45 protein-coding genes, 3 pseudogenes and 1 riboswitch (1 of these 49 running past the window's edge) are annotated in these 57,335 nt (G+C 72.5%); of the genes and pseudogenes, 27 read left to right on the plus strand and 21 right to left on the minus strand.

Features of this window, described 5'->3' with window-relative positions:
- Window positions 1-717: 717 nt before the first annotated feature.
- Both ACGF3A_RS39610 and ACGF3A_RS39615 read right to left on the minus strand, forming a co-directional pair.
- Complete coding sequence (locus ACGF3A_RS39610; RefSeq protein ID WP_393735409.1) at window positions 718-1,440, minus strand: transporter substrate-binding domain-containing protein; 723 nt, start codon at window positions 1,438-1,440, stop codon at window positions 718-720.
- A gap of 76 nt (window positions 1,441-1,516) precedes the next feature.
- Window positions 1,517-3,112 carry an alpha/beta hydrolase gene (locus tag ACGF3A_RS39615; RefSeq protein ID WP_393735410.1) on the minus strand — a complete coding sequence of 532 codons (1,596 nt, stop codon included), beginning with the start codon at window positions 3,110-3,112 and terminating at the stop codon, window positions 1,517-1,519.
- A gap of 226 nt (window positions 3,113-3,338) precedes the next feature.
- On the opposite strand from ACGF3A_RS39615, the gene ACGF3A_RS39620 reads away from it, so the two are divergent.
- Both ACGF3A_RS39620 and ACGF3A_RS39625 read left to right on the plus strand, forming a co-directional pair.
- The gene (locus ACGF3A_RS39620) at window positions 3,339-3,971 is read left to right on the plus strand and encodes a GPP34 family phosphoprotein (protein ID WP_393735411.1); all 633 of its coding nucleotides are present in this window, start codon (window positions 3,339-3,341) and stop codon (window positions 3,969-3,971) included.
- Between the two features lie 111 nt (window positions 3,972-4,082).
- On the plus strand, window positions 4,083-4,826 hold the full coding sequence (locus tag ACGF3A_RS39625; protein WP_393735412.1) for a MerR family transcriptional regulator: 744 nt from the start codon (window positions 4,083-4,085) through the stop codon (window positions 4,824-4,826).
- An 8-nt stretch (window positions 4,827-4,834) separates the two neighbouring features.
- Here ACGF3A_RS39625 and ACGF3A_RS39630 read toward each other — a convergent pair whose 3' ends face one another.
- Complete coding sequence (locus ACGF3A_RS39630; RefSeq protein WP_393735413.1) at window positions 4,835-5,395, minus strand: TetR/AcrR family transcriptional regulator; 561 nt, start codon at window positions 5,393-5,395, stop codon at window positions 4,835-4,837.
- Between the two features lie 85 nt (window positions 5,396-5,480).
- On the opposite strand from ACGF3A_RS39630, the gene ACGF3A_RS39635 reads away from it, so the two are divergent.
- Complete coding sequence (locus tag ACGF3A_RS39635; RefSeq protein ID WP_393735414.1) at window positions 5,481-6,638, plus strand: FAD-dependent monooxygenase; 1,158 nt, start codon at window positions 5,481-5,483, stop codon at window positions 6,636-6,638.
- Here the strand turns inward: ACGF3A_RS39635 and ACGF3A_RS39640 are convergent.
- Window positions 6,626-7,819: pseudogene (locus tag ACGF3A_RS39640) on the minus strand (SMI1/KNR4 family protein); the annotation flags it as partial. The gene ACGF3A_RS39635 and the pseudogene ACGF3A_RS39640 overlap by 13 nt on opposite strands.
- Window positions 7,820-7,942: 123 nt before the next feature.
- On the opposite strand from ACGF3A_RS39640, the gene ACGF3A_RS39645 reads away from it, so the two are divergent.
- The 3 genes from ACGF3A_RS39645 to ACGF3A_RS39655 all read left to right on the plus strand — a co-directional run bounded on the left by ACGF3A_RS39645 (window position 7,943) and on the right by ACGF3A_RS39655 (window position 11,410).
- The gene (locus ACGF3A_RS39645; protein ID WP_393735415.1) at window positions 7,943-9,694 is read left to right on the plus strand and encodes a CotH kinase family protein; all 1,752 of its coding nucleotides are present in this window, start codon (window positions 7,943-7,945) and stop codon (window positions 9,692-9,694) included.
- Window positions 9,691-10,710, plus strand: a complete 1,020-nt coding sequence (locus ACGF3A_RS39650; protein WP_393735416.1) for a hypothetical protein — start codon at window positions 9,691-9,693, stop codon at window positions 10,708-10,710. The genes ACGF3A_RS39645 and ACGF3A_RS39650 overlap by 4 nt, the downstream gene beginning before the upstream one ends.
- A 100-nt stretch (window positions 10,711-10,810) precedes the next feature.
- Complete coding sequence (locus tag ACGF3A_RS39655) at window positions 10,811-11,410, plus strand: hypothetical protein (protein WP_393735417.1); 600 nt, start codon at window positions 10,811-10,813, stop codon at window positions 11,408-11,410.
- On the opposite strand, the gene ACGF3A_RS39660 is transcribed toward ACGF3A_RS39655, so the two are convergent.
- From ACGF3A_RS39660 to ACGF3A_RS39670, 3 genes are read right to left on the minus strand one after another with little or no spacing between them, the layout of a single operon-like run.
- Window positions 11,362-12,669: an MFS transporter gene (locus ACGF3A_RS39660; protein ID WP_393735418.1), complete on the minus strand. Its 1,308-nt coding sequence runs from the start codon at window positions 12,667-12,669 to the stop codon at window positions 11,362-11,364. The genes ACGF3A_RS39655 and ACGF3A_RS39660 overlap by 49 nt on opposite strands.
- Entirely contained in the window at window positions 12,666-14,693 is a 2,028-nt protein-coding gene (locus ACGF3A_RS39665) for a PEP/pyruvate-binding domain-containing protein (protein WP_393735419.1), read from the minus strand. The genes ACGF3A_RS39660 and ACGF3A_RS39665 overlap by 4 nt, the downstream gene beginning before the upstream one ends.
- Window positions 14,690-16,117 carry an acetyl-CoA carboxylase biotin carboxylase subunit family protein gene (locus tag ACGF3A_RS39670; protein WP_393735420.1) on the minus strand — a complete coding sequence of 476 codons (1,428 nt, stop codon included), beginning with the start codon at window positions 16,115-16,117 and terminating at the stop codon, window positions 14,690-14,692. Before ACGF3A_RS39670 ends, ACGF3A_RS39665 begins: the two co-directional genes overlap by 4 nt.
- A 232-nt stretch (window positions 16,118-16,349) precedes the next feature.
- On the opposite strand from ACGF3A_RS39670, the gene ACGF3A_RS39675 reads away from it, so the two are divergent.
- Window positions 16,350-17,687, plus strand: coding sequence for a PAS domain S-box protein (locus ACGF3A_RS39675; RefSeq protein ID WP_393735421.1), 1,338 nt, complete (start codon window positions 16,350-16,352; stop codon window positions 17,685-17,687).
- A gap of 175 nt (window positions 17,688-17,862) precedes the next feature.
- Here the strand turns inward: ACGF3A_RS39675 and cynS are convergent, their stop codons facing one another.
- Together cynS and ACGF3A_RS39685 are read right to left on the minus strand one after the other, a co-directional pair.
- Complete coding sequence (gene cynS, locus ACGF3A_RS39680; RefSeq protein ID WP_393735422.1) at window positions 17,863-18,333, minus strand: cyanase; 471 nt, start codon at window positions 18,331-18,333, stop codon at window positions 17,863-17,865.
- Between the two features lie 70 nt (window positions 18,334-18,403).
- Window positions 18,404-19,009, minus strand: coding sequence for a carbonic anhydrase (locus ACGF3A_RS39685; protein WP_393735423.1), 606 nt, complete (start codon window positions 19,007-19,009; stop codon window positions 18,404-18,406).
- Between the two features lie 126 nt (window positions 19,010-19,135).
- Between ACGF3A_RS39685 and cynR the strand changes: the two genes are divergently transcribed.
- The gene (gene cynR / locus ACGF3A_RS39690; protein WP_393735424.1) at window positions 19,136-20,041 is read left to right on the plus strand and encodes a transcriptional regulator CynR; all 906 of its coding nucleotides are present in this window, start codon (window positions 19,136-19,138) and stop codon (window positions 20,039-20,041) included.
- Here cynR and ACGF3A_RS39695 read toward each other — a convergent pair.
- Window positions 20,038-20,802 (minus strand): SGNH/GDSL hydrolase family protein, encoded by a 765-nt coding sequence (locus tag ACGF3A_RS39695; RefSeq protein WP_393735655.1) that lies wholly within the window; start codon window positions 20,800-20,802, stop codon window positions 20,038-20,040. The two genes, cynR and ACGF3A_RS39695, sit on opposite strands and share 4 nt — an antisense overlap.
- 218 nt (window positions 20,803-21,020) lie before the next feature.
- A riboswitch (cobalamin riboswitch) is annotated at window positions 21,021-21,147 on the plus strand.
- A 52-nt stretch (window positions 21,148-21,199) separates the two neighbouring features.
- Here ACGF3A_RS39695 and ACGF3A_RS39700 point away from each other — a divergent pair.
- From ACGF3A_RS39700 to ACGF3A_RS39745, 10 genes are all read left to right on the plus strand, one after another.
- On the plus strand, window positions 21,200-22,786 hold the full coding sequence (locus ACGF3A_RS39700; protein ID WP_393735425.1) for an ABC transporter substrate-binding protein: 1,587 nt from the start codon (window positions 21,200-21,202) through the stop codon (window positions 22,784-22,786).
- Window positions 22,787-22,806: 20 nt separating this feature from the next.
- A complete protein-coding gene (locus ACGF3A_RS39705; protein ID WP_393735426.1) occupies window positions 22,807-23,754 on the plus strand; it encodes an ABC transporter permease in 948 nt (315 codons plus the stop codon).
- The gene (locus ACGF3A_RS39710) at window positions 23,751-24,575 is read left to right on the plus strand and encodes an ABC transporter permease (RefSeq protein WP_393735427.1); all 825 of its coding nucleotides are present in this window, start codon (window positions 23,751-23,753) and stop codon (window positions 24,573-24,575) included. The genes ACGF3A_RS39705 and ACGF3A_RS39710 overlap by 4 nt, the downstream gene beginning before the upstream one ends.
- Complete coding sequence (locus ACGF3A_RS39715; protein WP_393735428.1) at window positions 24,572-26,116, plus strand: ABC transporter ATP-binding protein; 1,545 nt, start codon at window positions 24,572-24,574, stop codon at window positions 26,114-26,116. The genes ACGF3A_RS39710 and ACGF3A_RS39715 overlap by 4 nt, the downstream gene beginning before the upstream one ends.
- Before the next feature lie 411 nt (window positions 26,117-26,527).
- Entirely contained in the window at window positions 26,528-28,030 is a 1,503-nt protein-coding gene (locus ACGF3A_RS39720) for a xanthine dehydrogenase small subunit (RefSeq protein ID WP_393735429.1), read from the plus strand.
- A complete protein-coding gene (xdhB, locus tag ACGF3A_RS39725) occupies window positions 28,027-30,438 on the plus strand; it encodes a xanthine dehydrogenase molybdopterin binding subunit (protein WP_393735430.1) in 2,412 nt (803 codons plus the stop codon). Before ACGF3A_RS39720 ends, xdhB begins: the two co-directional genes overlap by 4 nt.
- A gap of 1 nt (window position 30,439) precedes the next feature.
- Window positions 30,440-31,306, plus strand: coding sequence for a xanthine dehydrogenase accessory protein XdhC (gene xdhC, locus ACGF3A_RS39730; RefSeq protein ID WP_393735657.1), 867 nt, complete (start codon window positions 30,440-30,442; stop codon window positions 31,304-31,306).
- Window positions 31,303-31,806, plus strand: coding sequence for a nucleoside deaminase (locus ACGF3A_RS39735; protein ID WP_393735431.1), 504 nt, complete (start codon window positions 31,303-31,305; stop codon window positions 31,804-31,806). The genes xdhC and ACGF3A_RS39735 overlap by 4 nt, the downstream gene beginning before the upstream one ends.
- A gap of 189 nt (window positions 31,807-31,995) precedes the next feature.
- On the plus strand, window positions 31,996-33,009 hold the full coding sequence (locus tag ACGF3A_RS39740) for a hypothetical protein (RefSeq protein ID WP_393735432.1): 1,014 nt from the start codon (window positions 31,996-31,998) through the stop codon (window positions 33,007-33,009).
- Window positions 33,010-33,173: 164 nt separating this feature from the next.
- Entirely contained in the window at window positions 33,174-35,450 is a 2,277-nt protein-coding gene (locus ACGF3A_RS39745) for a HelD family protein (protein WP_393735659.1), read from the plus strand.
- A gap of 16 nt (window positions 35,451-35,466) precedes the next feature.
- Here the strand turns inward: ACGF3A_RS39745 and ACGF3A_RS39750 are convergent, their stop codons facing one another.
- The 3 genes from ACGF3A_RS39750 to ACGF3A_RS39760 are packed head-to-tail and all read right to left on the minus strand — an operon-like array spanning window position 35,467 to window position 38,756.
- Entirely contained in the window at window positions 35,467-36,858 is a 1,392-nt protein-coding gene (locus tag ACGF3A_RS39750) for a protoporphyrinogen/coproporphyrinogen oxidase (protein WP_393735433.1), read from the minus strand.
- 3 nt (window positions 36,859-36,861) lie between these two features.
- Window positions 36,862-37,881, minus strand: a complete 1,020-nt coding sequence (locus ACGF3A_RS39755) for a hypothetical protein (protein ID WP_393735434.1) — start codon at window positions 37,879-37,881, stop codon at window positions 36,862-36,864.
- On the minus strand, window positions 37,878-38,756 hold the full coding sequence (locus tag ACGF3A_RS39760; RefSeq protein ID WP_393735435.1) for a cytochrome P450: 879 nt from the start codon (window positions 38,754-38,756) through the stop codon (window positions 37,878-37,880). The genes ACGF3A_RS39755 and ACGF3A_RS39760 overlap by 4 nt, the downstream gene beginning before the upstream one ends.
- Window positions 38,757-39,336: 580 nt before the next feature.
- Here ACGF3A_RS39760 and ACGF3A_RS39765 point away from each other — a divergent pair.
- Window positions 39,337-40,857 (plus strand): prenyltransferase/squalene oxidase repeat-containing protein, encoded by a 1,521-nt coding sequence (locus tag ACGF3A_RS39765; protein ID WP_393735436.1) that lies wholly within the window; start codon window positions 39,337-39,339, stop codon window positions 40,855-40,857.
- Between the two features lie 222 nt (window positions 40,858-41,079).
- Here the strand turns inward: ACGF3A_RS39765 and ACGF3A_RS39770 are convergent, their stop codons facing one another.
- Together ACGF3A_RS39770 and ACGF3A_RS39775 are read right to left on the minus strand one after the other, a co-directional pair.
- Window positions 41,080-42,282: a cytochrome P450 gene (locus ACGF3A_RS39770; protein WP_393735437.1), complete on the minus strand. Its 1,203-nt coding sequence runs from the start codon at window positions 42,280-42,282 to the stop codon at window positions 41,080-41,082.
- Between the two features lie 50 nt (window positions 42,283-42,332).
- A complete protein-coding gene (locus tag ACGF3A_RS39775; protein ID WP_393735438.1) occupies window positions 42,333-43,370 on the minus strand; it encodes a sulfotransferase family protein in 1,038 nt (345 codons plus the stop codon).
- A gap of 514 nt (window positions 43,371-43,884) precedes the next feature.
- On the opposite strand from ACGF3A_RS39775, the pseudogene ACGF3A_RS39780 reads away from it, so the two are divergent.
- Window positions 43,885-44,358, plus strand: a pseudogene (locus ACGF3A_RS39780) (polyprenyl synthetase family protein); the annotation flags it as partial.
- A 47-nt stretch (window positions 44,359-44,405) separates the two neighbouring features.
- Here the strand turns inward: ACGF3A_RS39780 and ACGF3A_RS39785 are convergent.
- The 3 genes and pseudogenes from ACGF3A_RS39785 to ACGF3A_RS39795 form a co-directional block, all read right to left on the minus strand.
- Window positions 44,406-46,133, minus strand: a complete 1,728-nt coding sequence (locus ACGF3A_RS39785; RefSeq protein WP_393735439.1) for a hypothetical protein — start codon at window positions 46,131-46,133, stop codon at window positions 44,406-44,408.
- Window positions 46,130-47,437: a glycosyltransferase family 4 protein gene (locus tag ACGF3A_RS39790; protein ID WP_393735661.1), complete on the minus strand. Its 1,308-nt coding sequence runs from the start codon at window positions 47,435-47,437 to the stop codon at window positions 46,130-46,132. The genes ACGF3A_RS39785 and ACGF3A_RS39790 overlap by 4 nt, the downstream gene beginning before the upstream one ends.
- A gap of 58 nt (window positions 47,438-47,495) precedes the next feature.
- Window positions 47,496-47,654: pseudogene (locus ACGF3A_RS39795) on the minus strand (glycosyltransferase family 2 protein); the annotation flags it as partial.
- 432 nt (window positions 47,655-48,086) lie between these two features.
- Here ACGF3A_RS39795 and ACGF3A_RS39800 point away from each other — a divergent pair.
- Together ACGF3A_RS39800 and ACGF3A_RS39805 are read left to right on the plus strand one after the other, a co-directional pair.
- Window positions 48,087-48,782: a response regulator transcription factor gene (locus ACGF3A_RS39800; RefSeq protein WP_393735440.1), complete on the plus strand. Its 696-nt coding sequence runs from the start codon at window positions 48,087-48,089 to the stop codon at window positions 48,780-48,782.
- Between the two features lie 3 nt (window positions 48,783-48,785).
- Entirely contained in the window at window positions 48,786-50,207 is a 1,422-nt protein-coding gene (locus tag ACGF3A_RS39805; protein WP_393735441.1) for an ATP-binding protein, read from the plus strand.
- Window positions 50,208-50,269: 62 nt separating this feature from the next.
- On the opposite strand, the gene ACGF3A_RS39810 is transcribed toward ACGF3A_RS39805, so the two are convergent.
- Complete coding sequence (locus ACGF3A_RS39810) at window positions 50,270-52,006, minus strand: chitinase (protein WP_393735442.1); 1,737 nt, start codon at window positions 52,004-52,006, stop codon at window positions 50,270-50,272.
- Between the two features lie 142 nt (window positions 52,007-52,148).
- Between ACGF3A_RS39810 and ACGF3A_RS39815 the strand changes: the two genes are divergently transcribed.
- Window positions 52,149-52,583 (plus strand): hypothetical protein, encoded by a 435-nt coding sequence (locus ACGF3A_RS39815; protein WP_393735443.1) that lies wholly within the window; start codon window positions 52,149-52,151, stop codon window positions 52,581-52,583.
- Between the two features lie 54 nt (window positions 52,584-52,637).
- Here ACGF3A_RS39815 and ACGF3A_RS39820 read toward each other — a convergent pair whose 3' ends face one another.
- Window positions 52,638-53,477, minus strand: coding sequence for a lysozyme (locus ACGF3A_RS39820; protein ID WP_393735444.1), 840 nt, complete (start codon window positions 53,475-53,477; stop codon window positions 52,638-52,640).
- 164 nt (window positions 53,478-53,641) lie between these two features.
- On the opposite strand from ACGF3A_RS39820, the gene ACGF3A_RS39825 reads away from it, so the two are divergent.
- From ACGF3A_RS39825 to ACGF3A_RS39835, 3 genes are all read left to right on the plus strand, one after another.
- Window positions 53,642-54,448 (plus strand): phytanoyl-CoA dioxygenase, encoded by an 807-nt coding sequence (locus ACGF3A_RS39825; RefSeq protein ID WP_393735445.1) that lies wholly within the window; start codon window positions 53,642-53,644, stop codon window positions 54,446-54,448.
- Window positions 54,433-55,299 carry a GyrI-like domain-containing protein gene (locus ACGF3A_RS39830; protein WP_393735446.1) on the plus strand — a complete coding sequence of 289 codons (867 nt, stop codon included), beginning with the start codon at window positions 54,433-54,435 and terminating at the stop codon, window positions 55,297-55,299. The genes ACGF3A_RS39825 and ACGF3A_RS39830 overlap by 16 nt, the downstream gene beginning before the upstream one ends.
- A 189-nt stretch (window positions 55,300-55,488) precedes the next feature.
- Window positions 55,489-56,400 (plus strand): cation diffusion facilitator family transporter, encoded by a 912-nt coding sequence (locus ACGF3A_RS39835; protein WP_393735447.1) that lies wholly within the window; start codon window positions 55,489-55,491, stop codon window positions 56,398-56,400.
- A 28-nt stretch (window positions 56,401-56,428) separates the two neighbouring features.
- On the opposite strand, the gene ACGF3A_RS39840 is transcribed toward ACGF3A_RS39835, so the two are convergent.
- Window positions 56,429-57,031, minus strand: a complete 603-nt coding sequence (locus tag ACGF3A_RS39840) for a TetR/AcrR family transcriptional regulator (RefSeq protein ID WP_393735448.1) — start codon at window positions 57,029-57,031, stop codon at window positions 56,429-56,431.
- 172 nt (window positions 57,032-57,203) lie between these two features.
- Here ACGF3A_RS39840 and ACGF3A_RS39845 point away from each other — a divergent pair, with 172 nt between their 5' ends.
- Window positions 57,204-57,335 carry the start of an MMPL family transporter gene (locus ACGF3A_RS39845; protein ID WP_393735449.1) on the plus strand. Its footprint extends 2,283 nt past the window's final position, so 132 of the gene's 2,415 nt are visible here — the first part of the coding sequence; it begins with the start codon at window positions 57,204-57,206; its stop codon lies off the right edge, out of view.

The following is a 57,335-nucleotide window of genomic DNA, read 5'->3' on the forward strand; positions in this document are numbered from 1 at the left end:
ACGCCAGCACCAAGCCCGCCACAGCCACTACAAACGACGAGGCCACAGCCCATAGGACTACCGCCCCGTCACCTCAAACGCCGTTGCAGTACTAGCGCGCGTAGTGGGGGCACAGGGGGGCGTCGACCGGTCCGGTCTGGTCCGGTCCGGTGCTCCATCAGGCCCCGGCGGAGTCCGGAGAGGACGCGTCGCGGCGCGACGACCGGCTGTCACCTCCAGGGACCCGGAGGGCACGGCCGTCGATGTCACGGGTGCCGTGCTGTCGGTCGTCGGGCTGTGCGCGGTGGTGTACGCGATCGTCGAGGGGCCGGAGCGGGGCTGGAGCGACGCGGTCGGCGCCGTCTCGCCCGCTGCTCCGGTGCTGGTGCGCCGGTTGGGGCTCAGGGCCGTGCTGACGGCCGCCATGCCGAACGGGAGGGCGGAGGCGAGGGCGAGGTTCCCGCCCGGGCCCTCGGGGCCGCGCGCTCGTCGGTCGATGCGGCGCTCGCCACCGCCGAGCGCCTCGGCGGGAGCGCGGGGGAGAAGCTGGCCGCGGCGGCTCGCCATGCCTTCGCCTCCGGCATGGACCGCGCCATGCTCGTTGCGGCCCTGTGTGTCTTCGCCGGAGCCCTGGCCGTCCTCCTCCTCGCCCCCCGGCCGGAGCGAGAGCGTCCGCCTCCAGCAGCGCCAGGAACGCCAGCACACGGAGACGTCCCGGGGGTGACCGGGGCGAGTCCGTCAGGCGGGCGGTGCGAGCAGGGCGGTGTCCTGGCCCGCGCGGGCCAGTGAGTCGGTGACGGAGCCGTCGGCCTTCAGTTCCTCGACGAGGTCGTGGAGGAACCGGACCGTCTCCGGGCGCCGCGAGCGGCTGACGCCGACCGCCTGCCGGATCTGCATGAAGCGCTCCTCGATGAGCCTGGCTCCCCGGCGCGAGGCGACGAACTCCGTCATCGGCTGCCGGATACCGGCCGCGGCCTCCAGTCCCTGGTCGAGGAAGACGTCGACGCCCTCCTCACCGCGCACGACGGTCGCGTGCCGCAGCGTGCGGGTGAGGAAGAGGTCGTAGGCGGAGCCCCGCTTCACGCCGATACGTACGTCCGTACGGTCGACCTCGGCCACGGTCGTGAGAGGGCTGGCGTCGGGCACGGCGTACACGCCCTCGATCACCACGTACGGCGCGGTGAAGACGACGTCGGCCTCCCGCGCGGGTTCCACGGCGAGGAAGCAGAGGGTGGTCGCGCCCGTCACCAGCGCCTCGTACGACTTGCGCGCGGCGTCGAAGCAGACCAGCTCCACGGGAACGCCCAGCCGCCTCGCGACCTCACGCGCGATGTCGACCGTGACACCGCCCGGAGCCTCCGGGGTGCCCTGTGCCAGCACCGGGTTGCCCAGGTTGACCGACACCCGCAGCACTCCGTCCGGCGCCAGATCCCCGGCGATCTCGCCCGCCATGTCTCCCATGCCGGTCGAGTCTACGGAGCAGGGCCGGGCGGGCCCTCATGAGGACCCGCCCCTCTTCGACCGCTGCCGGCCGGTTCTACCGTGCGCCCGTCTTGCAGGTCACGTCCTTCGCCGGGAGCTTGCCGTCGACCAGGTAGGCGTTGACCGTGCTCTCCGTGCACGCGTCGCCGTTCGGGTAGACGCCGTGGCCCTCGCCGCCGAGGACGGTGACCATCTTCGAGCCCTTCAGGTGCCGGTGCAGGCCCCGGCCGCTGTGCAGCGGGGTCTGCCCGTCCCACTGGTTCTGGACGATAAGGGACTCGATCGTGTTGTCCACCTTGGTCACCGGCTCTTCGGACTCGTCCCAGAACGCGCAGGGTTTGACGCTGGACGTGAAGTCGCCGTAGAGCGGGTAGCGGCGCTTGTCCTGGAGGGCGTCCTTGCGGTAGCTCTCCGGGTCGTGGGACCACGCGGCCGAGTTGTCGCCGCAGAACACGGTCCACATGCTCGCCGTCATGTTGTCGGACGGCGCCTTGCCGGAGCCTTCGGAGCCTTCGGAGCCCTCGGCCCCTTCGGCGGGGCCTTCGGCGGCGCCGGGGAACGTCGCGAGCAGCTTCGCGGAGGCGGGCTCGCCCTCCGCCGCCTTCTTCAGCTCGGCGACCCACGCGCTGGCCTCCTTCGCCGTGAAGGTCGCCTTCTGCATGCCCATCCGGACGCCGTCGCCGGTGAGCGGCTTCCCGTCCACCTCGATGGGCTTCTTGTCGGCCCGCGCGACCAGGTCCCAGAAGGTCCGGTCGACCTGCCGCGGGGTCTCCCCGAGTCCGTACTTCTCCGAGCGCGCGGCGGCCCACCTGGTCCACCGGTCGAATGCGACCTCGGAGCCCTCCGCCGACGCCTGGAGCATCCCGCGCCAGGTGCGTCCCGGATCGACCGCGCTGTCCAGGACGAACCGGTCGACGCGGGCCGGGAACAGTTCGGTGTAGACGGGGCCCAGGTTGGTGCCGTATGAGTAGCCCAGGAAGGAGATCTTCTTCTCACCGAGGATCGCCCGGAGCAGATCCATGTCGCGGGCGGTGTTGCGCGTGGTGATGTGCGGGAGCTTGTCGCCCGACTTCTCCTCGCACTTCTTCGCGAACTGCCGCGCCCAGGCGACGTCCTTGGCGAAGGTCTTCTTCTTGTACGGCCGCAGCCAGTTCTGCTCCGCCTTCGTCAGACCGCAGGTGACCGGGCTGCTCTTCCCCACGCCGCGCGGGTCGAAGCCGATGAGGTCGTACTTCTGCTGCACGGACTTGGGCAGGTTCCTGTGCAGTCCCGTCGGCATGGCGAGCCCCGCCTGACCCGGTCCGCCGGGGTTGGAGAGCAGGACGCCGCGCCGCTTTCCGGGTTCGGCGGTCTTGATACGGGATATGGCCACGTCGATCCGCTTGCCCTCGGGGTCCCGGTAGTCCAGCGGGACCTTGATCGTGGCGCACTGGAACGTCGCGGGGGATTTCGCGTCGCACCGCTTCCACCGCGGCTTCTGCTTCACGTAGGGGGCCAGCGCCTTCGCGCCGGTGGACGAGGCGCCGGTGGACGAGGCGGTGGCGGGCCGGTCGGTGTCCGGGCCGGCGGCGGCCGTCCAGGTGACGACCACGGGGACCGCGGTTGCCGTGACACCCGCGGCCAACAGGATCGCGAGACGCCGTCTCTGCATGAAATCGGCCCTTTCGTTCGTTCAAAAGTTTTCATTCGCAGGAAAGACCGTGCCGTAACGGCATGGTCAAGGTCGTCCGGGGCGTGATCGGACCGACGACGGCCGCGCGCCCTGTCGTACAGAGGGCGCCGTACGGGCGTACGGCGGCGTGGAGCCGCGGCGCCGCACCCCATGGGACCTGGGCGGCAGTTGACTGTGCCGTAGCGGCATGGTTTCGACTGCGGCTATGAACCTGACACTGCCCCAGCAGCTCTACATGGTCAGTCACAGCGCGGAGAAGAGCAGACTGGACCTCCGCAACTCCCCGGTCCGCGGCATGCTGTTCCGGGCCGCGGCGCTGGCCGAGCTCAGCACCCTGGGGCTGCTCGCTGACCAACAGGCCAAGGCCGTACGGAACACGGACACGCCGCCGCCCGAAGATCCGTTCCTCGGCGACGTGCTGAGCTGCGTGCCCCCTGGCGAGACGCGCCTCTGGGTCGGCGCCGTGCACAAGGACTGCACGAAGGCCGAGTCGTTCGTACGAGGTCAGCTGACGGCGGCGGGCCGGATCACGCCCGGCCGCGGCGGCGTGCTCGGGATGCAGCAGCAGGTCACCTTCAGCGACCCGGAGGAGCCGCGGAAGCTCCGGGAACGAGTGCGGAACCCGGTGCTCCGCGCCGCCGACCCGGCGGAAGTCCCGTTGGAGGACGCGATGATGACCGTGCTCCTCGCCGAGGGCGGCGTCGGCGCCGTGTTCACCTGGCAGGAGCGCCGCGAGTACAGGACGGCGCTCAAGGCGCTGGCCGCCCGCTTCGACGCCGCCGCGCCCGGGGTGCGCAAGGCGTTCGCCGTGGCGAAGGCGATGCGGTCGACGGGGTAGGCCCGCCTGCGGGCCCCTGCCGGGCCCACGCCGTGCCGGAGCAGCCAAGTAGCCTCGCTCAGGTCGGCGCGCACGGGCGCCGGAGAACTCGGCCCCGAGGGAGTGGTTTCCGTGGCGTGGAGCACCCGACAGCTCGCCGAGCTCGCGGACACGAGCGTCCGTACGGTGCGGCACTACCACGACGTCGGCCTGCTCGCCCAGCCCGAGCGGCGCCCCAACGGCTACAAGAGCTACGGCGTGGATCATCTGACGCGGCTGCTGTGGATCCGGCGCCTGACCGACCTCGGGTTCACCCTCTCGCAGATCAGCGCCTGGGGAGACGTGGACGCCCCTCCCGAGGAGGCGCTCCGGTCGGCGGACGCCGAAGTGGCCGCGGCCGTGGAGCGGCTGCAGCAGGTGCGTATCGAACTCGCCCTCCTGCTGCGCCATGCCGCCCCCGCCGACCTGCCGCCCGAGATGGCCCCGGTCGCCTTCAACCCGCACGTCTCCGACACCGACCTGGCGCTCGCCTCCGTCATGAGCCGGGTGCTGAGTCCGTCGGTCCTCCACGCCGTCCGGGAGGTCATACGGACCAAGCGGGCCGACCCCGTGGCCGAGGAGTTCGACCAACTGCCGGAGGACGCGGACGAGGAGACGAGGGCCGAGCTGGCGGAGCGGGTCCTCACGCGCGTACGCGACCTGCACGCCGAGCACCCCGCACTGGCGTCCTGGGGGACCGATGGGCCGGTGCGCGCGGCGTCCGCCAGGGAGACGGTCGACGCGGCGATCGGAGACGTGCTCAACTCCGCGCAGAACGACGTCCTCCACCGCGTACGGCGGATGTACGGGGACGAGCGGAAGCACGCGAACGAGTAGTCCGCGGGTCAGGCCGGGGGCAGGGTGGCGGCAAGGACCGTGCGGATGCCGGGGGAGGGGTCGAAGTCCTCCGTCGGCAGGGTCACCTGATGGAAGATCACGCCGTCGAGGTAGTCGAACAGGGTCCGGCAGTGCGCGACCGGGGTGGGCGAGCCGAGGGCCTCCAGCCACGGTGACATCAGGGTGATCAGGGACGCCTGGGCGCGGGAGAGGGGCCCCCGGATGGCCGGGCGGGCGAGGGCTTCGAGGACCAGGGTGTAGCGGGCCGCGGTGCGGTGGCGGGCGGGGCCGAGGGCGTGGTGGACCAGGGAGGTCAGCGTCTCCGCCAGCGCCTCGGGGCCGCCGGGCGAGGGGAGCGCGGCGAAATGCTCCCAGTCGCGGGTGTCGAGCGCTTCGAGGTGGTCCACAACTCCGGCGACGAGGAGGTCGCGACTGCGGAAGTGGTTGGACGTGGTGCCGTTCGGCACCCCGGCGGCCGTGTCCACGGCCTGGTAGGTCAGCCGCCGCAGACCGCCGGTTCCGACGATCTCCACGGCCGCGTCCAGGACCTGTTCGCGTCTGCCCGCCATGCCGAACCCGCCCGTCCCCTCCGTCGTCCGTCCTGAACCACTATAAACATAGTGCCAGCACTGTAAACGTAGTAGCGTCCCGGCCATGACCAGAACAGCCCTCGTCATCGGGGCCGGGATAGGCGGCCTCGCCACCGCCGTCGCGCTGCGCCACGAAGGGTGGGACGTCGAGGTGCGTGAGCGCGCCCCCGCGCCGCCCTCCACCGGGACCTCCCTCGGCCTGTGGCCCGGCGGACTGCGCGCGCTCGACGCCCTCGGGCTCGGCGCCACGGCCCGCGGCCTCTCCCGGGAGGCGGCCCGCGGGCGCTTCGTGCGCGCCGACGGCACCCTGATCGGGAACGTCGACATGGAGGAGCTGCGCCGCCGCGCGGGCGACGCCGTCCGCGTCATCTCCCGCCCCGCGCTCCTCGGCGCGCTCACCGACGCGCTCGGCGACGGGACCGGTGGCGGGACCTGTGACGGGACCGCCGCCGGGACCGGTGACCGGACCGGTGACCGGACCTGTGGCGGGATCGTGCGCTACGGGCAGCAGGTGACCGACGTCCGCGCCCTCGCCGCCGACCACGACGTGGTGGTCGCGGCCGACGGGCTGCGCAGCCGGGCCCGCGCCGCGCTCTTCGGCCCCGCGCACCGGCCCCGCTACTCGGGGGTGAGCGCCTGGCACGGCACGGTCGCCCTCGACGTGCCGGACATGACCGAGACCTGGGGAGACGGCGCCCGGTTCGGTGTCACCCCGCGCAAGGGCGGCACCGCCCACTGGTTCGCCTGCGCCCGCGCCCCCGAGCGCGCGACGTACCCCGAGGGGGAACTCGCGGCCGTACGGGCCAGGTTCGGGACCTGGCACGCCGGAGTGCGCCAAGTCCTCGACCGCTTGGCCGCCGCCGGGCCGGAAGGCGTCGAGGTGCACCGCAACGATCTCTACGACCTGGCCGCACCGCTTCCGCGCTACGTCAGCGGACGCGTCGCCCTCGTCGGCGACGCGGCGCACGCCATGACGCCGGACCTGGGGCGCGGCGCCTGCGAGGCGCTGGCCGACGGCGTCGCCCTGGCCCGTGAACTCGCGGCCAGGGACCGGGTGGAGGCCGCCCTGTCGGCGTACGACGCCGCCCGCCGACGGCCCACCCAGCGCCTCGCGCGCGCCGCCCGCGTGATGAACCGGGCGGTGCACACCCGGCGGCGCGTCGCCCCGGTGCGCGACGCGGCGATGCGGCTCTACCTCACCCTGGGCAGACCCCCGGCCTGAGCACCGCCCGTACGGGGGCGCGAGCCCCGTGGGGTCGAGAGCAGCTCCTCGCCCCGCTCCCGGGTCAGCAGTGGGCCGAGCAGGGGGTCGGCCACCCAGCCCACGGGCGCCAAGTGGTCCGGGCCCAGGGGCTCCCACAGGGGCAGCGCGGCCAGCAGGGTCCGCCACGCCTCGTCCGTGTCCCCGGAGCGTGCCAGCCCCCGTGCCCGTTCGACGGCCTCGCCGAACGGTCCGGGCGCCGTGTAGACGTAGGTGCCGCCGCGCACCTGGTCCAGCGTCGCGTACGCCTGTGACACCAGCTCCTCGTCGGCGCCCCGCAGGAGGACCCCCAGCATGTCGTCGGTCTGGTACGGGCTGGCGGCGTGCCCGGCGACGAACAGCGGCAGCAGCTCGGGCGTGTACCGGCGGTCCGTCACCAGGTCGTCGAAGAACTTCATGTGGGTCTGCCCGAGCAGCGTGCGTATCTGGTCGTTGAGCCCCTCGGCGCGCGGCCTGCCGTACACCATGGCCTCTTCCAGCAGCGTCAGCGCCCGGTACCAGTCGCCGCGCAGCGCGTCGAACCGGGCCTCTTCCACCAGGGCGTCCACCGCGTGCGTCGTGTCGTTGGCGAACCCGGGCCCCGATGCCGTGTCCGGATTCGCCTGGAGGCAGTGGAACTCCTGGTGCATGGCCCGCATGAACGCGCGGAAGTCCGCGTACCGCTCGGACTCGCCCCGCCAGCTCGCCCAGGCGAACACGGCCCACTCGCCGTCGTCGCCCACGTCTCCGGGATCGAGGAGGACGTAGGTGGCCTCCGGCCCCCCGGCGAGCAGCAGGCCGCGCTGCCAGACCTCCGCCTCCTGGTCCTCCTCGGGCCCCTCCTCAGGCGGCCCCTCCCCGAGCCTGTCGCTGTGCCAGCACGCGGTGTCGGTGCCCGCCAGCAGCGGCACGAACTCGCCCGCGTGCCGCCACCCGTCGCTGACCATGAGGAACGTCCGGTACGACGGCGGCATCCGGCGGCCGAGACGGGCCTCCATGGCCGCGATCCGCTCCTCGGAAGCGGGCGGAAAGCCCAGCCAGCGTTCCTGCCGCGCGGCCTCGTCCTCGGGGCCGCTCGTCTCGTCGTCCGGCGGACAGTCCGCCCATTCGCCGCTCCACCTGCGCAGGAAGGGCCGCCAGCCGGGGGCCGTGAAGTCCATCATGCGGCCGATGCTGCCACTCCCCACCACGAGCGCCCCACCGACCCCGGCCGATTCTCGGTCTGGCGGTCATGTGACGCCGGGCGTAGAGAGAAAGGTTCACCCGGGCAGTCTTGGGAGGCCGCCGTGGACAGGATCATCGACAAGGGCACGTTCCGGGACGCGTTCAAGAACCAGGTCGTCGTCCTCTCCGCGTTGCCGCCCGGCTCGGCGCTGCGGCTCGCCGAGCGGGCCAACGCGACCGCGGGCCCCGTCGACGCGGCGCTGCGGACGAAGGCCGAGTTCGGCGCGTTGTACGACCTGCTCCTCGCCGAGCAGGGGGAGGCGGCGTCCCTCCCGGCGGACGGTCGGCTCGTGCGTCTCGACCCGGACGGGCGGCCCACCGCGGTCGGGCGGATCGTGGACGAGCTCCTCGACGCGGCGGAGGACAAAACGGAGTTCTTCGCTCAGGACATGTATCAGGTCAAGGTCACCGGCTGGCCGCCCGGCGTCCTCACGGCGGACGAGGTGATCGTGGCGCCGCCCGGCGCCCGGCTGACCCTGGAGCGGAGCGGCGGCACGGGCGGCACGCTGCTCGCCACCCCGTCGTTCTCGATGGTCAACAGCGGCAATCTGACCGCTCACGCGCCCAAGCGCTCCTGGAAGATCAACTTTGAGGTCGGAGAGAGCGAGGACCGGCTCTACGGCATGGAGCGGATCAACCTCAAGGCGATGTACAACGACCCCTCGCAGATGCGTGAGGCCGTCGCCTGGCGGCTCCTGGAACGCGCGGGCGTCCCGGCGGCGCAGCACACCTACGCCACGTTCTCGATCAACGACCGCTACATGGGCCTGTTCTCCGTCATCGAGCAGGTCGACAAGAAGTTCCTGAAGGACCACTTCGGCAAGAACGCCGAGGGCAACCTCTACAAGGCGTACTGCGGCGACATCGGCTGCGCGACCCTGGAGCACCGCTCCGGCACGGACGGCACCGACAGCGGCTCGCGCTACTTCACCCCGGGCAGCCACGAGGACGACCGCACGTACCGGCTGAAGACGAACGAGGACGATCCGGCCCTCAGCACCTACGACGACCTCGCCGCGCTCGTCCGGACCGTCAACGGCGTACAACTGGCCGGCGACGAGAAGAAGTTCACGACCGACGCCTTCCGCGACTCGGTCGAGCAGATCCTGAACGTACGGGCCTTCCTGCGCTGGGCGGGCGCCAACGTGCTCCTCGGGAGCTGGGACAACTACTTCGCCACGCCGTCGAACTACTACCTCTACAACTCCGGCCGCCTCGGCGACCCCTCGGGCTTCATGGACCGCCCGTACTTCACGTTCATCCCCTGGGACTACGACAACAGCTCGGGCATCGACTTCTTCTCGACGCCGTGGCAGTACACCGACCTGCTCGACTGGCCCGCGATGAGCCGCGAGTACTGCCGGATCACGCACGCGCCGCACCAGGTCTCGCACCTGCCGCTCTTCACCAACCTGCTGCGGCACCACGACTTCTGCCAGTACTACCTCGACCACCTCGAACACCTCCTGGACACGGAGTTCGGCCCCGAGCGGGTGGGGGCGCTCCTCGGCGCGGAGGGCTCCGGGAGGACCGACGGCCTGTGGCAGCTCGTCTCGTCCGCCGCGTACGGCGAGTCCACGACCCCCAACGGACAGCCTTTCACCGGGCGGCAGTTCACCAACGACGAGGTGTACCGCGCCGCGTACCGGCAGTGGGAGCTGAGCCGGGGCGCGCAGTTCACGTACGGGATCTACCACTACACACGGATGCGCTACGACCACGCGCGCCGGCAACTCGCCGAGCTGCGCAAGACCTATCCCAACGGCGCCAGCGGAGCGGTGTTCCCCGGCGCGACGGAGGTGCTCCCTTCATGACCGCGACCAAGAAGGACACGACCAAGAAAGCGAAGGCGGAGGCCAAGGCCAAGGCGGAGGCCAAGGCCAAGGTGGAGGCGGCGCGGGAGCTGCGCCTGGTCAAGGAGGCGAAGATCCAGGACCTGATCGGGGACGGCGCGGGCACCCGGCTGGAGGCGAGCGGAGTCCTCTACCGCGACGGCGCCTTCCTGATCGTCTGCGACAACCTGCCCTCCCTCATCCGGGTGAGCAGCGAGCTGTCGCCCAAGGCCCCGGAGAACGGCGTCCTCCACCACCGCCGCAGGGCCAAGAAGACCGTCAAGGCCGTGGCGAGCCAGGGGTACGAGGACCTCACCCACGACGAGCGGCACGACCGCTACTTCACGCTGAGCGAGGCCGAACCGGTCAAGTCCAAGGGCGCCAAGGGTGCCAAGGGTGTCAAGGGGGCCAAGGGGGCCAAGGGCTTCCGCGCCCGCGTACAGGAATTCGACGCGAAGCTGCGCCCCGTCGGATCGGCCTACCTCGACTTCGACCTTGCCGACGCCAACAAGGGCATGGAGGGCCTGGAGTGGGTCGAACGCTCGGGCACGGATCACCTCCTCGCCCTGTGCGAGGGGAACCGGTGCGAGGGCGGCAAGAAGGGACGTACACCGGGCGGCGGCCGGATCCAGGTCTTCCGGCGCGACGGCAAGTCCTGGACCCACACGGCCACGGTGCGGCTGCCCGAGTCGCTACCGTTCGAGGACTTCAGCAGCGTGTCCGTGCGCGACGGACGGATCGCCGTCCTCTCGCAGGCGTCGTCCGCGCTGTGGGTGGGCCGGATCTCCACCAAGAAGTGGGAGGTCGACGAGGGCACGGTCCACCGCCTCCCCCTCGACGGCAAGGGCCGCACGGTCTACGGCAACCCGGAGGGCGTCTCCTGGGTCTCGACCGACCATGTGGTGATCGTCTCCGACCGGGCGAAGAAGGGAGCGGGGAGCGCGCGGTTGCGCGCGAAGGACCAGTCGATCCACCTCTTCCTGATCCCGAGTTCCTGATCCCGCGCGCGTAGGAGCGGATGGGAGAGGCGGGGGAGGGGAAGCTCTTCCGGGCGCGTGTGCCGACACGCGTGTGCCGAAAAGAGAGGCGCCGGACGCCATGAACAGACCCCCCTCCCGCGGCCTCCGCCGTACCGGCCTGGCGGTGCTCGGCGCCCTGGTGGCGTCGGCCCTGCCGGGCACGACGGCGAGCGCGGCCGTGCCCGCGGACTCCGCGCGCGGCTGCGCCGTCGTCTACTTCGACCTGGGCGAGACCCTGGTGCACACGGACGAGGACGACCGTACGGGCTACATGCCCGGCGCGGCGGCCTATCTGCGCGAGCTGCGGAAGCGGCACATCGAGGTCGGGCTCATCACCAACGTCCCGTCCTCGTGGGGGAGTACGGACGCCGAGCGTGCCGCCGCCCTCAAGAAGGAGGTCGACAGCACCTGGAAGGGCTCCGTCCCCTTCGCCTGGAAGGACTTCGGGAACCGGATCCTCACCCCGCGCACCGAGGCGGAGCGCAAGCCCGCGCCCACCCTCTGGAAGAGGGCGAAGGCACAGACGCACGACTGCCGTCCCGTCTACGAGGCCGAGACCGCCGAGGAGACCGACGTCGCGGCCTCGCTCGGCTACGTGGCCTACCAAACGGGGCGGCCCGGGCGCCCCGCCTACCTCCCGGCGCGCGTGATCGAGTGGCTGGCCCGCGGCTCCGGCTGAGGCGGCTCCGCGCCGGACCCCGCCCGTACGGCCTTCTCGGGCGCCGTACGCGGCAACCTGCTTCTGCGCAGGACGAGTTGGAACGCGCCGAGCAGCACCGCCGTCGCGAGGGCGCTGTGCCAGAGCAGCGCGTCCAGCTGTCCGGCGGAGAGGTAGGCGCCGACGGCGACGGCCGCCAGGGCGCACACCCCGCGGTCCACGATCGACTCGACCGACAGCAGCGTGGCCCGTGGGGCGTCCGGCGGCACGGCGTCGTTCACCAGCTTGCGCTGGACCGGGTACGCGAAACCGGCCGCGGCGGCGAACAGGCAGAGCAGGGCGACGACCGTCCAGGGGCCGCCGAGGGTGATGCCCGCCAGGGTGGCGGCGAGGGCGAGGCTGAGGACGGACACCCAGGCCACGGGGGACAGGCGCCGGCTGAGCCACTGGGGGCGTGCCGCACCCACGGCCTCCGCCACCGTCATGGCGGCGAGCACCCCGCCGTGCGAGGCCTCGCCGATGCCGTGGTCGAGCAGGACCGGCTGGAAGAGGTTGACCTGACAGATCCTGGAGAGCGTGAAGACGGCCACGCCCTGCACCATCACCAGCGCCAGCCACGGCGAGGCGGCGAGGCAGCGCAGCGCGGCGCGCGCCTCGCCCAGTGAACTGCCGCGCCCGCGCCCGCGCCCGCGCCCACGTTCACCGCTCGCGCTCCGGTCCTCACCGACGCGGGGCAGGGCGATGACGCAGACCAGGGACCCCGCGGCGCTCACGGCGCTCAGGATGTACGGGGCAGGGTGGGCGAGGGCCATCAGCGGCCCGACCAGGGGCCAGCACACGACCTTCGCGGCCAGTCCCAGCGCCCGGGCCGTGCCCTCCGCCCTCAGGTAGTGCTCCTCGCACCCTTCGGCGCGCAGCCCGTCGTACAGGTACGCGCTGGCCGCCCCCGAGGTGAGCGAGCGGCCCGCGGCGATGGCGAGGAAGTGGACGAGGAAGCCGGTGTACGAGGCGCTGAACACCGGGGCGAGATTGGCCGCCGTCATCACGACGGCACCGGCCCGCAGGCAGTTGCGGGTGCCGATGCGGTCGGCGATCAGCCCGGTCGGCACCTCGAAGAGGCAGAAGGCCACGTAGTAGATGCTCTGGATGCCGAAGATCTGCCCGTCGGAGAGTCCGGCGGCCTTCTGGTAGGCGTAGAAGACCGGCATCCACCACAGCAGGTTGAACAGGAGCTGGAAGCCGTAGTTGAGCCGGATGAGACGGCGCGCGGTGCCGGTCACAGCGCGTACGGGCGGATCTGGACCAGGCGGAAGCCGCCCTGGTCGGTGAGCAGCCACTCGATGTCCAGCGGGCCGTCCACCTCGGGCGCGCTGAAGTGGGACTGCAGCAGCCGTCCGGTGAGGGACAGGTCCGCGAGCCGGGCCCGTGTGGCGGCGGGCAGCCCCTCGCTCCAGGAGCCGAGCGCCACGGTGCGCCCGCCGCCCTCGACGGTGTTGTAGAGGTACTGCTGCGGCAGGACCTCGCCCTCGACGACCTGTTCGGGCGAGCCCGGCGAACAGTTGAGGTACACGTTGCGGAAGTCCTCGCGCCGGGTCGGGTCGCACGTCACCAGGACGCCGCCCAGCGCGGCGGGCACGTACTCCTGGATGATCACGCCCATGTACGTGTCGTCCAGCGAGATGCCGACCTGGTGGCGCAGCCGCACGCTGCGCGGGGAGAGCAGCGAGGCCCACACCTGGCGTACGGCGTCGAGGAGTTCGGCGGTGCCGCGCACGGCGGTGACCGAGTCGTAGACCCCGGCGGCGGAGAAGCCCGGGAGGTCCTCGGCGTTGGAGGACGAGCGCACCACGAGACGGCCGCCCGCGGCGAGCGGGGCCCGGCAGGACCGGGTGATCTCCCCGGCGACGGAGTCGGGCACCGGGGTCTGCCGGATCAGGTGCTGGAGCTGCAGACAGAGCGGGTCGAGCACGTCGTCGGCGTCGAGTTCGAGCGCCATCTTCAGCTTGCCGATGCCCTGCTGGAGCGCGGGGGAGGAGGTGAGGAAGCGCTGCAGGAGGGAGAACGGCAGGGCGACGCCCTCGGGGGCCTCGACGGTGCGGGCCACGAAGTCGGCCGCGGCCGCGCGGAGTTCGACGGCGGAGGGCGCGTGCAGATCCAGCCGGGCCGCGAGGTGCCCGTACAGGTTCTCGCGGGGCGGGCGGGGGCGGCCGTAGAACGCCGTCAGGTCGGCCGTACGGCTGTCGAGGACGTGGTGCAGCTCGCCGAGGTTGGCGGCCTTGGTGCCGTAGCGGTCGCGGTCGGCGGCGCGCAGCCGGTGCAGGGCGAGGACGGGCGCGTCCTCCAGCAGGGGCGGCTCCAGCCGGATGCGCTGCTGGTGCCAGGCCGGGGCGCGCAGCTCGGGCGCCTCGTCCAGCCGCTCCAGGGTGATCGCGTCCGCGCGGACCCGGTAGCGGACCCAGGCGCCGTCCAGGCCGCCCTTCTCGACGAGCTGGTCCAGGTCGCGGACGATCGCGTTGGGGATGCCCCAGCCGGAGGCGAGGACGTTGGTGTGGGACAGCGGGGTGATGGGCGCGGTGTTGATGAACCCGGCGACCCTGCGCACGGCGTCCGGGAGGCAGGGCATGGCGACGATGTCCGCCCAGCCGAGCTCGTCGGCCGCCGCCTCGTACTCCTCCACGGTACGGAAGCGGCGCAGCCGCCCCGTCGCGTCCCCGGGGTTGAGCGGGGTGCGGGTCCTGGAGCCGAAGAGCTCGTGGCCGAGGACGCGCGGCACCCGCTGCTCGCTGACCGCGGCGAGCTCCTCCTCCTGGCCGTGGTTGGCGGGCTTGAGCAGCAGCGGCAGCCTGCCGTCGACGCGCTCGCGGACGAAGCCGTAGAAGAACTCCAGCAGCTCCCCGCGCATCGTGTCGGCCTCGGTCGTCTCCAGCACGAGGAAGGTGCGCTCGCGGCCCTCCGCGTCCTCGTCGGTGTGCAGGGAGAGCACGCCGAGGAGGAATCGGCGCCCGGGGTCCATGTAGACGGACGCGTTGAACTCGTCCAGCGCCGCGTCGAGTTCTGCGACGTCCATGCCGAGGACGCGGGTGGCTATGTAGTTGACGTGGAACGGGTGCGCGGCCGTGTCGAGCAGGTGCCAGGTGTCCTCGGCGCGGTCGACGACGACCTTGAGGTACGAGTGACCGGCCAGGACCCCGGACAGCGTACGGAAGAGCGGCAGCGAGAGGTTCGCGCCGACCACCGTGCGGTCGACCACCGTGCGGTCGGCGGCCGGTTCCGCGACGTCGGCGGGGAGGGAGAGGACGCTCATGCGGGGGCTCCCTCGAACTGGGGCGCGGACTGGGACGGGGCGGACGGGGACGGCGTGGACAGGGACGGGGCGGTGACCGGGGGCAGCACCGTCGGCAGCGCGTCGACGAGGGCCGTGAAGTCGCGGAGGACGGTGCGGGCGTCGGGCGCGGAGAGCAGGCACAGGGCCGCCATCGTGTTGGCCCCGCCCACGGGGTCGTAGACCGGGACGGTGCTGCCGTCGGGCAGCGAACTCTCCGGTACGACGGACAGGGTGCTGCCCTCGCTCAGCGCGACGGCCTCGCTCACCACGGGGAAGTCCCACACCCTGCGGTCCCGCCATGCCTCGCCCCGGCCATCCACCGCGAGGACCACGAGGGAGCCCGCGGCGCCCCGTGCCTCCCCGGGGCCGAGGGCCCGCTCGGGCCAGTCGACGGGGCGGCCCAGCAGGTGGTCCACGAGCATGCCGACGAGGTCGAGCCCGAAGACCTCCTCGATCTGCGGGACGGTCATCGCGCCGCCGAGCCGCGCGGCCGTCTCGATCAGCCACATGCGGCCGTCGGTGCCGAGCTTGATCTCGGTGTGCGTACCGCAGTCGCGCAGGCCGAGCGCCTCGACGGCCTCCCGGGCGAGGCCCACGACGCGGCCCTGGAGGTCCGTGGGAAGTAACGCGGGGGTGAGGGAGGCCCGTTCGGTGAACGGCTCGACCGTCGGCATCCTGCCGCTGACGCAGACCGGCCGGAAGACGCCGTCGGTCACCACGCCCTCGACGCTGACGTAGTCGCCCCAGCCGGGCTCGTCGAACCACGCGCTGGCCTCGCCGGTCACGATCTCCTCGACCACGTAATGCGCGTCGGCCTCGGCCACATGGAGTTCGGCGAAGCCCAACTGCGCCGACTCGGCCATCGTCTCGCGCGAGCGGCGCCAGGCGGCGTCGGCCTCCTCCGGAGAGGCGATGATCTGGTGCGCCGTGGAGCCCGCGCTCCAGGCGGCCTTCAGCAGCATGGGAACGGGCAGCGCCGCGGCGGCCTCCCGCAGGTCGGCGCGCGTGGTGACGGGGTGGAAGGCGGGCTGCGGCAGGCCGTACGACTGCCACGTACGCCGCATCCTCCGCTTGTCGCGGGCGAGCGCGGCGGCGTCCCCGGCACCGGCGAGCCCGAGCGCCGCGCACGCCTCGGCGACGGCCACGACCGCGTACTCGGAGAAGGTGAGCACGGCGTCCGCGCCCACGGCCTCGGCCCGCGCGACGATCAGCGGGACCAGGTCGGAGCGCTCCGCCTCGGTCGGCGTCACGACCGAGGCGCACAGCGTGCTCGCGGACGCGGCGACCGCGGGCGGAAGCGCGCTGAGCGCCAGCAGGTGCACCTCCGCTCTCGCGGCCGACCGCGACAGGACATGGCCGAGCGGCGGACCACCCTTGGCATGCACCAACAGCACTGCGCTCACTGAAGTTCGTCTCCCCTCGCTTGTCCTCTCCTGTCCGGGTACGCGGAGCCGGGCACACGGAAGCAACCCGCGTAGAGTCACGAGAGGTAATCGGTGATGCACTCAAGGGAATCAGACGGGGGACCCCGGAAGTGTCACGAGAGGCGAGCGCGAAGTCAGGCAAATGCCAGAGCCGTGGACCTTCTTGAGCGAGAGTGGAGGTTCTGGGATCACCTATGGAGGAAAGGCAGTCGTGGACGATTCCGGTGTCAGAGCGCTCCTGGAGCACCTCCCCGTCTCCTGGTGGGAGGCCGACGCGCGAGCGCGCGTCGTGGAGTGGGGCGGTGGTGCCCTCGCCGACCTGCCCACCGCACAACGCTTCCTCGACCGCGTGCGCGAAGTGATGCCCGGCCCGGAGCCTGCCTCGGGGCGCTCCCCGGAACACTCCCCGGAGGACGGCCACTGCCTGGTCCCGTTCGACGGCCGGACCTTCCATGTGTGGTGGTCCCGGGGCGAGGGCCGGGACCGCGTCCGCACCCGGGGGCTCGCGGTCGAGGCCACGGCGCCTGCCGACGCGCGGTCCGCCGACGCGCGGCCCGGGGAGGGCCAGGGCCGCCGGTACGCCGCCTTCGCGGACTTCGCCGACTACGCCCCGGCCGCGGCCTTCATCCGCGACCGCGACGGCCGCTACCTCTGGGCCAACCACTCCTACGCGCACCTGTACGGCACCACGCCGGAACGGGTCGTCGGCAGCCGTATCGAAGACCTCGACACCCCCTCCGACGCCGCCCAGTTCCGCGCCCTGGACCAGGAGATCCTCAGCCGCGGCAAGCCGGTCCGCCACCACCTGCGCTTCCACCGCTCGGACGGCCGTACGGGGCAGGCGGCGGGGCACCGCTTCCCGGTCCAGGAGAGGGGCCAGACCTGTGTGGCCGGGATCTACGTCGACATCACCGAGCACGCCCACGCGATGGACCAGCGCCGGGAAGCCGAGGAGAGCCTGAAGGCGCTGCGCGACCACAGCGGTGTGCCCTGCGCGCTGCTCTCGGTGGGCGGCCGTATCGAACAGGCGGGCACGGCCACCGCCGAACTGTTCCGGACACGCCTGTCGGACCTCATCGGCCGCCGCGCGCACACCCTGCTCGCCGCCACGCCCGACACCCGCCCCTTACGCCTCGCGTGGGAGGGGCTGATCACCCGCCGCATCCGGCGCGCAGAGACCTCCGCCGTGCTGCTGGACGCCCAGGGGCGGCGGCGCCGCGCGCGGCTCCATCTGGCCACGGTGAGCGGGCGTTCCGGCCGAGTCGCGCACGTATGGGCCGTCGTCACCGACCAGGGCGTCGCCCACGAGGCCCACCCCCCGCTCACCGCCGCGCAGATCCGCATACTGTCGCTCCTCGCGGGAGGCAGCACCAACAGCGAGATCGCCGCCTCGCTGAGGCTCTCCCGCCAGACGGTGGACTACCACCTCAGCCGTCTCCGCACGCTGCTGGGCGCCGCGACCAGGCCGGCCCTGGTCGCCCGCGCCTACGTCCTCGGGGTCCTCACCCCCCGCGCCTGGCCCCCGCACCCACTCGGCCACGGGTGCTAGGCCGTGTCCGGCGGCTCATGGTTGCCCCGCGCCCCTGAAGCCTCAGGGGCGCGGGGAACTGCGCGACAAGCCACGACTCAGCCGCAGCCTGCAAGGCACCGCACGGGGCAGCCCCTGCCCAGCCCCGAGACGAGGGCAACCATGAACCGCCGGACACGGCTAGCCGTCGGCGGGCTCAGAAGGGCTTGGTCGGGAGGTACTTGCCGTCCAGGGTGATGACGGCGCGCTCGCCGCCCTCGGGGTCGGCGACCTTCTGCACGTCCAGCTTGAAGTTGATCGCGGAGATGATGCCGTCGCCGAACTGCTCGTGGACGAGGGCCTTGAGGGTGGTGCCGTAGACCTGGAGCATCTCGTAGAAGCGGTAGATGGTCGGGTCGGTGGGGATGCCGCCCGGGATCGAGCCGCGGGTGGGGATGGTCTGCAGCAGCGTCACCGCGTCCTGGTCCAGGTCCAGCAGCTCGGCCACGGCCTGCGCGGACTGCTCCGGCAGGGGGTGCTGGCCGAGAACGGCGGCGGTGGTGAAGGCGACCGACAGCCCGGCGGCGTCGGCGATCTGCTGCCAGGAGAGGTCCTTACGGATCTTGGCCTCGACGGCCTTGGCGGCGACGATCTCGCGGGCGGTGTTGTCGAACTGGGCGTGCACCATGAGGGGCTCCTTCTCTGAGGGGGTTCTTGGGTGTGGTGGTCGGTGGTCGGTGGTCCTGGCCGGGCCTCGGTCAGGAGGCGAGGGCGGTGTCCGTACCGGCGCCGCCGAGGGACTCGACGCGCCCGGTGGCGATGTCGAAGACCCAGCCGTGCAGCGTCACTCTCCTCTCCGCCAGCGCACGGGCGACGGAGGGGTGAGTGGTCAGATTGGTCAGCTGCGCGGAGACGTTCCGGCGGATCAGGGCGCCCACCTTCGCCGGGCCCGCCGCCATTCCGGCGGTGCCGGCCACGGCGGCGTCCGCGTGCCGCAGCCAGTCGGCGACGACCGGCGTGCCGCTGAGGTCGTGGCCCTCGGCCAGCGCCGTCATCGCGCCGCAGGCGGAGTGCCCGGAGAGCACGATGTCGGTCACCCCCAGCACGCCGACGGCGTACTCGATGCTGGCCGTCACCCCGTTGGCGCCGGGGGTGTAGGCGGGGACGAGGTTGCCCGCGGTGCGGATGACGAAGAGCTCGCCCGGCTCACCCTGGGTGATCAGCTCGGGCACGACGCGGGCGTCCGAGCAGCCGATGAACAGCGTGTGCGGCGTGTGATGCGCGGCCAGGTGGCTGAAGAGTTCCGCCTTGGCCGGGAAGACGTCCCGCTGGAAACGGGCGACGCCCTCGGCGAGGTCCTGCATGGCTCACTTCCTTCGATGGCGGCCGAGCCTCTGCGGGCTGGTGAAATCCACCCTGCACGACCTGCACCTATAGAGTCCAAGAGCTGCTCACCATGCCTGCTAGTGGTGCCATCTATAGTTGTGTCCATGGCCGTCCTGGAGCTGCGTCACCTGCGCTATCTGCTCGCCGTCGCCGAGCACGGCAACTTCACCCGCGCCGCGGAGGAGCTGCACATCTCCCAGCCCACGCTCTCCCAGCAGGTCAGGCAGCTGGAGCGGGCCCTGGGCGTGCAGCTGCTCGACCGCACGGGGCGCCGCGTGCGGCTCACCGACGCCGGTGCCGTCTACACCGACCACGCCCGGCGCGCGCTGCGCGACCTGGCCACCGCCGAGCGCGCCGTCCACGACGTCCTGGACCTCTCCCGCGGCCACCTGCGCCTGGGTGTCACCCCGACCTTCTCCGCCTACCTCGTCGGGCCGCTCACCGCCGGGCTCCACGCCCGCCACCCCGGCGTCCGGCTGTCCCTGACCGAGACGAGCCAGGACCGGATCGAGGCCGCCCTGCTCGCGGACGACCTGGACCTCGGCATCGCCTTCGCCGGGACCCACCTGCCCAGCGTCACGCCCACTCAGCTGTTCACCGAGACCCTCAGCCTCGTCACCGCGGCGCAGGGCTCACCCGTACGGCCGGCCCCCGTCCCCGTACGGGCCCTGGCGGACATCCAACTCGCCCTGCTGAGCGGCGACTTCGCCACCCGTACCCACGTCGACGCCTACTTCACCGAGCACCGGGTCGCACCCCCTGTCGCGGTCGAGGCCAACTCCGTCCAGGCCCTCACCGAGATCGTCCGGCGCACGCCCCTGGCCACCGTCCTGCCCGACGCCCTCACCCACGACGACCCCCACCTCACCCCGCTCGCCCTCGACCCGCCCCTGCCGTCCCGCACCGTCACCCTCCTGCACCGCGAGGGCGCCTACCGCAGCGCCGCCACCCGCGCCTTCACCGAGCTCGCCCACGACCTCATCCGCAGCCGCGGCTACGCAGCGCCCTAGGCGGTGGCCGCGACGGGTGTCAGCTCTGGCCGTTTGGCGGTGCGGCCGTCGCCGGAGGAGTGGCCGCGCAGGCGGCGCAGGATCCAGGGGCCGAGGAAGGTGGCGACCCAGCGGAGTTCCGTACGGAGGGCTTCCCGCGGCTTCGGCGCGGGCAGCGCGGGGAGCGGGAGGGTCCAGGAACTGTCGGTGTCGGGGAGCCGGAGCGCGTGGGCGAAGGCCGCGGCGGAGCGGGCGTGCCCGAGCGGCGAGAGGTGCAGCCGGTCCGCGCTCCACAGGCGCGGGTCGACGGTGACGGGGTGGACGGCGGTGTCCACGACGGTGACGCCGTGCCGCGTGGCGGCCTCGCGGATACGGGCGTTGAGCGCGCGGGCCCGGGAGGCGATCGGGCGGGCGAGCGGCGCGATCTTCCCGAGGTCGGGGAAGGTGAGGGTGACCACGTGCGTCCCGGCGGCGGTGAGTTCCGCGAACGTCGCCTCCAGGTGCCCCGCGACCCGGTTCACGTCGTACCGGGGGCGCAGGAAGTCGTTGACCCCCGCGACGACGGTGGCCAGATCGGGGCGCAGCGCGAGCGCCGCAGGGAGCTGCACGGTGCGGACGTGGTCGGTGCCGCATCCCCGTACCGCCAGGTTGGCGTACCGCAGCTCCGGGGAGGTGGCCGCGAGCCGGTCGGCCAGCCGGTCGGCCACGCCGCGGTACCCGGACTCCTCGTCCCCGTCGCCGATGCCCTCGGTCGTACTGTCGCCCAGCGCGACATAGCGCAGGTACCGGCGGTGCTGACCGCCGCGGTCGTCGTGGTCCTGGTTCTGGTCCTGGTGATCGGCGTGCGGCACGGCCACGGTCGGAATCCCTCCTGATCGACGCCCGGTTGCCCGGTCCGAGCGCGTGCGCGCGCTCCCGCCAGGGAGAGGATACGGACGCCGCACCCGCGGCGGCTTCGCCGTCGCCCCATGCGTCACAATGAGCGCACGAGGCGACGGGGACCAGGAAGCCGGTGCGAATCCGGCGCGGTCCCGCCACTGTGACCGGGAAGCGGCCCTCCCGCATGCCACTGTCCGCGCGCGGACGGGAAGGCGGAGGCGAGCGATGATCCGGGAGCCAGGAGACTGACCCGTCGCCGGTCCGACAGCAGGGGCGAGGACACCCCGGAGAGGATCGACTGTGACGACGCGTGCCCGTACGCAGGCGGAGGCGGAGGCAGAGGCAGAGACGGGGCGGCGGCCGGAGCCCGGCCGACGAGGGGTGCTGGCGGCGGGAGGCGGGCTGGCACTGGCCGCCTCGGGACTGCTCACGGGCTGCGGCGGCGACACGAAGGGAGGGGGAGGCGGGGACCGGTTCCGCGCCGCGTTCACGGCGGGCGGCTCGCAGGAGACCCTCGATCCCCATGTCGCCCCGAACTTCGTCGACCAGGCCAGGGCCAAGGCGCTGTTCGACACCCTCGGTACGTACGCGGACGACATGTCCGTACGGAAGCGGCTCGCCGAGTCCTGGGAGAGCGACCGCTCCGGCACCCGCTGGCGCATACGCCTGCGCCAGGCGGAGTTCCACGACGGGAAGCCGGTCACCGCCGAGGACGTCCTCTACAGCTACCGGCGGGCCGCCGACCCCGAGACCGGGTCGCCCTCGCAGGAGCTGCTGTCCGCGATCGACTTCGGGGCCAGCAAGGCGGAGGGCAAGCGGTCGCTCGTCCTCGTGCTGAAGGCGCCGAACTTCGAGTTCCCCACCGTCTTCGCCGGGCCCGGCACCGAGATCGTCCCCGACGGGACGAAGGACTTCCGCAAGCCCGTCGGCTCCGGCCCGTTCACCTACGTCTCCTTCACGCCCGGCGGCACCGCCCGCTACCGGCGCTGGGCGGACCACTGGGACGGCGCCCCGCACATCGCCGAGCTGGAGATCGTCCCCGCGAACGAGGAGTCGGCGCGGCTCAACGCGCTGCTGTCCGGACAGGTGCACTACGCGGCCGACATGGCCGGGGCCTCCGTCGACCGGCTGAAGAAGGAGGGTTCGACGCGGCTGCTGACGGCGAAGCGGGCCACCGCGCAGCAGCTTCTGCTCCGCACCGGCCGCAAGCCCTTCGACGACCCGCGGCTGGTGCGCGCCGTGCAGCTCGGGATCGACCGTAAGGCGCTGGTCCGCGTCGCGCTGGCCGGGCACGGCGAGGTGGGCGACGACCTGTTCGGCACGGGCCTGCGCGGCTACCCCGACGACCTGAAGCCCCGCGAGCGCGACGTCGAGAAGGCACGCGGGCTCGTCAAGGACGCCGGGGCCGACGGGCTGGAGATCACCGTGGAGACCAGCTCCGTGGACGCCGCGTGGGAGGCCGCCGCCGACCTGATGAAGGGGCAGCTGCGCGAGGTGGGGCTGCGGCTGCGCGTCAACACCCGCGCCTCCAGCACGTACTTCAGCGAGATCAAGACGAAGGGCGTCGCCGCCTTCAACACCACCTCCACCCTGCCCGTCTCCGACTTCCTCCAGCAGCGCGTCCGCGGCGGGGCGGCGCGCAACCAGACGCAGTACGCCTCGGAGAAGTTCGACGCGCTGCTGACCCGCGCCCGCACCACCCGCGACGAGAAGGAGCGGCTGGCGCTGCTCGCCCGCGCGCAGCGGATCGCCCGGGACGAGTCGGGGCTGCTGGTGTGGGCGTTCTCCGATGCCACCGACGCCGTCGGCCCCTCGGTACGCGGCCTGCGCGCCGCGCCGCCGAACTCGCACGACTGGGCCCGGTTCGACCGGGTCCGGCTCGGTTGAGAGACTCCGGTTCGGCTGAGATGCGCGGATACGTCCTGCGGCGCTCCCTTCTGGCGGTCCTCCAGTCCCTGGTGGTGCTGGTCGCCGTCTTCGCGGTCGGCTCACTGCTGCCCGGCGACACGGCCGACGTGCTGCGCGGCGAGCACGGCACCCCCGAGCAGGTGGCGGCCCTGCGCGGGCGGCTGGGGCTGGACCAGCCCGTCTGGGCCCGTTTCTGGCACTGGCTCGGCGGCCTGCTCGGCGGCGACCTGGGGCTCTCCTCGACGACCGGGCTGCCGGTGGACGAGGACCTCGGCCGCCGTATCGGGGTGACGCTGCTGCTGGGCGTGCCCGCGCTGGCGCTGGTCACGGTGCTGGCGCCGCTGCTGGGCACGGTCTCCGGGCTGCGGGAGGGCAGCCGCCTCGACCGGGCGCTGAACACGATCGCCGTCGTGCTGCACTCCGTACCGGAGTTCGTCCTCGCGCTGCTGCTCGTCGCCTCCGTCTCGCTGACGGCCGGGCTGCTGCCCGCGACCGCCGTCGGCATGGACACCGCCGCGCTGCTCGCGCAACCGGCCGTGCTGGTGCTGCCCGTCCTCGTCCTGACGGCCCGGCACCTGTGCGATCTGGCCCGGCAGATTCGGGCAGGGGTGGCCGCCGGGCGGCACGGCCCCGTCGCCGGGCATCTGCGGCTGCTGGGGGTACGGGAGCGGACCGTGGTCCTCCGCCATGTGCTGCCGGGCGCGCTGGGCCCCGCCGCGCAGCAGTTCGCGCGCTGCGTGGAAGGGCTGCTGGGCGGCGCCGTGCTGGTGGAGGCCGTGTTCGGCTTCCGGGGGCTGGGCAGCGGCTTCATCGAGGCGGTGCAGAACCGCGACCTGCCCCAGGTGCAGGCGTACGCCCTGCTGTTCGCCGGTACGGCCGTCGCCGTCAACCTGCTCGGCGACCTGGCGGCCCACCGGCTGGCCCCGCGCCGGGAGGTGACGGCGTGAGCGTACGTACTCTCTGGCGGCGCCGTCCGTGGATCGCCCTCGCACTGCTGGGCGTACCGGTGCTCGCGGCCGTACTGGGGCCGCTGCTGGGGCCACTGCTGGGGCCGCTCGCGGGACAGGACCAGGGGGCGCTGCCCTCGCAGCCGCCCGGCGCTGGGCATCCGCTCGGCACGGACGTCCTGGGCCGCGACGTGCTCCGGCTCGTGCTGCACGGCGGCGGCTCGGTGCTGGGCGGTGCGCTGGGGGCACTCCTCGTCGGGCTCGCGGTGGGGACTCCGCTGGGGCTGCTGGCCTCCGGCCCGAGGCGCGGCCTCGACGAGACGGTGATGCGCGGGATGGACCTGCTCCTCGCCTTCCCCGGACTCCTGGTGCTGATGACCCTGGCGGCGCTCGGCCACCGTGAGTGGTACTGGCTGGTGACGGTCGCCGGGCTGCTCCAGGTCCCGGCCGTGGCCCGCCTCGTACGGGGAGCCGCGCTGGCACCCGGCACCCGTACGGTCGTCGAGGCGCTGCGGATGCAGGGGCACGGCTGGGCGTACATCCACCTGCGGCACCTGGCGCGGGAGCTGGCGGCGCCGCTGGCCACCGACGCCGCGGGCCGGTTCTCCGTGGTGCTGTACCTGCTGGCCTCCGCCAACTTCCTCGGCCTCGGCCTGCCCGCCTCCTCGCCGGACTGGGCGGTGCTCATCGAGCGCAACAGCGACGCGCTGTTCGTCCAGCCCGCGGCCGTACTGGTCCCGGCCGGCCTGCTGACGGCGCTGTGCGTCGGCGGCAACCTGCTCGTGGACCGCGCCCTCGCACGCCACCGGAGCAGCGCGTGACCGACTCGGCCCGCGGACCGCTGCTGGACGTCCCGGAGATCTCCGCGTACGCGGAGGGCGCGGAACGCCCGCTGCTGGACCAGGTCGCGCTGACCGTCGCGGCGGGTTCGGTGACCGCCGTCGTCGGGCCGTCCGGCAGCGGCAAGACGACACTGGGCCTGGCGGCGCTCGGGGCCGCACGCGACGGCGTACGGCTGACCGGAAGCGTCCTGCTCGCGGGCACCGACCTGCTCCTCCTGCCACCGGACCGGCGCCCGGCGGCGCGCGCCGGACGCGTGGCGCACCTGCCGCAGCACCCGGAGACGGTGCTGGACCCGATCCGCAGAGTCGGCGGCGTGCTGAGGGAGACGGCGGCGCTCGGCCATCCGGAACGCGCCGCGCGGAGACCCGCGGCGCGCCGCGCGCTGGCCCGCGCCGGTCTGGAGTGGGAGACCGTACGCCGCCGCTTCCCGCACCAGCTCTCCGGCGGCCAGCAGCAGCGCCTGGCGCTCGCCTCCGCCCTCGTGACGGGCGCCCGGCTGCTGGTGCTGGACGAGCCGACGAGCGGCCTGGACGCCGCGCTCGCCCACGCGTTGGGCAGGACGGTGCGGGCGCTGGCGGACGACGACGGAGTGGGAGTGCTGCTGCTCAGCCACGACCTGCCCCTGGTGCGTGCGACGGCCGACCGCGTGACCGTCATGGAAGACGGCCGCGCCGTGGACGAGGGTCCGACGGCGGACCTCCTCGGCACCGAGTCGCCGGGACCTGCAGGCCGCCGTCACCGGGCGACCCGGGAACTGCTCGCCGCGGAGCGCCGCCCTCCGCGCCCGGACCGGTCCGAGCCGGGCGCGGAGGACGGCGGCGCGGCGGGTGGCGGCACCGTGGCCGCCGTCGGGATCGCCGTACGCCGCCGGTCCGGCGATCCGCTCGCCGGGCCGGTGTCGATGGAATTCCCGCCGGGCAGCAGGACCGCGCTGCTCGGCCCCTCCGGCTCGGGCAAGACGACCTTCGCCCGCGCCCTGGCCGGACTGACCGTCCCCTCGCGGGGCGAGGTACGGCTCGACGGCCGCCCGCTCCCCGGCCGGGTCGACATGCGCACGGCCGTACAGCGCCGCGCCGTCCAGTACGTGCACCAGAGCAGCGCGGACTCCTTCGAGAAGCATCGGCCCCTCCTCGCGCAGCTCGCGGACACCGCACGGCTGCTGCGCGGCCTGCGGGACGAGGAGGCGGCAGCCGAAGCAGTGGCGGCCGCCGAGGCGCTGGGGCTCGACGGGACGCTGCTGCGCCGCACCCCGGACCGGCTGTCCGGCGGCCAGCTCCAGCGCTGCGCGCTCGTACGGGCCCTGACGGCGCGTCCGGCGCTGCTGGTGTGCGACGAGGTGACCTCGGCGCTCGACACCGTCTCCAGGGAGCGGCTCCTCGACGCGCTGCCCCGCCTGCTCGCCCCGGCCGCGACGGCCCTGCTCTTCATCAGCCACGACCTGAGGGCGGTAGGGGCGCTCACGGACCGGACCGCGCACTTCGAGGACGGGCGGCGCACCTCACCGTGCGCGGGGTTGTAGGAACCGCCAAGCCCTGGAGAGGCGTCAGGAGGGTCTTCATGGCTTCCTATAAAGGAGCATTCATCTCCGGCTCATGCCCTTGACCGGGGGATCCGCCGCAAATTAGCTTCGGTCGCACCGGCTCGCGATCTCAGGGAAGGAGGCGAAGTCGGATGTCGATCCTCTCCGATCTGAATCGCCTCGTCAGGCGTGCCGCCTGGACTCCGGGTCGTGTTGCGCACGGCTGCTGAGCAGCTTTTCCGGTGTCCGGAAAATGGCGCCGGGTGTTACGTGAATTCCCTTTCCCGTCCGCGGCACGTCGTGGCGTGCTGATTCGCACCGCGGGTTCTCAAGCTGCGCCACCGAAGAGAAAGCCCCAGAAATGGCGACTGGAACAAGAATGACGGCCGCGTACCGAAACGGTGGTGTGTGATGGAAGCCGCGCGGATCACGGTCAATGGGGAGGAGATGCCGATCTCCCCGGCACCTGCCCACACCACGGTTCTGGACTTCCTGCGTGAGCGTGGCCTCACGGGGAGCAAGGAGGGCTGCGCCGAGGGCGAGTGCGGCGCGTGCTCGGTCCTGGTCGCCCGTCCCGGGGTGGAGAAGCCCACCGACTGGGTGGCGGTCAACGCCTGTCTGGCTCCGGTCGCGGCCCTCGACGGGCAGGAGATCGTCACCTCCGAGGGCCTCGCCACCCAGGGCGGACCCGGCACGCCGCCCACCCTGCACCCGGTGCAGCAGGAGATGGCCGTACGCGGCGGCTCGCAGTGCGGCTACTGCACGCCGGGCTTCGTGTGCAGCATGGCCGCCGAGTACTACCGGCCGGACCGCTGCGCGCACGCGGAATCCGGCGGCGGCGCCGGTGCGGATGCCGAGCACGGTCCGAACGGCTTCGACCTGCACTCCCTCAGCGGCAATCTGTGCCGCTGCACCGGCTATCGCCCGATCCGGGACGCCGCGTTCGCCGTCGGCGCGCCCGCCGCGGACGACCCGCTGGCGCGGCGCCGCGAGGAGGCCCCGCCGGAGGCCGTCGCCACCGAGTACGCCCAGGACGACGGCGGCAGCGACAGCAACAGCACCTTTCTTCGGCCCGGCACCCTGCCCGAGGCGCTGCGGCTGCTGCGTGAGCGGCCCGAGGCCGTGCTCGTCGCCGGAAGCACCGACTGGGGCGTCGAGGTGAACATCCGTTCCCGCAGGGCGGAGTGCGTGATCGCCCTCGACCGGCTGCCCGAGATGCGGGAGCTGCGGACCGCCTCCGACCACATCGAGATCGGCGCGGCCCTGACGCTCACCGAGATCGAGCGCCGCCTCGACGGTCAGGTCCCGCTGCTGGCCCAGCTGTTCCCGCAGTTCGCCTCGCGGCTGATCCGCAACAGCGCCACCCTCGGCGGCAACCTGGGGACCGGCTCGCCCATCGGCGACAGCCCGCCGGTGCTGCTCGCGCTCGACGCGTCCGTGGTGCTCGCCGACGCGGACGGCGAGCGCGTGGTCCCGCTGGCCGACTACTTCACCGGCTACCGGCAGAGCGTACGGCGCCCCGGTGAGCTGATCCGCGCCGTGCGCCTGCCGTTGCCGCTGTCGCCGGTCGTGGCCTTCCACAAGATCGCCAAGCGGCGCTTCGACGACATCTCCAGCGTGGCCGTCGCCTTCGCGCTCGACATCCGGGACGGGGCCGTACGGAAGGCCCGTATCGGCCTGGGCGGCGTGGCCGCCACCCCGGTCCGCGCCCTCGCCGTCGAAGCGGCGCTGGAGGGCGAGCCCTGGTCGGAGGAGACCGTCGAGGCCGCCGCCGAACTGCTGCGTGCCCAGGGCACGCCGATGAGCGACCACCGGGCCAGCGCCGACTACCGGTCCGCGATGCTCGGCCAGAGCCTGCGGAAGCTGTACGCGGAACACGCGGAATCCCTTGAGCGTCAGGCGGTGTCGTCATGAGTCAGTTGTCCGAGCGTCCCGAGAAGCCCGTCGTCGGCGTCCCGCTGCCGCACGAGAGCGCGGCCCTGCACGTCACGGGCACCGCGCTCTACACCGACGACCTGGTCCACCGCACCAAGGACGTGCTGCACGCCTACCCGGTGCAGGCCATGAAGGCCCACGGGACGGTCACCGCGCTGCGCACGGAGGCCGCGCTCGCGGTGCCCGGCGTGGTCCGCGTGCTGACCGGTGCCGACGTGCCCGGGGTCAACGACGCGGGGATGAAGCACGACGAGCCGCTCTTCCCCGACGAGGTCATGTTCCACGGCCACGCGGTGGCCTGGGTGCTCGGCGAGACCCTGGAGGCGGCCCGGATCGGCGCCGCGGCCGTCGAGGTCGAGCTGGACGAACAGCCCGCGCTGGTCACGCTGGACGACGCGATCGCGGCGGGGAGCTACCACGGCGCCAAGCCCGTGATGGTGACCGGCGACGTCGACGCGGGCTTCGCGGAGTCCGCGCACGTGTTCACCGGAACGTTCCAGTTCGCGGGCCAGGAGCACTTCTATCTGGAGACGCACGCCGCGCTGGCCCAGATCGACGAGAACGGCCAGGTGTTCGTCCAGAGCAGCACCCAGCACCCGTCGGAGACCCAGGAGATCGTCGCGCACGTCCTCGGGCTGCACAGCCACGAGGTGACCGTGCAGTGCCTGCGGATGGGCGGCGGCTTCGGCGGCAAGGAGATGCAGCCGCACGGCTTCGCCGCTGTCGCGGCGCTCGGTGCCAGGCTGACCGGACGCCCGGTGCGGATGCGGCTCAACCGGACCCAGGACCTGACCATGTCCGGCAAGCGGCACGGCTTCCACGCCGAGTGGAAGATCGGCTTCGACGCCGAGGGGCACATCCAGGCGCTGGAGGCCACGCTCGTCGCGGACGGCGGCTGGAGCCTGGACCTGTCCGAACCGGTGCTGGCCCGCGCGCTGTGCCACATCGACAACACGTACTGGATCCCGCACGCGCGCGTGGCCGGTCGTATCGCCAAGACCCACACGGTCTCCAACACCGCCTTCCGCGGCTTCGGCGGGCCGCAGGGCATGCTGGTGATCGAGGACATCCTGGGCCGGTGCGCGCCACGGCTCGGCCTGGACCCCATGGAGCTGCGCGCGCGCAACTTCTACCGCCCGGGCCAGGGGCAGGCGACGCCGTACGGGCAGCCGGTCACGCAGCCCGAGCGGATCGCCACCGTCTGGCAGCAGGTCCAGGACGACGGCCGTATCGCCGACCGCAAGCGCGAGATCGCCGCGTTCAACGCCGCGCACCCGCACACCAAACGGGCGGTCGCGCTCACGGGCGTCAAGTTCGGCATCTCCTTCAACCTCACCGCCTTCAACCAGGGCGGCGCGCTGGTGCTGATCTACAAGGACGGCTCGGTCCTGATCAACCACGGCGGCACCGAGATGGGCCAGGGCCTGCACACCAAGATGATGCAGGTGGCGGCGACCACGCTCGGGATCCCGCTGCACAAGGTGCGCCTCGCCCCGACCCGTACGGACAAGGTGCCCAACACCTCGGCCACCGCCGCGAGTTCCGGCACGGACCTCAACGGCGGGGCGATCAAGGACGCCTGCGAGCAGCTGCGTGAGCGGCTGCTGCGGGTGGCCGGCACGCAGTTGGGCGCGAACGCCTCGGACGTACGTATCGTCGAGGGCGTCGCACGTTCCCTGGGCAGCGACAAGGAGCTGGCCTGGGACGACCTGGTGCGCACCGCGTACTTCCAGCGGGTCCAGCTCTCGGCGGCGGGCTTCTACCGGACCGAGGGCCTGCACTGGGACGCCCAGAGCTTCCGGGGCTCGCCGTTCAAGTACTTCGCCATCGGCGCGGCCGCGACCGAGGTCGAGGTCGACGGCTTCACCGGCGCGTACCGCATCCGGCGCGTGGACATCGTGCACGACGTCGGCGACAGCCTCTCCCCGCTGATCGACATCGGCCAGGTCGAGGGCGGCTACGTGCAGGGCGCGGGCTGGCTGACGCTGGAGGACCTGCGCTGGGACACCGGCGACGGGCCGCACCGCGGGCGCCTGGCGACCCAGGCCGCGAGCACGTACAAGCTGCCGAGCTTCTCGGAGATGCCCGAGGAGTTCCACGTCACGCTGCTGGAGAACGCCACGGAAGAGGGCGCGGTCTACGGCTCCAAGGCCGTGGGGGAGCCGCCGCTGATGCTGGCGTTCTCCGTACGTGAGGCGCTGCGCCAGGCCGCAGCCGCGTTCGGCCCCGCCGGGGTCAGCGTCGAACTCGCCTCCCCGGCGACGCCGGAGGCCGTGTACTGGGCGGTCGAAGCGGCCCGCGGCCGGACTCCGGAGCCCAGCGGCGACAGCGGCAGCGGCGACGGCAGCGCGGTCGCCGTCGGCGCGAGCGTCCTGAGCAATGCCTGACATGACCTGGGTGGCCGCGGTCGCGCGGCTGCGGGAACGCCGGGAGCCCGGCGTCCTCGTGACCGTCGCGGACGTGCGCGGCCACGCGCCGCGGCGGGCCGGAGCGAAGCTCGTCGTGAGCGCGACCGGGACCTGGGGGTCGATCGGCGGCGGCAACATCGAGGCCGCCGCGATCGACCGCGCGCGCGAACTGATCGGCATGCCGGGACCGTCACCGGAGCCGGAGCTGATGGAGTTCGCGCTGAACGACAAGGTCACCAACCGGCACGGCGTGCAGTGCTGCGGCGGCGCCGTCACCGTACTGGTCGAGCCGCTGCCGGTGGTGCCCGCCGTGGCGGTCTTCGGCGTCGGGCACGTCGGGCTGGAGCTGGCCCGCGTCCTGGCGCGCCACAACCTCGACCTGCACCTGGTCGACTCCCGTGCCGACATGCTTACCGACGAGCGGCTCGACGTGCTCGCGGACGCGGTCGCCCAGGTCCATGTCCACCACACGCCCCTGCTGCCGGAGGAAGTGCTCGCCCGACTCGCCCCCGGCACCCACGTCCTGATCATGACGCACGACCACGCGGAGGACGCCGCGCTGGCCGACGCCGCCCTGCGTACCGACGGTCTCGGTTCGATCGGGCTGATCGGCTCCGCCGCCAAGTGGGCGCGGTTCCGCAAGCGTCTGGCCACCGAGGGCGGCCACGACGACGCCACCATCGACCGGATCAAGACCCCGATCGGCATCGCCGAGATCGCCGGGAAGGAGCCCGCCACGATCGCGGTGAGCGTCGCGGCGGACCTGCTGCGGACCTTCGAGCAGCGCCGGACCGGCACGAGTACCAGTACGAGCACGAGCACCCGCACCGACAAGGAGTACCCATGACCGTCAGTACCCAGGAACCCGGCCTCCGCGAGTCCGAGCGCGCCTGGATGGAGCAGGCCATCGCGCTCGCCACCACCAGCGCCACCAGCGGAGGCGGCCCCTTCGGCGCGCTGATCGTCAAGGACGGCCGGGTCGTCGCCGAGGCGCACAACCAGGTCACCGCCAACCTGGACCCGAGCGCGCACGCCGAGGTCAACGCGATCCGCGCCGCCTGCAAGGAGCTGGACACCTTCGCGCTCGACGGCTGCACGCTGATCACGTCCTGCGAGCCGTGCCCGATGTGCCTGGCCACCTCCCTGTGGGCGCGCATCGACCGGCTCGTCTTCGCCGCCGACCGGCACGACGCCGCGGTGGCCGGGTTCGACGACCGCCGCTTCTACGACCTGTTCGAGAAGAAGCCGTCCGAGCTGTGGCCGATGCAGGTCGAGCACCTGGACCTGCCGGACCGTACCGCTCCGTTCGACACCTGGGTGGCGAAGTCCGACCGCGTCGACTACTGACCCGCCCCAGCTCACCACCGCTGTGCCGCGCGCCGAAACGAAGGCGCGCGGCACCGCGCCTTTGCGGCTCCTTCGGAGCGGCTGCGCCCTCTGCTGGAGAGGGTCAGCACGGAGCGGCGAGCGGACGGTTCGGCGCCACCTGAAGCCCTGAAGCGGCGGAATGACGGTGGCCGCTGTCAGGATCACCGGATGGCATTCGTACGTACGACTCCGCCGCGGCCCGTCGATCCGCGCCCCGGGACACCTTCGGCCGGGGAGAGCTCGGTCGGGGGGCCGTTGCTGTGGCCGGTGGAGGAGCCGTGGCCGCACTGCGAGGGCGCGCACCTGCACCGTGACAGCGGGTTTCGCCGGTCACCGGCGGAGGTGCGGCTGGAGAGGCGCGTGCGGGCCCGGCTGCACCGCGATCCCCGTGGTCCCGCGTTCACCCCCGAGGAGGAGGCGGTCAGGGACCGCAACGCCGCGGTGCTCGGGGAGCGACGCGACGCCGGCCCTCCGTGGCCCGCGGAGTGCCCGGTCCCCATGCTGCCCGTGGCCCAGCTGTATCTGCGCGACATACCGCTGCTGCGGCCGCCCGGGCAGTCCGATCTGCTCCAGATCCTCTGGTGTCCCTACGACCACGCGCCGGATTACAAGCCGTCGACCGCGCTGTTCTGGCGGTCCGCCGCCGCGGTCGCCGACACCCTCGCCACACCACCGGAACCGTACGAGGCGGACTACCCGGGCTATGTGCCGGAGCCGTGCCTGCTCGCGCCAGAAGCGATCACCGAATATCCCCACAGCCTCGATCTGAGCCCGGAGCTGCAGCTGGCGGTGGGGGACTGGAGCCGGTGGCAGGCGGCCGACGTCGGCGTGGACAGCTCGTACGCGGACTGTCCGGAGGAGTTCTACGACGGCAGTCTGGCCGACGCTCCCGGATGGAAGGTCGGGGGCTGGCCGCCATGGGACCGCACCGATCCGTACCGATTGAACTGCACGGTCTGCGACGCTCGGATGGTCCCGCTGCTGACCATCGCCTCCTTCGAATGGGACGGTGGAGAGCCGCGCGGCTGGGTGCCGTACGAGGACCAGGCCGCCGCCGGCGGCTCTCGCGCGGGCCAGGACCCGGCGCAGCCGACGAGGGTCGAGGTGGGCAGCACGGACAATGTGCAGCTCTACGTCTGCCCGGCCTCTCCCGGGCATCCGCACACAGACCTGGTCCAATGACCGGAAACAAAGAGATCCCCCGGCTGGATTGACAGCCGGGGGATCTCTTTAGGATTATGGGGTGTTTGCGAATTCACTTCCACTGAACCGCAAATGACCTTCAAGAATGCCATTCTATCCGGGCAGGAGTCTCCTTGTCAAACAGTGCGTCGCACGACGCGGAATTGCAGCGCGAACAGGAATTCGTCGACCGGCTCTACCGTCGCGTCGACCACCTGCGCGGGGACGCGGAGAGCGCCGTGGAGGGCGGGCTCGGCCGCGCGGAGAGCGGGCAGCAGGCCCGGCTGGAGCGGGACGTGATGATCGCCGAGCAGTCCGGACTGCTCGCCGCGCTGAACTCCGTGGACGGGTCGCTGTGTTTCGGGCGCATCGATCTCACCGGCGGCGAGGCGCACCACATCGGCCGTATCGGAATCCGCGCCGACGACGCCGACCGTACGCCCGTGCTCATCGACTGGCGGGCGCCCGTCGCGCGCCCCTTCTACCTCGCGACCGGCCACACCCCGATGGGGCTGCGCCGCCGTCGGCACATCACCAGCAGCGGCCGTACCGTCACCGCGCTGCACGACGAGTTCATGGACCCGGACGACGCGGAGCGCACCGGGCACGAGGACCCGGCCGGGGACGCGGTGCTGCTCGCCGCGCTGAACTCGGCGCGTACGGGCCGGATGGCCGACATCGTGCGCACCATCCAGGCCGAGCAGGACCGGGTGATCCGCGCCCCGCACCAGAAGGTGATGGTGGTGGAGGGCGGCCCCGGCACCGGCAAGACCGCGGTGGCGCTGCACCGGGCCGCGTACCTGCTCTACGAGCAGCGGGAGCTGCTCGCCCGCCGCGCCGTGCTGATCGTCGGGCCGAACCCGGCGTTCCTCGGCTACATCGGCGAGGTACTGCCCTCGCTCGGCGAGACGGGCGTGCTGCTCGCGACCCTCGGCGAGCTGTTCCCCGGTGTCCGCGCCACCGGCACCGACACCGGCCGGGCCGCCGCCGTGAAGGGCCGCGCGGACATGACGGAGGCGCTGGCAGCGGCCGTACGGGACCGGCAGGCGACGCCCGAGCCGGGGGAGCCGCTGGTGATCCCGCACGACGACGGCGACCTCGTCGTCGACTGGGAGATCGCCTACGAGGCGCGCCAGGCGGCGCGCGACACGCTCCTCCCGCACAACCTGGCCCGCCCGCACTTCGCGTTCCATGTCATCGACGCGCTCACCTCGCAGCTCACCGAGCGGCTCGGCGCCGACCCGTACGGCGGCCCCAACTTCCTCGGCCCCGACGACATCGCGCAGCTCGGCAAGGGCGTCGCCGCCAGTCCCGAGGTGCACGCGGCGCTGGCGGAACTGTGGCCGCCGCTCACCCCCGAGGGGTTCCTCGCGGACTTCCTGGCCGAGCCCACCCACCTCCCGGCGGAGGACGCGGCGGCGATCCGCCGCCCGCACGGTGCCGGTGTCGAGTGGACGCCCGCCGACGTGCCGCTGCTCGACGAGGCCGCCGAACTGCTCGGCGTGGACGACAGCGCGGAGCGCGCCGCGGCGGAGGCCGAACGGCAGGAGCGGATCGCGTACGCGGAGGGCGTGCTGGCGGTGGCGCGCGGCTCGGAGACGTACGAGTACGAGGACACCGAGTCCGAAGTCCTCGGCGCGCACGACGTCATCGACGCCGAACGGATGGCCGAACGGCAGGAGGAGACCGACCACCGCAGCGCCGCCGAGCGCGCGGCGGCCGACCGTACCTGGACGTTCGGGCACATCATCGTGGACGAGGCGCAGGAGCTGTCGCCGATGGCGTGGCGGCTGCTGATGCGGCGCAGCCCCACCCGTTCCATGACGCTCGTCGGCGACCCGGCGCAGACCAGCGAGGAGGGCGGGGTCGGCTCCTGGGAGGGGATCCTGCGGCCGTACGTCGAGGACCGCTGGGAGCACACCCGGCTCGGCGTCAACTACCGCACCCCCGCCGAGGTGATGGACGTCGCCGCCGCCGTGATGCGGGCCGTACGGCCGGACTTCGAGCCGCCGCACTCGGTACGGGCCACCGGCGTACGGCCGTGGATCCGGGCCTGCGGCGCCGACGAACTGGCCGCCCGGACGGCCCGCGCGGCGGCCGAGGGGCTGCCCGACAGGCCTTCCGACGGGCCTTCCGACGGGGCCGATCGGGGCCGCCTCGCGGTGATCGCCCCGCTCCGCCTGCACGCGGCCCTGTCCGCAGCCCTCCCCGACGCCGCCACGGGCCCCGACCTCGACCTCACCCGTACGGTCGCGCTGCTCGGGCCGCGCGAGGCGAAGGGGCTGGAGTTCGACTCGGTGCTCGTCGTCGAGCCGGGCGAGATGCCCACCAGCGACCTCTACGTCGCCCTGACCCGCGCCACCCAGCACCTCGGCATCCTGCACGCGGGAGAACTTCCGGCGGGACTGGTCGGGCTGGAGGTGCTGGACGGGGCGGGCTGAGGAGGCGGCGGCCGCTTCATGTCGTCTGCGGCGACGGGCTCGTCCGGAGCGCCGCCTGGACGCGTTCGGCGGCGCGTTCGCCGGTGGCCAGCGCGGAGTTCGTCGTGCTGAACGAGAGGTAGTCACCGGTCAGTTGGACGCGCGCTCGGGGAGCGAGGCTGCGGGTGAACTGCCGCAGCGTCCGGTAGCCGCCCGCCGGGCGGACGACGCTGGCCAGCGGGTGGTGGTGCACCAGGCTGGTGACCTGGTGGGCGGTGATGTGCCGGGCCAGATCCGGAAGGGACCCGCCGAGCACGTCGAGGGCGGCGGCGGTGATCTCGTGGTCCGCACGGTCCCGGTGCAGACGGCTCCAGCGAGGGCGGAACCGGAGCGAGACCAGACCCTTGCCTTCGGGCACCCGTCCGGGCGCGCGGATGTGGTCGATCGTGAGGTAGTTGAGGTCGGGGTTCTCGCAGGGCGGGAGGAACGCGGCGAGGTAGTCGACAGGCGGAGGGCGGTCGAGTCCGAAGTGGACCCCCAGATCGGGCTGGTAGCGCAGTTGGGACAGATAGCCGCGCTGCGTGGCCGAGAGGCCGGGAACGAGGGCGGGCACCTGGGGCGCGGGAACAGCGACGACGCACGCGTCGGCTTCTTCTGTCCGGGGCCGCGCCGTTCCCTCCCGCCAGTGGACGCGCACTCCGCCAGGCCCTTCCTCCACGCTGGTCACGCGGGCGCCCAGGCGGACGGGCAGTTGCTCCGCCAGCCGTCGGGGGAGGACGTCGATGCCGCTGTCGAAGTTGAAGCACCGCTTCCCGATCAGCACCCGCGCGGCGACGAACGCGTTCAGGACCGACAGTTCGTCCGCGGGGGCGTAGTAGAAGGCTGAGCACAGGGGGCGGATCAGGTAGTCGGTCAGCTCCCGGTTGAGCCTCTGCGCGCAGTAGTCCTCCACGCTTCGGTCGTCGAGGGCGGCGCCGTCCGACATGTCGTCGAAGCGCACCAGGCGGGCGGCCCGACGGGCGTCCTGGAAGAGCTTGAGCGCGGCGAGCTTGGAGCGCCGGCCGACCAGGCCGGTCCGCAGGAGATCGTCCCGGCGGTGGCACCGGAAACGGTGGACCTTTCCCTCGCGCACGATGCCGATGACGTCGCTGCTGGCGCGCATCTCCGTACGGAGACCGGCGTCGGCCAGCAGGCCGACCATCTCGCGGTAGTGGTACGTGAGCCACATCGCGCCCAGGTCCAGCTGGAAGCCGTCGTGCGTGAGGGTGCGCATACGCCCTCCCACATGCTGATCGCGCTCCAGCACCGTCACCGAGAAGCCCGCTTCGCGCAGCCGGAAGGCCGCGGTCAGCCCGGCGATCCCGGCGCCGACGACGATGACCCGGTGCTGCTCACCGGAGGGCTTGGCGCGGCTGTCGGCAGTTTCCATGGCTCAGCCTTTCCCCTGTGCGTATCGGAGGGTGGTCCGGCACCAGTCGAGCTCGCCCCGCATCATGTACTCCATGCCGACCCGGCATCCGTCCACCACCGCGCGTTCTGCCGGGGTCGCCCCGAGCCGTCGGTACATTCCGGAGAGGCTGCCCGCGTGGCTGAGGTATTCCTCCACGCGATGCGCGAAGAGCCTCTCCGCGGCGCGGATCGCCTGCTGCAGGCTCTGACCGGTGTTCCGTGCCATGAGCAGAACCAGGTTGTGCTCTTCCTGCCCGGCGATTTCCTTTCCGAGGCTGATCAGGTCGTTCATCACGCACATGACCAGCCCCGCCGTGCGCACCAGCGCACGGTATTCGGGCGCGGCCCGCAGGCGGTCGGGGACCGTGGCGCCGCCCTGTTCCAGCTCGATGAGGTCGAACACCGCTCCCCAGGCGAACGTGTCCAGGCGCTGTTCCGTGTACTCCGCGAGCGACGGGAGGTGTCCCGCGGCGCGCTGGCGCACCTCACGGGCGACCGCGGTGGCGAAGACGGTCAGGTCGTCGGCGAGCCGCGGCCACAGCGGGCTCCGGGAGGCGAGGACGCGGTTCCTGACCGAGGCCAGGGCGGTCAGCAGCGGACCGGCGCCCTTGGGCACGCCCCCGCCGTGCACCACGGCGGCCACGTCGGCCGCGATGGCCCGGGCGCGTACGGGGTCGCGCCCGTGACAACCGATGTCGAACTGGTCGTCGAAGAGATACATCCAGATGATGAGTTCGGAGATCAGCTCCAGGTCCTCCGCGTTCGCCGTCGGGTAGACGGCGGCCAGCAGATCCTCGTAGCGGACGGCGGCGAACCGTTCGACCGCTGCCGTGTCCTCGAACAGACCGAACTCGGTGACCCATTGCACGAGGTGCGAGCCCAGCCGGAGGGCGTACGGGTTGCGCGCTGCCGGAAAGGGCAGACGCAGCACGGGCCAGGGGAACTCGTGCGCGCCGTCGTTCCTGTCCCTGTCGTCCCTGTCGTTCCTGCCGTGTTCTTTCACTCTCGACTCGAAGCGTTCGCCGGCAACTTCACCGGAAGGGAGCGCAGTCCGCGAATGATCACGCCGTTCCTCCAGCGGAGATCGTCCTCCCGGAAATCCGCCTGGATCTCGTCGGTGGCCCTGAAGAGCGCGCGGAAGGCGATTTCCCCGAACAGCCGCGAGTAGTGCGCTCCCAGGCAATGGTGAACCCCGCGGCCGAAGGTCAAGTGGCCGGTGGCGTCCCGCTGTACGTCGAAACTTTCGGGATCGCGGAATTTCCGAGGATCGCGATTCGCCCCTGCCAGGGAGACGAGGACCGCCTCTCCGGGGGATATGGTCACGTCCCCGATTCTCATTTCCTCGGTCGCGTAGACGGTCGGCGCTGTCTCCACGGGCCCCTCGAACCGCAAGGTCTCCTCGACGAGCGCCGCGACGAGTGTCCGGTCCTCGCGGACCTTCCTCATCTGATCGGGATGGCGGAGCAGCGACAGCACTCCGTTTCCGATGAGGTGCGTGGGAGCCTCGTACCCGGTGAGCAGGATGAGGAATGCCGTGGCGATGACCTCCGCGTCGTCGAGTTCCTCCCGCTCGTCGCACGCGGTGACGAGGCGGCTGATGAGATCGTTCGCCGGAGCGGCGCGCTTCTTCGCGACCAGCGCGCACAGGAGGCCACGGATGTTCTCCAGGCTTTCGACGACGTGTGCGTGTGCGTCCGGGGTGGCGCACCGGTCGATCCACCGGAAGAAGGCCGCGCGGCACGGCCGTTCCAGCCCGACGAGATCGCTGATGAGGGTGATGGCGAGGGGAGCGGCGAATTCGGTGATGAGATCGGCCCGGCCCGCGGCGGCGATCGGGCTCACGAGGCGGTCAGCGGCGTCCTCCATGGTCTGCCGCATGCCGGACACCTGCCGCGCGCTGAACGCGGAGGACGCCAGTCGCCGGAGCCGGGCGTGTTCCGGAGGGTCGCTGTTGAGCATGTGGCCCTCGACCATGTTCCGCACAGGACCCGCGGTGATTCCCCAGCCCACCGCTGTTCCGGTGTCCTGATGGCCGACACGGCTCAGCCTCGGGTCGGTGAGCGCGGCAACGGCTTCGTCGTAGCCGACGACGAGCCGGGCGTCGGAGCCCCGGGGTGTCGTGACCGTGTGCACCGGCGCCGCATGCCGCATGGACGCGTACGTCGGGTGCGCACTCCCCTTCGTCTCTGTCGAGAACGGCTCGACCCTGCGCTCGGACATTGCGAGTTCTGACCTCCAGTGATCGTCCCCATCTCTGTTCTGTCCCCGGCGGCCCAGCGGAACCGCTCCACCCGGGAGGCGTTCGGAGCACCACGAGGTACACGGGGGACCGTGCTCATGCCACTGGCACATCGCGCACGCCCGCGCCGCTCCCGCCGCACAACAGCGCACGGCACCCCACCGCACGCCGTCCCCCACACCGGCAGTAGTCCCTCCCCGCATCGGGTAGGAGGGGGCGATGACCGATGACTACCGTGGTGCCGCGAACGCCTTGCTGTCCGAATCCGCCGCCGATCCCTGGGCCTGGCTGACCCCATCGGTGTACGAGAGTGCCCGGCTGGTCGCCGATGCCCCGTGGCTCGGCGGGCATACGGAGCGGTTGCGTCACCTGTGCGAGCGCTCCTGGGGCCAGGACGGGTTCGCCTTCAACTCCACGCTCTCGGCGACCGAGGCCCTGCTCACGGTGCTGGCCAGGAGGGAGGAGGCGGACGGAGCCGTCCCCCGCGCGCGGGTGCGCGCCGTTGCCGAACAGGGCCTGCGCGTGCTGCGCGACTGGCTGGCGCCCGGCGGACGGTACGCGGGAGGGCCGCCGCAGACGATCAGCGTGGAGTTGATCGTGCCCATGCTCGTGGACCGGATCAACGCGCGGCTGGCGGAAGGGGTGTTCGGAGGCGACGGCGTCGGGGAGCTGCCGATGCCCGACGGCTGCGCGACCGGCCGTCTTGCCGGTATCCGTGCGGACGCCGCGGCGGGCTCGGAGCTGCCCGCGGACATCTGGCACGCCTGGGAGATCGCCACGCCCGCCACGCCCCTCGACGGGCCGCCCCACCCCTACGCGGGCTCGGTGAGCTGCTCGGCGGCCGGAACGGCGGGCTGGCTGCGCACGGCACCGGAACCGGGCAGTCCGGCCGGGCGCTTCCTGGAGGAGCTGCAGCGGTACGGGAACGGACTGGTGCCGGTGGCCGCGCCCATCGACTACTTCGAACAGGCCTGGACGCTGAACACGTTCACCTGGCACGCGGTCCCGCACGACTGTCCCCGCGGGATCCTGGACCGGCTCGAACCGGAACTGGGCCCGTACGGGATAGCGGGCGGCAGGGACCTCACCGTGGACGGGGACGACACGGCCGCCGTCCTCAACGCGCTGATCTGTCACGGCCGTAAGGCAGACCTGGACGGCCTGCTCACCTACTGGACGGGCGACCACTTCCAGATCTACCCCGGCGAGACCGTCCCCTCCCCGGCCACCAACGGCCATACGGTCAGCCTGCTGCGCCGCTGTCTCGACGGGGATCCCGAGCGGTACGGACCGCTGCTGCGGCGCAACACCGCATGGCTGCTCGACCAGCAGCGCCCGGACGGCAGTTGGTCCGACTTCTGGCACGTGTCCCCGTACTACGCCACCGTGTGCGCGGTCGAGGCCCTGTCGGGGATGGACGGGGAACGCGCGCAGGCCGCGGTGGCGCGGGCCAGGCGCTGGGTCCTCGATACGCGGCATCCCGGGGGCGGCTGGGGTGTGCGCTGGGTGACCATGGAGGAGACCGCGTACGCCACGCTGATCCTGCGGGAGAGCACCGTCCCCGGGGTCGCCGAGGCCCTCGCCACGGCCGAACCGGTGCTGCGCGAGGGTGTGGTGGACGCGGAGATCACGCCGCTGTGGCTGGTGAAGGACTATTTCGCGCCGATCCGCGTGGTGGCCGCCGCGGTGCTGGCCGCGCGGCACGCCCTCACGAACCGCCTGCTGGTGCCCGCGAACTAGGCCGTTCCGGCCGGCTGCTGGGCAGGGGCTGCCCCGTGCGGTGCCTTGCAGGCTGCGGCTGTCGTCGTGGCTTGTCGCGCAGTTCCCCGCGCCCCTGAGGCCTCAGGGGCGCGGGGAACTGCGCGAGCAACCACCCACGACCCGCGGTCTGCGACACACAGGCAGGGGCAGCCCCTGCCCAGCAGCCTCAGATGAGGGCAACCATGAACCGGCGGACACGGCCTACAGCCGTACCGGCAAGGCTTCCAGCCCGCGCATAAGCGTGCTGTGCCGCCAGCTGAGGTCGGCCGGTGGCACGGCCAGGGCGAGGTCCGGGAAACGGCCGAGGAGTCGCTCGAACGCGATCTCCGCCTGCGCCCTGGCCAGGTGCGCACCGACGCAGTAGTGCACGCCGTGGCCGAAGGCGAGGTGCCCGGCGGTGGTCCGGCCGAGGTCCAGGGCGTGCGGGTCCGGGAAGCGCTGCCCGTCCCGGTTCGCCGAGAGCAGGGCGATCACCACGAACTCCCCTTCGGGGACGGTGGTCCCGCCGAGCGTCACGTCTTCGGTGGTGAACCGGAAGGTGGCGAAGTTGACCGGTCCGTCGTAGCGCAGGAACTCCTCGATCGCGGCGGGCAGCCCGCCGGGGTCGGCGCGCAGCGCGGCCAGCTGGTCCGGGTTGCGCAGCAGGGCGAGGGTGCCGTTGCCGATCAGGTTGACCATGGTCTCGTGTCCGCCGACGAGCAGCACGAACACCATGGCGCGCAGCTCACCCTCGTCGAGCCGGTCCCCGTCGTCCCGCGCGCGTACGAGCGCGGAGATCAGGTCCTCTCCGGGCGCGCGCTGCTTCTCCGCGATCAGCGCGTCCAGGTAGCCGAGCATCGCCTCGGCCGCGGCGGCGAGTTCCGCCTCGGCGACGCCGGTGTTGAGCAGCGTCGCGGTCCAGCTCCGGAAGTCGGTCCGGTCGCTCTCCGGGACGCCGAGCAGTTCGCAGATCACCGTGATCGGCAGCGGATAGGCGAACCCGTCCACCAGGTCCACCACCTCGCCGCGCGGCAGGGCGTCCAGCAGCTCCTCGACGATCGCGGTGATGCGCGGGCGCAGCTCGGCGACCCTGCGGCTGGTGAACGCGGCGCCGACCAGCTTGCGCAGCCGGGTGTGGTCGGGCGGATCGGTGTTGAGCATGTGCGAGTTGAGGAACTCGGGTATCACCGGGGTGGAGTTCGTCTCCTCCGCCTGCCGCGCTGACAGCTCCTGCTGCCGTACGGAATCCTTGCGCAGCCGGGGATCCGCGAGGGCGGCGCGCGCGTCCTCGTAACGGCTCACGATCCACACGCGCAGCCCGTGCGGGAGGAGCGCGGGAGCCACCGGGCGCTGCGCGCGCAGCCGTTCGTAGAGCTGGTAGGGGTCCTGGAGGAACTCCTCGTCGAGCGGAATGGGGTCACGCACGGCGTTCCCTCCCCTCGCTTCCGTGGCTGTCGGGGCTTCCATCCGCTCGCTCATGAGGGGATCTCCTTCCGCTGGGCCGCCAGGGCCTGTTCACCGGGGGCACACAGTTCGCGCAGCTCGGCGAGTTCGGCGGCGGGCAGCGTACGGGCCCCGCCGACCCGGGCGCGGTCGAGCAGCCGCTCCCCGGCAGCCAGCCACTCCGGGTCCGGCTCGACGGCGAGGAAGGCGGCGAGGCGGGTGAGCTCGGCGCGCGGGTCGGCCACCAGTTCCTCGTACGCGACCGTGCACCGCCGCCGCGCCGGTACGGCGGCCAGGTCCGCCCCCGCCTCGCGGATCTGCCGGCTCCACAGCCGGGCGAACTCGGCCAGCGGGAGCGGCTGGTCGAGCACCGCCGGGTCGAACCGGTCCGGCAGCACCCTCGCCAGCTCCGGCGGGAGCGCGGCGATCTCGGCGGGGCTGAGTTCCGGGATGGCGCGCACCCCGGTCAACGCCTTGATCCGGTTCTCCAGCACGATCAGCCGGAATCCCGGGTGCCTGCTCATGGACAGCGCGCAGTCCGGCCCGTCCCGGAACATGTGCACCAGCCCTGCGGCGGGGAACCGCCGCGCCAGCGTGGTGATCCACTGCAGGGAGAACCCGGAACGTTCCACGACGGCACCGCGCCCGAAACGTTCCGCCAGCCACTCGAACAGCGCCGTGTAGTGCCCGGCGACCGGCCGGGACGGCCAGTCCGGCACCTGTTCGGCGAGTTCGTCGAAGAGCGCGTCGGGGTCCGCGGTCAGCAGCGGCAGCGTCATCATCGCGATCGCCGGGACGCCTATCGTCGCCCCGAACCGGCCGGGGGCGCGCGGATACCGGAACTCCGGGACCCGGACCCGCTCGCGGAGCATCGCGTCGAAGAACGGGTTCGGTTCGGCCAACAGCCGCCAGAACTCGGCGCCGGTCAGCGTGCCGGGCGGAAAGGTGTGCGGGGCCACCGAGGCGAACAGCTCGCTGAGGCTGAGGACTTCCGGATGATCGGCGAGCACCTGGGACAGCGCGGTGGATCCGCAGCGCCCGGTACCCACCACGACGTTCAGCGAACGCATGGCACAACCTCGAACATGGTTCCCCTTCTGTCACGCTGGGCAAGATCCCGGGGTGCGGTCGGCCGTGCGTACAGAGTGTAGGTCGGCCGGATTTTCTTGCGTAGACCGCGAGATCACGGCAGCGGAACCGGCAAGGGGAGGCGACGGGGCGACGGTGACGACCGAATCCCAGCACGCGGAGCGGCAGGTCCGGTCGCTGTACGGACAGGTCGAACAGACCATGGTCACGCTGCTCGCCGAGCACACCACGCGGTACGGACATCTGCGCGCGATCGTGCCCACCGTGGTCCACGACGCCCGCCCGGACCGGCACGAGTTCGCCCTGCCGCTGCTGGTGCACGGGGCCGAGTGCGGGGACCCCGCCGGGGCGGTGCCGGTCGCCGCGCTGCACGCGCTGTGGTGGCGCGCGGCGAACGTCATCGACGACCTCGCGGACGAAGCGGAAGCCGACGCCGACGTCGACACCGACGACGCCGCGGGCGGGGCGGTGCGCCGGATCGACCCGGGAGCCACCATGCTGGCGGCCTTCAATTGGGCCTACGTGGTCCCGGCGCGGGTCACCGAGCGGCTGCCGGTGCCCGACCGGGTGCGCAGGGCGCTGACCACCGAGTTCCTCGACGCCTGCACGGCGGCCACCGACGGACAGCTCGCGGACCTCTTCACCGCGCCCGCCGAGACCTCGCACGCCGAGATACTGCGCACCTACCGGAACAAGAGCAGCGCGCCGTACGCGATGGCGAGCGCCATGGCGGCCAGGACGGCGGGCGCCGACGACGAGCGCACCGAGCAGTGGCGGCTGTTCGGCCGCAGCCTCGGGCTGCTCGGACAGTTCCGCAACGACCAGGAGGATCTGCAGTCCGGGCGGATGGAAGACCTCGCCAACGCCACGCCCACCTTCCACCTCGTCTCCCTGCTGAACGCCAGCCGGGGCGCCCGCCGGGACCGCGTGCTGGCGCTGCTCCAGCGCGCCCGGGAGGATCGGGGCGCCCGCGCGGAACTGGCCGAACGCATGCTCGACGCGAACGTGGTGCGCTCCTACCTGGCCCAGATCGACCAGATCCGGTGCGAAGCGGACCGGGCCCTCGACAAGCTCGGCGGCTCCGCCCCGTTCACCGCCGCCCTGCGGGAACGCGCACACGCCGCCGCGACCCCGTGCGAACTACTGGCCACAGCGCTGAGCCCCGCCCATTCCGCCCATTCCGCTTGAGGAGGTCCGTACGCGGTGAGGCCCGTGCCGGGGAGGGGGTGCGCGGGCCACGTGCGGGCGTAGTGCGGGGGGCGGTCGGCGGCGGTCAGTGCGGCGACGGGCTCTTCGGTGGCGCGGCGGCGGAGGGCGGGTGCGGTGGTGTCGCGGTTGTTGCCGGAGACGTTCGCGGAGGCGCAGCCCGCGTAGTAGGCGATCGGCGGGGCGTGTTCGCCGGTGATCAGGCAGGGGGCACGGGCGCCCAGGGCGTGGAGGCGGTCGGCGGCGAGCTGGTAGCGGCGGGCGGTGGCCCGCGCGGCGGTCACGTGGGTGCGCAGCTCGGCGTACTGCGCGGTGAGGTGGGCCGCGAAGAGCGCCGCCAGCGCGAGGGCGGCCAGGCGTCGCGGCAGGCCGGGGCGTACGGCCGCGACCGTACGGGCGGCGAGCCCGGCGACCGGCAGGGAGAGCAGCGCGTAGGCGGGCAGCAGGAAGCGGGGCGCGAAGTAGTCGAGCAGCAGCAGGTACGGGACGCTCAGCGCGGCGGCGCAGAGGACCGGCAGCACGGTGACGGCCGGGCGCGGGGCGCGCGGCGCAGTGCGGGCGGCGAGGGCGGCGAGGGTGCAGGCGAGCGCGGCCAGCAGGGGCAGGGCCAGCCACCACAGGGTGTGCGTGGGCCGGGTGAGGTGGACGGCGCAGGGGCGGCAGAGCAGGGGGCCGTTGAGGCCGCGCAGCGCGGTGGGGGCGTTCCAGTGGGGGTGGATCCCGCCCTCGGTGGCGCTGGACGCCGCCAGCCGCGCGCCGGGGCCGCCCCACCGGACGTACGCCTCGACGAGCCACTCGGCGCTGCCGAGCGCCAGCCCGCCGAGCACGGCCGCGGCCGACGGCACGGCCGTACGGAAGCTGTGGACGCGGCCCCGGTCCCGGTCCCGGCCCCGGCGGGCGCCCGTCGCCGCGCACGCGGCGAGCAGCGCCAGGCCCAGCCACAGGCCGTCGGAGAACCGGAAGAGCGTGGCCAGCGCGACGGCGAGGGCCAGTCCGGGGAGGACGCGGGCGAGGGCCGGTTCCGGGGGAGCGGTGGCGCGCAGGAACCAGCCCACGGCCGCCACGGCGGTCAGCGCCACCCAGAGGTTGGGCATCGCCTGCGGCCCGTAGAGCACGGTGACCCACAGCGTGGCGAAGGCCAGCGCCGCCACGGCCGGGACCGTACGGCCGAGCAGCGGGCGCCAGACGCGGAAGGCCGCGTAGAGCCCGGCGGCGGACGCCGTCGCCAGTGCGATCCGGAGGACCGTGGTGGAGTCGGTGACGGCCAGCACCGGGGCGAGGAGGTGGCTGATGCCGCGGGAGCGGGGCGCGCTGAAGTAGGCGGCGGGGACCCGGGGGTCCGCCTGCGAGACGTAGACGGTCTCGTCCCAGCCGAGGCCGAACCGGCCCACGACCAGGGCCAGTTGCAGAGCCGCGAAGCCGGTGGCGACGAGGCCGAGCCACGGCGCCCGACGGCTTCGCCGCTTGCGTTCCCGCCGACGGGCGCGCGCGGGAACGGCCGGGAGGCGCGGTCCGGCACCCGTGACCGTGACGGTCATGTCTCACCCCGGACCGGCCGCCGTTGCCGTCCGCCGCCCCGGCGTGCCCGCAGGAGTACGCGCAGGCCGGGGCGGCCGGCCCAGCGGCGCAGGCGCGCCCGGAGCGCCGCGCGGCGCCGTTCCCTGGCCCGCTGCGTGCGCGAGGCGGCGAGCTGCTCGAACATCTCCTCGTGGCGCAGGGCGATGGGGGTGGGGTCGAAGCGCGCGGCGCTGCGCCGTGCGGCCTCGGCCATCCGGCGGCGGGCCGGTTCGTCCTCGATCAGCGCGCACAGCGCGTCGGCGAGCGCGTCCCGGTCGCGGACGGGGACGAGGCGGCCGTCGACGCCGTCGTCGATGATCTCGCCGGGGCCGTGCGGGCAGTCGGTGGCGACCGCGGGTACGCCGCAGCGCATGGCCTCGACGAGGGCCATGCCGAACGACTCGGTGTCGGAGGAGAGCGCCAGGAGCGACGCCTTCGCCAGCTCGGGCTCGATCGGGGTGCAGGCGCCCATCAGCGTGGCGTGACCCGCGAGGTCCAGCTCGTCGATCAGGGCCTGCAGCCCGGACCGTTCGCCGCCGCCGTAGATGCGCAGCCGCCACTCGGGATGCCGGTCCGCGACCGTGGCGAACGCCTCGATGAGGACGTCGAACCGCTTGCTCCGGGTCAGCCTGCCGACCGCCGCGACGACCGGATTCCCCGCCTCCGGATTCCCCGCATCCGGAGCCCCCGCCGAGCCGTGCGGCGCGACGCCCGGATCCGGTACCGGATTCGGCACCGCGCTCACCCGCACCCCGGGCAGCGTCATACGGGCCCGGTAGTCGGCGGCGTCCGCCTCCGTGGTGGTGACCAGGGCGTCCAGGCGCCGGTAGTGCGGGGCGAGTTGGGCGCGCAGCCGGGTGCTGTGCACGGAGAGGCTCAGGTGTTCCTGCGCGATACGCGTGGCCCGGCGGCTGCCGAAGCGGGCGAGGTAGACGTTCAGCCCCGGCCGGGTGCCGATGACGACGTCCGCTGTCACGTCGCGCAGGTACGCCTGGGCCCGCAGGTCGTGCAGACGGCTGTACTGGCCGTAACGCCGTTCGGCGGAGGGGAAGACGGCGGAGGGCAGGAACCGGGAGGGGTCGGCCGCGTCCGACGCGCGCAGGTCCGTCAGCGGCACCAGCCGTACGCGCGTGTCCAGCGGCAGCCGGGGGCAGTCACGGTGCCGCATCAGGGAGGCGATCTCCACGGTGTGGCCGCGGTCCGCCAGCGCGGAGGCGAGGTTGAAGGTGGTGCGGACCGTGCCGCCGATGGCGTAGGCGTTGTGCAGGAGGAACGCGATCCTCATGGTCATGGGGGTTCCTGTTCTCAGAGGTCGTCGGAGAGCGGCGGGCGGCCCGGTAGACCAGCACCTCGGTGGGCAGACCGGGCACGCCCCTGGCGACGAGCAGACGGAGCGCCGCGAGGTTCGGTACGAGCCCGCTCAGGCCGATCAGCCCGAAGCCCGCCATCCGCGCCACCGGGTTCGCCGTGCGGAGCCCGGCCAGGTGCCGCAGGAAGCGCAGGGTGCCCCCTTCAGGGGCGCGGGGAACTGCGCGACAAGCCACGACGCGGCCGCAGCCCGCGAAGCACAGCCCGGGGCACCCCGAACCCGGCTCTTGTACGCGGGGCACCCGGCGCAGACTTCCCACGCCGGCCACGGGGGCCAGGGGCACGCGCGTGGTGACGTGGTGCGGCAACTCCGCGACGCTCTCCGACTCGTTGAACGTCGGCACGACGAGGGACACACCGTCGGGGGCGCGTTGTACGGAGGACATCCTCACGCCTCTCCTCTCGTCCGGTGGCGGGGCGTGAGGAGCACGGTGGCCAGGGCGGGTAAGCCGCGCCCCTGGCAGCGGTGAGAGACGGGTAAGAGTGCAGGTAAGAGGTGGGTAAGAAGTCGCCGCGAGGCGGCTTGCGCCCTGCCGCCGAGGGGCCCGCCGGAGCACAATGGCCGGATGACGAACCCGTACTCGGTGCTGCTCGCCGAGGACGACCGGGCGATCCGCACCGCGCTGGAACGCGCCCTGATCCTGGAGGGTTACCGCGTCCTGTGCGCGGCGGACGGCGTGCAGGCGCTGGCCGCCGCGCACACCGAGCAGCCCGACGTGCTGGTCCTGGACATCATGATGCCCGGCATCGACGGACTGCAGGTGTGCCGGGTGCTGCGCGCGGCGGGCGACCGTACGCCGATCCTGATGCTGACGGCCCGGGTCGAGACCGACGACCGTATCGCCGGTCTGGACGCCGGTGCCGACGACTACGTGCCCAAGCCCTTCGAGGTCGCCGAGGTCTTCGCCCGGCTACGGGCGCTGCTGCGGCGCGCCCCGCCGACGCCCGCCGGACCGGGCGGCGGCCTCGTCACCGCCGCCGACCTCCGGGTGGACCCGCACGCCCGCCGGGCCTGGCGCGGTGAGACCGAGGTGGAGCTGACCCGCACCGAGTTCGACCTGCTGGAACTGCTGGCCCGCAACAAGGGCCTGGTGCTGGAGCACTCGACCCTCTACGACCGGATCTGGGGCTACGACTTCGCCGCCACCTCGAAGAACCTCGCCGTCTACATCGGCTACCTGCGCCGCAAGATCGACCAGCCCGGAAGACCGCCGCTCATCCACACGGTCCGCGGCGTCGGCTACACGCTCCGGGAGCCCTGACCGGTGCCGGCCGACGCCGGCGCGGGTGCGAGCTCGCGGCGCAGCCTGCGCACCGTCTTCGCCGCCTCATTCGCCGCGATCACCGCCGTGGTCACGCTGCTGGTGGGCTTCCTCAGCTACGACGCCGCCGCCCGTCTGGTCCGCGTCGACCAGGACCGTATCTTCCACGGCGTGATCGCCGACCTGCGTGACCAGGTCGGCCAGCAGCGCCTGACGCCGAAGGACTACTACAGCTCCGACCCCGACCACGACGGCCCCCGTGACGAGCTCTCCCGCCGCATCCGCACCCACGTCCAGGTACTCGGCCCCGGCGGGACGGTCGAGGACGAGGGGAGCCCGCCCCTGCCGGTCACCGCCGCGGACCGCGAGGCCGCCTCCCACCCCGACGCCGGTCACCTCGACACCTACCGGGCCACCATCCGCGGCGAGCGCTACCGCGTGGCCACCGTCGCCCTCGGTGGCCGTCGCGGGGCCGTGCAGGTCGCCCAGCAGTTCAGCGACACCGAGGACCTGCTGGCCGACCTCCAGCAGCGCACGGTCTGGCTCACGGCCGCGGTCATGACGGCCTCCGGGATGATCGGCTGGTGGCTCGCCCGCCGCATCACCCGCCGCCTGGTCCGCCTCACCGCCGTCGCCGAGGACGTCGCCGCCAGCGGACGCCTCGACGCGAACGTCACCGCGACGGGCCGCGACGAGGTCGGCCGCCTCGCACGGGCCTTCGACGACATGCTCGGGCGGCTCGCCGAGTCCGAGGAGATCCAGCACCGCCTCGTGCAGGACGCGGGCCACGAACTGCGCACCCCGCTGACCTCGCTGCTGACCAACGCCACGCTGCTCGACCGCCTGGACGACCTGCCCCCGCACGCCAGGGCCACCCTGATCGCCGACATCAGGGGCGAGACCCGCGAACTCGCCGACCTCGTCAGGGAGCTGATCGAACTCGCCGCCGGGCACCGCGACTCCGAGGAGCCCGAGCCGCTCCCGCTCCCCGTCGCGGTCGGCAAGGCCGCGGCCCTCGCCCGGCGCCGTACGGGCCGCACCGTGCTCGTCCACGCCGAGGACACCGTCGTGCACGTCCGCCCCGCCGCCCTGCAGCGCGCCCTCACCAACCTCCTGGAGAACGCCGCCAAGTTCGACCGCGACGGCACCGGGCCGATCGAGATCGTGGCCGACTCCACCCGTATCGAGGTGCACGACCGTGGCCCCGGCATCGACCCCGCCGACCTGCCCCGCATATTCGACCGCTTCTACCGCGCCGACGCCGCCCGCAGCCTGCCCGGCTCGGGCCTCGGCCTGGCCATCGTCCGCGCGGTCGCCACCGCGCACGGCGGCACGGTGTACGCCCGCAACCGCTCCGGCCGCGGCGCCATCATCGGCTTCACCCTCCGCACGGACGCCCAGCGGGAGGGCCCGCCGTCCGGCTGACCGCAGGCCGTCCCGCCCTGGAGGGGTGGCCGCCCCTCCGGGGCGTCATTCCGCTACGGCCGTTACGGGAGGCCGTGTACCTTCGGGCCGACGGCGTTCGACCACGCGTGGCCCGCCGTGGCGTCCCAGTTCGTCGACCACGTCATGGCGCCGCGCAGCGACGGGTACGTCCTCGGCGGCTTGAAGGAGCCGCAGCCGGTGCCGCGGGCCAGGCAGTCGAGGGCGTTGTTCACGACCGACGGAGGCACGTAACCGCTGCCCGCGCCGCGCGTCGACGCCGGGACGCCGAGCCCGACCTGCGACGGGTCGAGGCCGCCCTCCAGCTGGATGCAGGCGAGCGCGGTCAGGAAGTCCACGCTGCCCTGGCCGTAGACCTTGCCGTCGCAGCCGAGCATCGCCCCGCTGTTGTAGTACTGCGTGTTGACGACCGTGAGGATGTCCTTCACGTTCAGCGCCGTCTGGAAGTAGCCGCCGGACGTGGACTGCATGTCGAGGGTCTGCGGCGCCATCGTGAGGACCATCTTCGGGCCCGCCTTCGCCGAGAGCTGGCGCAGCGCCTTCGTCATGTAGGTGGGGTTGAGGCCGTTCTCCAGGTCGATGTCGACGCCGCTGAAGCCGTACTCCTGCATCAGCGCGTAGGCGCTGTTGGCGAACGCGGTCGCGGAGGCGTCGCTGTTGACGGAGATGGTGCCCTTCTCGCCGCCGACCGAGAGGACCACGGACTTGCCCGCGGCCTTCTTCGCGGCGATGTCCGCCTTGAAGTCGGCGGTGGAGGCATAGCCGACGGCCGGGTCCAGGTTGAAGGCGATCTGCCCCGGGGTGGTGGTCGCGTCGGCGAACGAGACCGCGATGATGTCGTACTCCGAGGACACGTCCCGCAGCTTCTGCACGGTCGCGCCGTTGTTGAAGTTCTGCCAGTAGCCGGTCACCGCGTGCCGGGGCACGGTGCCGTCGCCGCCACCGTCGCCCTTGGGGGTCCGTACGGACACTGCCGTCGACTTCGCGGACTCGCCTGCCGCGTTCGAGGCGCTCACCTGGAAGCTGTACGTGGTCTCCGGCGTGAGCCCCGTGACGGTCGTGGAAGCGCCGCTGGACGAGGCGACCTTCGTACCGTCGCGGTAGACGGTGTACCCCGTCGCCGTGGACGACGGCGTCCAGGACAGCTCCACCGACGTGGGCGTCGTCGTGCCCGCCGCGAGCCCTGCCGGGACGGGCGGTACCTCGACCGGGTCGGGACCGCCGCCCCCGTCGGGGCCGAGGACGCTCACGTCGTCCACGTAGTACGCGCTCTGCCCGTACCAGCCGTGCGTGTAGACGGTGACCGAGGTCGTGTTGGCGCCGGTGGTGAAGCTGGTGGAGAGCTGCTGCCAGGACGAGGTGCCCGGCGTCCAGGTCGACACGTCGGTGGTGCCGGTGCCGCGGGCGCCCAGGTAGGCGTAGCTGCCCTGCACCCAACTGCTCAGCTTGTACGTCGAGTTCGGCTTCACCGCGACGACCTGGGAACACTCGGCGGTGCCCTGGCCCGACGGGGTGGCCTTGAGGGCCTTCGCGCCGCCGTGCACGGGGGAGGTGACGGCGGTGCCGCTGTTCGCGGCGCAGGTCCAGTTGCTCAGGTCCGCCTCGAACCCGGCGTTCTTGGCGACGTTGACGTCCGCCGCTCTGGCGCTGACCGCGCCGGTGTCCGCCGACTGGGCGGGCACGGCGAGTGCGGTGACCGCGAGCACGGCGGCCGCGCCGAGGGCCAGCGCCGCGCTGATTCTCCGGCGGACGCCGGGTCTGTCCTGACGTAATCGGTCCACAGGGTGCCTCCTGGGGAGAGGTGAAGCACGTCAGCGACGACGGTGGCCACCGCTGTTGCGCGTTAAGTTGGTCCAGACCAATAGGCTTGTCAAGACCTCGGCCCGGAGGCGAGAGCGGATAATGTTGCCCCCAGGGGGTGACATGCGAGAGGCCGTGATCTTCGACATGGACGGGACGCTGTGCGACGTGCGCGGCATCCGTCATCTCCTCGACGGCCCCGGCGGGTTTCACGCCTTCCACCGCGCCTCGGTCGACTGCCCACCGCACCAGCACGTGGTCGAGGCGGCGCGGGAGGCGCACGCCGCGGGGCTCGCCGTGCTGGTGGTGACGGCTCGTACGGTGCGGTTCCGGCCGCACACCGCGATGTGGCTCGCCCTGCACCGGGTGCCGTCCGACGCCATGTGGATGCGGGCGGACCGTGACGGCCGCCCGGACTACGAGGTGAAGCGCGACATCCTGGCCCGGATCCGCGAGCGGTACCACCCGGTGCACGCGTGGGACGACAACCCGAACGTGCTGGCGCTGTGGGCGCGGGAGGGCATCCCGGCCACCGTCGTCGCCGGATGGGACGGCTGACGGAGCGGAATGCCCCTGGTCGTCGTCAGAGCGATGGCGTGGCCGGAGAGGGGCTCAGCCCTTCGCGAGCGCCTTCACGCGGCTGAGCGGACCGTTGAACTTGTTGTGGTCCCCGACGGTCGGTCCGGACGAGGTGTACTGCCACATCGTGTGGAACTTCCAGCCCGCCGGGAGGGGACCGACGCTCGACGCGTAGCGGGCGACCCACAGGGGATGGGCGGAGGCGAAGCCCCGGTAGTTGCTGGTGCACTTCTTCCACCAGTTGGTGGAGGTGTAGATGACGGCACTGCGGCCCGTGCGGGTCTTGTAGCGGTGGAGGAAGTCCCGGATCCAGCTGACGAGCTGACGGGGGGTCTTGCCGTAGCAGGTCGATCCGTAGGGGTTGTACTCGATGTCGAGCACGCCCGGCAGCGTCTTGCCGTCCTTGGACCAGCCGCCGCCGTGCTTGACGAAGTAGTTGGCCTGGGTGGCGCCGCTGGAGGTGTCGGGGGTCGCGAAGTGGTAGGCGCCGCGGATCATGCCGGCCTTGTACGAGCCGTTGTACTGGCTGGCGAAGTACGGGTTGCGGTAGGACTTCCCCTCAGTCGCCTTGGTGTACGCCCACTTCACACCGCTCTTGCGCAGGGTCCGCCAGGCGACCTTGCCCTGATGGCTGGACACGTCCACGCCCTTGGTCCGGGCGACGCGCGACTCGACGGGCGCTCCCCGGACCCCCTCGTGGGCGAGGACTCCCACGCCCATGCGGGCGGTGCCCCGGGCGGGCGTCGCCTCAGCCGAGCCGTCGGCCGACGCGTACCCCGCCGACAGCGGCAGCACGAGCAGCTGCGAAAGGAACAGGGATCCCACGACGAGTCGGCGGGGGGCTCTGGATGATGCTGCGGTGGCGATGTGCATGAGCCACATCCGATCCCCTGTGCGTGAGGGCCGCATCTCGCGTTAGGCCAGATGGTGGCGGGGTGCGCCGTGCACCCGTGCACCCGAACACCACCCGAACACCCGACAAAGGCGGTGCGGAGAATGTCGGGTGACCGGGGGTCATGCCGCCGCACGATGAGGGGATGGACGACACGACCTTGGTATCCCGCTTCCTCCGCGACGGCTTCGTGAAGCTGGAGGGCGCCGTCGCGCCGCGCGTGGCCGCGGACTGCGCGCGGCTGCTGTGGCGGGAGACGGGCTGCGACCCGGACGACCCGTCGACGTGGACGCGGCCCGTGCACTGGGTGGGCGGCATGGCGCAGGGCCCCTTCGCCGCCGCACCCAACTCTCCGTCCCTGCACCGCGTGTACGACCTGCTCGTCGGCACGGGACGCTGGGAGCCGCGCTACTCGCTGGGCACCTTCCCGCTGCGCTTCCCGCACGCGGAGGAGCCGGACGACGCGGGCTGGCACATCGAGGGCAGCTACGCGGTGGAGGGCGAGACCTGGCCCCGCACCAACCTGCGCTCGCGCGGCCGGGCGCTGCTGATGCTCTTCCTGTTCAGCGAGGTCGGCGAGGAGGACGCCCCGACCCGGATCCGGGTGGGCTCCCACCTCGACGTGCCGAAGGTGCTGGAACCGTACGGGGAGGAGGGGGCGAGCGGCCCGGTCCTCGCGCCCGACCTCGTGGCGGCCTCCGGCCACCGGCCGCTCGCCCTCGCCACCGGGTCCCCGGGCGACGTCTACCTGTGCCATCCGTTCCTGGTGCACGCCGCGCAACCGCACCATGGGGTACGGCCGCGCCTCATGGCCCAGCCGCCGCTGATGCCGGCCGCGCCGTACGAACTGGAGCGGGCCGACGGCGCGTACTCGCCCGTGGAGATCGCGATCCGCGAGTCCCGCCCGCCGTCGAGGGACGAGAGAGAAGGCCATGCATGCTGGAGCGGCTGAACCAGGCCATGGAGCACATCGAGTGCCGTCTCGACCAGGCCGTCGACGTGGGGGAGCTGGCACGCGTCGCGGCCACCTCGGAGCACCATCTGCGCAGGATGTTCTCCGCGCTCACCGGCATGCCGCTCTCGGAGTACGTCCGGCGCCGCCGGCTCACCCTCGCGGGCGCCGAGGTGCTCGCGGGGCGTGACACGCTGCTGGAGATCGCGGTGCGCTACGGCTACGGCTCCGGTGAGGCGTTCGCACGGGCGTTCCGTGCCATGCACGGCATCGGACCGGGCGAGGCCCGGCGTACGGGCGCCGCGCTCAACTCCCAGCCCCGGATGGCCTTCCGCCTCACCGTCGAAGGGCGCAGCACCATGCGGTACCGGGTCGTGGACAGGGCGGACTTCACCGTCGTCGGATTCCAGACCCGCGTTCCGCTGGTGCACGCAGGCCCGAACCCGGCGATCGTGGACTTCGTCCGGGGGATCGGCCGGCGGACGCTGGAGCGGCTGGAGAAGCTGTCCGACCAGGAGCCGCACGGCATCGTCGCCGTCTGCGACGGCATGGACCCCAGCCGCGCCGAGGGCACCGAACTCGACTACCACCACGGGGTGATCACCTCGGCGGCCCCTCCGGAGGGCACGACCACGCTGGCCGTCCCGGCCGGTACCTGGGCGGTCTTCACCACCTCCGGACCGGCACCGGGAGCGATCCAGGAGCTGTGGCGGGACGTGTTCACCGAGTGGTTCCCCTCGAACCCGTACCGCACCCGCACAGGCCCCGAACTCCTGCGCACCCACCCGTCCCCGGACAAGCCCGGGACGGAAGCCGAACTCTGGCTCCCGGTGGAGCCGGAGCACGGCTGAGTCAGGGGCTGCCCGGGGGTGGAACAGCGGCCTGACAACGATTTTCGCGTTGTTTTCATGAGGGGAATTCGCACTGCTCGCCGATCTCATTTTCGGAGATGGGAACGGTCTTCAGTGCTGCCTTTGCGAGGATGAGCTCCATCCGTCTACTCTCGTCTGGCTTGGGTCATGCCGAGAGGGGTGAGGGGTATGGGGCACGGCCATAGTCATGGCGGAGGGGCGCAGCCCGCTTCCGGGCCGTATCGTCGGCGTCTGACGCTGGCTTTCTTCATTATCGGCGCGTATTTCATCGTCGAGCTGATTTTCGGGATCATTTCCGGTTCGCTGACGCTGCTGTCCGACGCGGGACATATGGCAGCCGATGTCACGGCTCTCGGGGCGGCATTGGTCGCCACCCGGCTTGCGACCCGGACCGATGTCACCGGGCGGCGGACCTACGGTTTCTACCGGTCCGAGGTTTTCGCCTCGCTCCTGGCCGTGCTGCTGATGTACGGCGTCGCCGTCTATGTGGTGGTCGAGGCGGTTTCCCGCATCGGCGGTTCCGTCGAGGTGGAAACCGGGCCGATGTTCGTCGTGGGGGCGATCGGTCTCGCGGTCAATGTCGTGGCGCTTCTTCTGCTGCGAAAGGGCGCCGCCGACAGTCTGAACGTCAAGGGCGCCTATCTTGAGGTGGTCGCCGATACGGCCGGTTCGGTCGGAGTCATCATCGCCGGGTGGCTCGTCGCCGCCACGGGAATGGCGGTATGGGACACCCTGATCGCGCTCGCCATCGGCGTCTTCGTGGCGGTGCGGGCGACGATGCTGGGCAGGGAGGTGCTGGCTGTCCTCGGGCAGCATGCCCCCGCGGGGATGGACCCCGCGGTCGTGTCCGGCGAACTGGCCGAGATCCAGGGGGTGTCAGACGTCCACGACCTGCACCTCTGGACCCTCACGTCGGGAATGAACGTGGCGACGGTCCACCTCGTCACGGAGACGCCTGATGACGGGCATCGCGTGCTCGACGAGGCGCGGGACCTTCTTGAGGTGCGCCACGGTGTCGCGCACGCGACGCTGCAGGTCGAGCCCTCCGATCACGTGGGGTGCGACCGGGTCGGCTGGTAGCCGCGCCTCGTTTCCCGGTGGCAGCGCCTCATTTCCCGGGGGTGTTCGCGTCCTGGACAAGGGCGTCGATTGTTTCTCGGAGCGCGCTTTCCAGGTCGAAGGGCTGCGTGGCCAGGGCCCAGCGCAGCACCATTCCATCGATCAGCGCCGAAAGGGCCAGCGCGGCGGTCCGTGTTTCCGCCGAGGAAGGCCGCGTGCCGCGCAGTTCCGCGAGCAGGCGGGAGATCTGGTCGACGAAGTGCTCGTGGTGGGAACTGAAGCATTCTCTGATCTCGGGAACGGTGCGCGCCAGGGCAAGCAGCTCAAGGGTGAGCGAGGCCTTTTCCGGGCTCTCCGTGAGATCGCGGGCGAAAGTCGCCGACATGAACCGGAGTCGGTCGGCTGCCGGTTCCGGTCTGCTCACCACGGCCTCAAGGGCTTCGGACTCATGAGTGAGCATCTGGTGCACCAGGCCGGTGGCCAGCTCCTCCTTGCTCTTGAAATACCAGTAGAGCGCGCCTTTGCTCAGGCCGGATTCCTCGACGATGTCGTCCATGCGGGCCCTGTGGTAGCCCTGCCGCGCAAAGACCGCAGCCGCGGCTTTGAAGATCTGAGTTCTGCGCGCATTGCCGCGGTCTTCGTTGGCTGTCATGGGTGCTCTGTCCTTCGTGCCTGCCGGATCGCTTCGCGTCAGCGACATATGGAATCGGCGACCGTTTCCATTACCGAGTAAAAGTAGCACTAGACCGGCCAGTCGGTCTAGTGCCATACTTTTCCCGACTGTCCGACCGACCGACCAGTCAGTCGAGTGAGGAGCGTCGCGCATGCCACCCCGTACCCGGCCGGACGAAGGAAGCTCCGGCCCCACGCTCCTGCACCGTCTCGGTGCGTGGTGCGCCACGCACGTGTGGAAGGTGCTCCTCGTCTGGCTGGTCGTCCTCGTGGTCGGAGGAGCG

Source organism: Streptomyces sp. NPDC048172 (assembly GCF_043202595.1).
In the GTDB taxonomy this organism is placed as follows: Bacteria; Actinomycetota; Actinomycetes; order Streptomycetales; family Streptomycetaceae; genus Streptomyces.

Coding starts and splice junctions, on each gene's coding strand:
- ACGF3A_RS39765 (WP_393735436.1), top strand. CDS start 39,337: ATGACCGATGACTACCGTGGTGCCGCGAACGCCTTGCTGTCCGAATCC.
- ACGF3A_RS39835 (WP_393735447.1), top strand. CDS start 55,489: ATGGGGCACGGCCATAGTCATGGCGGAGGGGCGCAGCCCGCTTCCGGG.
- ACGF3A_RS39685 (WP_393735423.1), bottom strand. CDS start 19,009: ATGCAGGACCTCGCCGAGGGCGTCGCCCGTTTCCAGCGGGACGTCTTC.
- ACGF3A_RS39705 (WP_393735426.1), top strand. CDS start 22,807: ATGCGCGGATACGTCCTGCGGCGCTCCCTTCTGGCGGTCCTCCAGTCC.
- xdhC (WP_393735657.1), top strand. CDS start 30,440: ATGACCTGGGTGGCCGCGGTCGCGCGGCTGCGGGAACGCCGGGAGCCC.
- ACGF3A_RS39610 (WP_393735409.1), bottom strand. CDS start 1,440: ATGGGAGACATGGCGGGCGAGATCGCCGGGGATCTGGCGCCGGACGGA.
- ACGF3A_RS39650 (WP_393735416.1), top strand. CDS start 9,691: ATGACCGCGACCAAGAAGGACACGACCAAGAAAGCGAAGGCGGAGGCC.
- ACGF3A_RS39825 (WP_393735445.1), top strand. CDS start 53,642: ATGGACGACACGACCTTGGTATCCCGCTTCCTCCGCGACGGCTTCGTG.
- ACGF3A_RS39830 (WP_393735446.1), top strand. CDS start 54,433: ATGCTGGAGCGGCTGAACCAGGCCATGGAGCACATCGAGTGCCGTCTC.
- ACGF3A_RS39815 (WP_393735443.1), top strand. CDS start 52,149: ATGCGAGAGGCCGTGATCTTCGACATGGACGGGACGCTGTGCGACGTG.
- ACGF3A_RS39820 (WP_393735444.1), bottom strand. CDS start 53,477: ATGCACATCGCCACCGCAGCATCATCCAGAGCCCCCCGCCGACTCGTC.
- ACGF3A_RS39735 (WP_393735431.1), top strand. CDS start 31,303: ATGACCGTCAGTACCCAGGAACCCGGCCTCCGCGAGTCCGAGCGCGCC.
- ACGF3A_RS39655 (WP_393735417.1), top strand. CDS start 10,811: ATGAACAGACCCCCCTCCCGCGGCCTCCGCCGTACCGGCCTGGCGGTG.
- ACGF3A_RS39760 (WP_393735435.1), bottom strand. CDS start 38,756: ATGCGGCAGACCATGGAGGACGCCGCTGACCGCCTCGTGAGCCCGATC.
- ACGF3A_RS39630 (WP_393735413.1), bottom strand. CDS start 5,395: ATGGCGGGCAGACGCGAACAGGTCCTGGACGCGGCCGTGGAGATCGTC.
- ACGF3A_RS39775 (WP_393735438.1), bottom strand. CDS start 43,370: ATGCGTTCGCTGAACGTCGTGGTGGGTACCGGGCGCTGCGGATCCACC.
- ACGF3A_RS39635 (WP_393735414.1), top strand. CDS start 5,481: ATGACCAGAACAGCCCTCGTCATCGGGGCCGGGATAGGCGGCCTCGCC.
- ACGF3A_RS39615 (WP_393735410.1), bottom strand. CDS start 3,112: ATGCAGAGACGGCGTCTCGCGATCCTGTTGGCCGCGGGTGTCACGGCA.
- ACGF3A_RS39620 (WP_393735411.1), top strand. CDS start 3,339: ATGAACCTGACACTGCCCCAGCAGCTCTACATGGTCAGTCACAGCGCG.
- ACGF3A_RS39665 (WP_393735419.1), bottom strand. CDS start 14,693: ATGAGCGTCCTCTCCCTCCCCGCCGACGTCGCGGAACCGGCCGCCGAC.
- cynR (WP_393735424.1), top strand. CDS start 19,136: ATGGCCGTCCTGGAGCTGCGTCACCTGCGCTATCTGCTCGCCGTCGCC.
- ACGF3A_RS39785 (WP_393735439.1), bottom strand. CDS start 46,133: ATGACCGTCACGGTCACGGGTGCCGGACCGCGCCTCCCGGCCGTTCCC.
- ACGF3A_RS39800 (WP_393735440.1), top strand. CDS start 48,087: ATGACGAACCCGTACTCGGTGCTGCTCGCCGAGGACGACCGGGCGATC.
- xdhB (WP_393735430.1), top strand. CDS start 28,027: ATGAGTCAGTTGTCCGAGCGTCCCGAGAAGCCCGTCGTCGGCGTCCCG.
- ACGF3A_RS39840 (WP_393735448.1), bottom strand. CDS start 57,031: ATGACAGCCAACGAAGACCGCGGCAATGCGCGCAGAACTCAGATCTTC.
- cynS (WP_393735422.1), bottom strand. CDS start 18,333: ATGGTGCACGCCCAGTTCGACAACACCGCCCGCGAGATCGTCGCCGCC.
- ACGF3A_RS39740 (WP_393735432.1), top strand. CDS start 31,996: ATGGCATTCGTACGTACGACTCCGCCGCGGCCCGTCGATCCGCGCCCC.
- ACGF3A_RS39720 (WP_393735429.1), top strand. CDS start 26,528: ATGGAAGCCGCGCGGATCACGGTCAATGGGGAGGAGATGCCGATCTCC.
- ACGF3A_RS39750 (WP_393735433.1), bottom strand. CDS start 36,858: ATGGAAACTGCCGACAGCCGCGCCAAGCCCTCCGGTGAGCAGCACCGG.
- ACGF3A_RS39790 (WP_393735661.1), bottom strand. CDS start 47,437: ATGAGGATCGCGTTCCTCCTGCACAACGCCTACGCCATCGGCGGCACG.